The following is a 56,131-nucleotide window of genomic DNA, read 5'->3' as shown; positions in this document are numbered from 1 at the left end:
CGCGCCGCGTCCAGCGCCGAGGCCGGCGAGATCGACGCATGCGCCGCCGCCAGCGCGCCGGTGTCGTTGAGCCCGTCGCCCACCATCAGGACGCGCGCGCCGCCTGCGGTGAGTTCGTTCACGATGGCGGCCTTTTCGGTCGGGGTCACGCCCGCCCGCCAATCGTCGATGCCGAGCCGCGCGGCGGTATCGACGACCGAGCGTTCGTGGTCGCCCGACAGCAGCAGCAGGCGGCGGCCAGACCGCCGTATGGCGAGGACGGCGGCCTCGGCCCCCTCGCGCAGGCGGTCGTCGAAATCCAGCCGGATCGCGGGCCGCCCCTCGACCCACAGCCAGGTCGCCGCGCCCGGCGCGTCGGCCTCGGCGCCGACCCAGTCGGCACGGCCCAGCCGGACGCGCAGGCCGTTCCAGCGCGCCTCGACGCCGTGCCCCGGCACCTCGCGCAGATCCTCGACCGCGGCCGGGGTCCCGCCGTCCAGCGCGGCGGCCAGCGCCCGCGACAGCGGATGCGACGACCCGCCGGCCAGCGCGGCGGCGAGCGGGCGCATTTCCACGGGCAGCGGCCTTAGCGATTGCAGCTGCGGCGTGCCCATCGTCAGGGTGCCGGTCTTGTCGAAGACGACCGTGTCGATCTCAGCCATCCGCTCCAGCGCGGTGCCGTCCTTGATCAGCAGCCCGCGCCGGAACAGCCGCCCCGAGGCCGCCGTCACCACTGCCGGAACCGCCAGCCCCAGCGCGCAGGGGCAGGTGATGATCAGCACCGCCGCCGCGATGTTCAGCGCTGGCCGGGCCTCGCCGGTCTTCCACAGCCAGAAGCCGAGGCTCGCGAAGGCGAGGATATGCACCACCGGCGCATAGGCGCGCGACATCCGGTCGGCGACCGAGGTATAGCGCCCGCGCGCCGATTCCGCCGCCGCGACCAGCGCCGTCAGCCGCGCAAGCGAGCTGTCGCGCCCCGCCGCCGTCACCCGCAGGACGATGGGCCCGGTCAGGTTCACCTCGCCCGCGCTCAGCGCCGCGCCGGGAGCGGCGGGCACGGGGATCGACTCGCCGGTCAGGGCCGAGCGGTCGATGTCGCTGTCACCGCGCTCGATCACGCCATCGGCGGCGACGCGCGCGCCGGGGCGGATCAGGATCAGATCGCCGGGGCGCAGATCGGCCACCGGCACCGCGACTTCGTCGCCATCCTGCAGCAGTGTCGCGCGCGGAACCTCCAGCGCGGTCAGCTCCTCGGCCGCAGAACGGGCGACGGCGCGGGTGCGATAGTCGAGATAGCGGCCGATCAGCAGGAAGAAGCACAGCATCACCGCCGCGTCGAAATAGGCGTGGCGGCCGCTTTGCAGCGTCTCGTAGATGGAGATCGCGCTCGCCAGGATGATCGCCAGCGCGATCGGCAGGTCCATCCCCATGCGCCCCGCCTTCAGCCCGCGCCAGGCGGCCGAAAAGAACGGCTTGCCGGCAAAGACCACGGTCGGCAGGGCAATGGCCCCGGAGATCCAGTGGAACATGTCGCGGGTCGCGGCCTCGGCCCCCGACCAGACGGCGACGGACAGCATCATGATGTTCATCATGGCAAAGCCCGACACCCCGATCCGCATCAGGATGTCGCGCCCCTGCCGGTCGGCGGCGGTGGAGGACAGCGCCTGCGGGTCAAGCTCGTGCGCCTCGAACCCGATGCGGTCCAGCACCGGGATCAGGTCGCCCGCCGTCAGCCCCGGCGCGTCCACGGCGACGCGGCGCAAGGTCAGGTTGACGCGGGCCGATCGGACCTCGGGCACAGCCATCAGCGCCCGTTCCACATCGGTGATGCAGGCCGCGCAATGGGCGGTCGGCAGCGACAGGATCAGATCGCCGGGCGCCTGCCCGCGCGATCCCGCCTCGGCCCAACGTTGGGCGAGCGGCGCGGCATCGCAGGCCGGACAGGCCGAAAGCCGGGCGTCATGCGAGGCGCTGAGGTCGGTCATGGCGCCACCCTGCTGCCCGCGAAGCTGTGGATGCGCTGGCGGAACTCGGTCCCGTCGCGGGCGGTCGCCTGAAGTCGCAGGTTCCAGACCCCCGGCCCCAGTGTCAGCGGCGCGCGGAAAAGCCCGTTCTCATAGGTGAATTCCGCCGTCTGGTCGTCGCGTCCATGGGTGGGGCGGCCGACCGTCGCCGCGAGGGTGGAGACCGGCGCCGGGTTGCCGATCCGGTCGCGGATCATCAGCGTCAACTCGCGCCCGTCATATTCCGGCGTCACCGTCCAGCCGAGCCGGTCCTGCGCCGCCCGATCCTCGTCGAAGGATTGCGAAGCGACGTAGCTGTTTCGGACCTCCAGCCCCGGAAAGGTGCGGACCGCCTGCACCGCCATCACCATGTTGACGGCGATGATGACGCCGAAGGCCGACAGCGTGATCGCCAAAACATGCTTTCCCGTGAGTTCGCGCGCCATGGCCTAGCCCCTTCCGTGGAATACCGTGGACACGACGGCGCGGCGGCCGTCACCCTGATCCTCGATCCACAGCAGCAGATCGCGGCTGTCGCCCTCGGCAGCTTCGGTCCCCGCGGGCGCGACGACATAGACGCGCTGCTCGAAGGTCGAATCGGCGGGCACCGTCACATTGGCGCTGCCCCCTTCCAGCGAAACCGCAAGCTCGGGCACCGGGCCTCCGTCAGGATCGCTGATGCCGACCGTGAACTCCTGCTCGGACCCCTGCTTGTTGCGCAGGCGCAATTCGTAGGTGTTGCGGATCGAGCCGTCGGCCAGAGTCACATAAAGCGGGTTGCGGACCTGCGTCACGTTCAGGTCATAGGGCGAGCGCAGGAACAGCGCCACCAGCAGCCCGACGCCGATCGCCGCCCAGAGGGTGAAGTAAAGCAGCGTGCGCGGGCGGAAGATGTGGCGGCGGACCTTGATCGGGGCGGCCCCTGCCCGCTCGGCGGTCTCGTCGCTCAGCGCCATGTAGTCGATCAGCCCGCGCGGCTTGCCGATCTTCGCCATCACGTCGTCGCAGGCGTCGATGCAGAGCGCGCAGGTGATGCACTCCATCTGCTGGCCCTCGCGGATGTCAATGCCCATCGGGCAGACGTTGACGCAGGCGAGGCAGTCGATGCAGTCGCCCTTGAGGCCGGGCGGGTCGTCGGACTTGGTGCGCTCGCCCTTGGCGATCTTGCCCCGATCCTCGCCGCGCCATTCGCGGTAAGCGACGGTCAGCGTGGATTCGTCCATCATCGCCGCCTGGATGCGCGGCCAGGGGCAGGCATAGATGCAGATCTGCTCGCGCGCGAAGCCGCCGAAGAAGAAGGTCGTCGAGGTCATGATGCCGATGGTGGCATAGGCGACCGGATGGGCGTTCAGCGTCACCAGATCGCGCAGCAGGGTCGGCGCGTCGGCGAAATAGAAGACCCAGGCGCCGCCGGTCAGCACCGCGATCACCAGCCACAGCGCCCATTTGCTGAACCGCAGCCGGGCCTTGCGGGCGTTCCACGGCTGATCGTAAAGCCGCACCTGCGCGTTGCGGTCGCCCTCGATCCAGCGTTCGACCACGAGGAACAGGTCGGTCCAGACGGTCTGCGGGCAGGCATAGCCGCACCAGACGCGCCCCAGCGCGGCGGTGAACAGGAACAGTCCCAGCCCGGCCATGATGAGCAGGCCGGCGACGAAATAGAACTCGTGCGGCCAGATCTCGATCCAGAAGAAGAAGAAGCGGCGGCTGGCGAGGTCCACCAGCACCGCCTGATCGGGCATGCCGGGACCCCGGTCCCAGCGGATCCACGGGGTGATGTAATAGATCGCCAGCATGACGATCATCAGCACCCATTTCAGGTTGCGGAACCGGCCCCTGACGCGGCGCGGAAAGATCGGCTCGCGCGCGGCGTAGAGGCGGGTGGGTTCGGGGTCGATAACGGACATCCATCGCTCCTCTGGACCGCCGGCGCGGGTGACCCGCGATCAGAACCGGCGGAGCGCCCCTGAAACAGGGGAGACGGAACTATAAGCGGTTCCGCCGCGGGTTTTGAGGGGCGGTTTGTCGCACCCTCGATTTCATGACCGCGCCGGGCAGCCGCGCGACCTCGTGCCGCAAGGCCGCCCTGCCTGGTGATCGGCGCGCGGGCGCATCGGCCCCGCGCCGGACTTCCTCATTCGCCGCCGCCCAGCCCGTGGACATAGGTCGCGACGGCCCGGATCTCGCTTTCGGTCAGACGGTCGGTCCAGGACGGCATGACGCCGAACGGGCCGTCATGCACGATGCGCCGGATCGTCGCCGGGTCCGCCTGCCCGTCGGCGCCATAGAGCCACACCGCGTCAGTCAGGTCGGGCGCGCCCTGGAACTGGTCGCCGGTCCCGTCCTCCATGTGGCAGGCCGAGCAGTTGTCCACGAAGATCACCTCGCCTTCAGCCGCCAGCGCCGCGTCATGCGGGTTGCCCGAGATCGCGAGGACGTGGTGCACCACCTGGTCGATCTGCTGGTCGTCCAGCATCTGGTCGGTGCCGAAGCGCGGCATCTCCGAATAGCGCGTGTCCGGGTCCAGCGGGTCGCGGATGCCATGCAGGACGGTGGTGTGGATCTCCTCCATCGTGCCGCCCCACAGCCATTCGTTGTCCAGAAGGTTCGGATAGCCCGACGAGCCCTGCGCGCCCGAGCCGTGGCACTGGGCGCAGAAGGTGCGGAAGATCGCGCCGCCGGCGTTGCTGGCGTAGTTCAGCAGTTCCGGGTCTTGGCCGATCTGCTCCAGCTCGACCGAGGCGAGGCGGGTGGCGATGGGGGCGTTCGCCTCCTCGAAGCGCTGGATCTCGCCGGCGACCTCGCTGCGGACGGAATGGCCCAGCAGACCCTGCGTCGCCGAATTGATCAGCGGGATCGCGGGATAGGCCAGCACGTAGCCCACCGACCAGATGATCGTGGCGTAGAAGGTCCACAGCCACCAGCGCGGCAGGGGGTGGTCGTATTCCTCGATCCCGTCCCAGCTATGGCCAGTGGACTTCACCTCGACCACGTTCCGGGCCACGCGCCGCGCCGTGGTCTTGCGGGTCCGCTGCGGGGTCGTGGGGCCGATGATCGCCTCGGGCGCGTTCGCCAGGATCTGCTCGCGGTTCTCGTCGTCCGCGGCGCGGCGGTCGATGCCGATCCGGTTCTCGGGGTTGGCCGGGCTTTCATGCGGGTCCGATGCGTCCACATGCAGGTTGTCGGCGACCTGCTGTTCGCGCGGCGTGGGGTGCGGTTTGTCGTCGTCGGTGGGATCAGCCATCAGTGGTCGTCCTTGTTACCGGGCCTGCGGTCGGGTGCCCGATCGGATTCAGGCTCGGGCGCGGGCTTTTTCTCGTTGCGGAAGATGCTTTCGGCGGCGTCCCTGTGGGCCCGGCGCGAGCCGGGCCGGAACACGAAGACGATCACGCCCAGGAACACCAGCACCAGGGTCAGCAACACCCAGCTGTCTGCCAGTTGGCGCAGGAAGGAGTAGCGGTCCATGCCAGGTCCCCGTCAGCGCTGCGGATCGGGTTCGAAGGTCGAGAAGTCGACCATCGTGCCCAGCACCTGAAGATAGGCGACCAGCGCGTCCATTTCCGAGATGCCCGGCTGGCGGTCGAAGTTCCGCTGCTGCGCGCCCGGATAGCGCTCCTCCAGCCCCGACGGGTCGAGATCGGGGTTGGCCTGCGCCAGGAAATCGGCCCGCGCCTCGGCGACCATTTCCTCGGTATAGGGCACGCCCACCCGCACGTCGGCTGTCAGCCGACTGCTCATGTGGGTCGGCGCGATCATCCGCTCGCGCAGGAAGCCATAGCCCGGCATGATCGATTCCGGCACCACCGCCTGCGGGTTGACCAGGTGATCGACATGCCATTCGTCCGAATAGCGCCCGCCCACCCGCGCGAGATCCGGCCCGGTCCGCTTGGACCCCCACTGGAACGGATGGTCATACATCGATTCCGCGGCGAGGCTGTAATGGCCGTAGCGTTCGACCTCGTCGCGCATCGGGCGGATCATCTGGCTGTGGCAGGTATAGCAGCCCTCGCGCACGTAGATGTCGCGGCCGGTCAGCTCCAGCGGGGTGTAGGGGCGCACCCCTTCCACCTCCTCGATGGTGTTCTCGAGATAGAACAGCGGCGTGATCTGCACGAGCCCGCCGATGGTGACGATCAGGAAGGAGAACACCAGCAGCAGCGTCGCGTTCTTTTCGATGATCTTGTGATGATCGAGGAGTGCCATGACGGTTTCCTTCCTTATTCGGCCGGCACGGCGACGCGGTTGCCCGCGACGCGCGGCTGCTTGGCCACCGTGGCCCAGAGGTTGTAGGCCATGATGATGCCGCCCGCGAGGTAGAAGACCCCGCCCAGCGTCCGCACCACCAGCATCGCGTATTTCGCGGACACGGTGTCGGCGAAGGCGTTGACCAGGAAGCCCTGGGCATCGACCTCGCGCCACATCAGCCCTTCCATGATGCCGCTCACCCACATCGACGCGGCGTAGAGGACCAGACCGATGGTCGCGAGCCAGAAGTGCCAGCTGACCAGGCTCAGCGAATAGAGCCGCTCGCGCCCCCAGAGCCGCGGCGTCAGGTAGTAGAGCGCGCCGAAGGTGATCATCCCGTTCCAGCCGAGCGCGCCGGAATGGACGTGGCCGATGGTCCAGTCGGTATAGTGCGAGAGCGAGTTCACGGCCTTGATGGACATCATCGGCCCCTCGAACGTGGCCATGCCGTAGAAGCCGACCGCGACGACCATCATGCGGATGATCGGGTCGGTGCGCAGCTTGTCCCAGGCCCCCGACAGCGTCATCAGCCCGTTGATCATGCCGCCCCATGACGGCATCCACAGCATGATCGAGAACACCATCCCCAGCGTCGCGGCCCAGTCGGGCAGCGCGGTGTAGTGCAAATGGTGCGGACCCGCCCAGATATAGAGGAAGATCAGCGCCCAGAAGTGGATGATCGACAGCTTGTAGGAATAGACCGGGCGCTCGGCCTGCTTCGGGATGAAGTAATACATCATCCCCAGGAAGCCCGCCGTCAGGAAGAAGCCGACCGCGTTGTGGCCATACCACCACTGCGTCATCGCGTCCTGCACGCCGCCGAACAGCTGCACCGACTTCGATCCGAAGATGCTGACCGGCACCGCCAGGTTGTTGATGATGTGCAGCATCGCGATGGTCACGATGAAGGACAGGTAGAACCAGTTGGCGACGTAGATATGCGGCTCGCGGCGCTTCATGATCGTGCCCAGGAACACCGCCAGATAGGCGACCCAGACGATCGTCAGCCAGATGTCCACATGCCATTCCGGCTCGGCGTATTCCTTGGAGTGGGTCGCGCCGAGGATGTAGCCGGTCGCCGCCAGCACGATGAAGAGGTTGTAGCCCCAGAAGACGAACCAGGCCAGATTTCCGCCCCAGAGCCGCGCCGCCGAAGTGCGCTGCACCACGTAGAACGAGGTCGCGATCAGCGCGTTGCCGCCGAAGGCGAAGATCACCGCGCTGGTGTGCAGGGGCCGCATCCTGCCGAAGTTGGTGTAGCCCTGCGTCAGCTCGGACAGGTTCAGCGACGGCCAGGCGAGCTGCGCGGCGATGATGACCCCGACGAGGAAGCCGACGACGCCCCAGCCCACCGTCGCGATGACGCCGGCGCGCACGACGCCGTCCATGTATTCGCCGCGAACGTCCACGGCGACCCGCTCCTGCCCCATCCCGCGCAGCGAGATCAGGAAGACCGCGCCTGCGGCCAGCATCACCGTCAGGGCGTTCACCATGTAGGCCAGATCATGCGCATAGTTGGCCGCGATTGCCGCGAGCAGCGCGATCAGGCCAAGCACGATCAGCTTGAAGCTATCCCACATCTCGATCCTGTCCCTTCAATAGTCGCCTCCCCGCCCGAATCGCGGCGGCGCGTCCGGCGGGTTGGCAGGGTTGGCTTATGCCCCACCCCATTAATGAAGCATTGATCTGGATCAACCAATAGTGCGTTCTGAAAGGGTAGTTGGGGGGGCGACAGGTTGTCGCGCATGGCCGGCAGGAGGAATTCATGGGATACAAGACGATTCTCACGGTGATCACGGGCGACCAGCAGGACGCCCAGCTCGACGCGGCGGTCGAACTCGCCCGGCGCGAGGACGCGCATCTGGACGTCTTCTGCATGATCGTGGACCAGACCCAGACCGGCTATTTCTATGCGGGCGCCTCGCCCTATGTCTTCCAGGAGGCGATCGACCGCGCCATGGCCTCGGCCGAGGCGCTGGAAAAGCGCACGCGCGCCCGCCTCGCCGCCGAGGATATCCGCTGGGGGGTCGAGGCCGCGGTGGCGCAGCTTGGGGGGCTGTCCTCGCTGGTGGGGATGCGGGCGCGGTTCGCGGATGTGGCGGTGCTGTCGCGACCCTACGGCGCGGCGGCCGCGGCCGAAGGCAGCGCGGTGGTCGAGGCGGCCCTGTTCGAGGGAACCTGCCCGGTGCTGGTGGTTCCCAGCGCGGGCCTGCCGCCGACCCTGGGCCGGCGCATCCTGATCGGCTGGAATCAATCGGGCGAGGCGCTGAACGCCGTGCGGCGGGCGATGCCGCTGCTGAAATCGGCCGACGCGGTGGAGATCGCGGCCGTCGATCCCTCGCCGCACAGCCCCGAAGGCTCGGACCCCGGCGGGGCGCTGTGCCAGATGCTCACCCGCCACGGCGTCAAGGCGAGCATTGCGGTGCTGGCCAAGACCCTGCCCTCGATCAGCGAGATGCTGCTGAAGCGGGCGCAGGAAACCGACGCCGACATGCTGGTGGTCGGCGCCTACGGCCATTCGCGCTTCCGCCAGTCGATCATGGGCGGGGCGACGCGCAGTCTGCTGGAAAAGACCACGCTGCCGACGCTGATGGCCCACTGAGGGCGCGCGCAGGTCGGGGGCCGGGTCAGCCCGCCGGGGCGGTCTCGGCCCCGTCGCCGCCGCTTTCGGCGACCAGTGCGGCGCAGTCGGGCACGATCACGTGCCGCGCCCCTTCAAGGACGATGATCCCGTCGCGCCGCAGCGCGCTCATCTGCCGGCTGACGGTTTCCAGCGTCAGCCCCAGGTAATCGGCCATGGCCTCGCGGCTCAGCGGCAGGACGATCCGGGCCTGCCCGTCCGGCCCCCTCGCGCCGCCCCGGCGGGCGAGGATCGCCAGCAGCGAGGCGATCTTCTCGCGCGCGGTCTTGCGGCCCAGCAGCAGCATCCATTCGCGGGCGGCGTCCAGCTCGTCCATCGTTATCTCCAGCAGGCGCGACGACAGCGCGGGGGTGGAGAGCAGCAGATCCTCGAACGTGCGGCGGCGATAGCAGCACAGCAGCAGGTCGGTCACGGCGGTGACGGTGTAAGCGGCGGTCTGGCGGCGCGGGCGGCCAAGGAAATCCGAGGGCAGCAGCAGCCCCACCATCTGGGTGCGCCCGTCCTCCATCGTCTGGGTCATGGCGGCGACGCCATCGACCACGGTGCCCACGAACTCCATCCGGTCGCCCGCCCAGGCGATCACCTGCCCGGCCTGGTAACGGCGGTAGTATTTCAGCGGCTCCAGCCGGCGCATGTCATCCACGTCGCAGAGCGAGCAGACCGCGCGGGGCCGCAGCCGGCAGTCGGCGCAGGAATGGTCGGCGCGGAAGGCGGCACTCGTGAAGTCCTGATTGATCTGGGTCAAGTAGCGCCTGCCTTTCCTGCTGTAGGAGCTAGTCCCATGGAACAGGAATCGCAACTCACCCGGCTTGGGCTGTTTGACGCACGTGTCCCGCGTTACACCAGCTATCCGCCATCGCCGCATTTCACCCCGGCCATCCGGGCGGACCGCTTCACCGACTGGGTGCAGGCGATCCCGGAAGGGGCGGCGATCTCGCTTTACATGCATGTGCCGTTCTGCCGGCGGCTGTGCTGGTTCTGCGCCTGCCGCACGCAGGGAACCCAGTCGGACGCCCCGGTGCGGGCCTATGCCGACATCCTGCTGGCCGAGCTGGAGCTGCTGAAGGCAAACCTCGCGCCCGGCGTCAGGCTGTCGCGACTGCACTGGGGCGGCGGCACGCCGACGCTGATGCCGCCGGACATGATGCGCCGCATCGCGGGCGCGGTGTTCGACGCCTTCCCGCTGGCCGAAGGGGCCGAGTTCTCGGTCGAGATCGACCCGTCCGAGATCGACGAGGCCCGCATGGACGCGCTGGCCGAGGCGGGGCTGAACCGCGCCAGCATCGGCATCCAGGACTTCGATCCCGCCATTCAGGCCGCCATCGGCCGCGAGCAGAGCTACGAGATCACCGCCCGCGCCGTGCAGATGATCCGCGACCGGAACATCCGCTCGCTGAACGCCGACATCCTCTATGGCCTGCCCCACCAGACGCCCGAGCGGATCGCCGAGTCGGTGCAGAAGGTCATGTCGCTGTCGCCCGACCGGATCGCGCTTTACGGCTATGCCCATGTGCCGTGGGTGGCCAAGCGGCAGGTGATGATCCCCGAGGATACCCTGCCCGACCCCCACGCCCGGCTGCGGCTGTTCGAGGTCGCCCGCGACCTGCTGGCCGCTGACGGCTATGACGAGATCGGCATCGACCACTTCGCCCGCCCCGGCGACGGGCTGGCCGTCGCGCAGAAGGCCGGGCTGCTGCGCCGGAACTTCCAAGGCTACACCGACGATCAGGCGCAGGTGCTTGTCGGGATGGGTGCGTCCTCGATCTCCCGCTTCCCGCAGGGCTATGCGCAGAACGCCCCGGCGACCGGCGCGCATGTGAAGGCGATCGGCGAGGGCCGCTTCTCGACGACGCGCGGGCACGAGTTCTCGGCCGAGGATGTCTGGCGGGCCCGGATGATCGAGGCGCTGATGTGCGACTTCGAGATCCGCGCCGAGGAGTTCATGCAGGACCACGGCTTGACCGCCGCCGCGCTGGCGGACCTGTTCGCCCCGGTGAAGGCGCAGTTCGGCGACATGGTGACGGTGGACGAACGCGGCCTGTCGATCCCGGAAGCGGGCCGCCCCCTCACCCGGATGATCGCGCGCATGTTCGACGGCTACGAGATGGAATCGCGCAGCCACAGCCCCGCCATCTGACGGACCGCCCGATCCGGCCTGCCACGCGCGGGGTTGCGCGTGGCGAGCGCCTTGCACAGTATCCCGCCGCCGGCGGATCGGGCTTTCCGATCCGACGCGACGGAGAGACGGATGCCGGACTTGTCGCCAGCGATGATGGGTTTCCTCGGCGCTTTCGCCGCCGGGTTCTGCACCACCATCGGCGCGCTTCCGGTGCTGCGCGGGCATACCTTCACGCGCGGCTTCCGCGACCTCGCCCTGGGCTTCGCGGCGGGGGTGATGCTGGCGGCATCGTTCTTTTCGCTCATCATTCCGGGGCTGCACGCGGCCGAGGGGATGCATGGCGACGGCCCGGTCCCCGCGCTCATCATCTGCGTGTCGATCCTTCTGGGGATGGGCGCGGTTCACCTGATGAACGAACACCTGCCGCACGAGCATTTCCGGCTGGGCCGCGAAGGCCCGCCCTCGGCCTCGCTGCGGCGGGTCTGGCTGTTCGTGATCGCCATCACCATCCACAACTTCCCCGAAGGGCTGGCGGTCGGCGTCGGTTTCGGCGCGGGCGGGATCGAGGGCGGGCTGCCGCTCGCCATCGGGATCGGGCTGCAGAACATCCCCGAGGGGCTCGCCGTCGCCGTCGCCCTGATGGGCGAGGGCTACACCCGCAATCGCGCGGTCGCCGTCGCCGGTCTGACCGGCATGGTCGAGCCGCTGGGCGGCCTGATCGGCGGCGCGCTGGTGGCGATCGCGGCGCCCTTCCTGCCCTGGGGCCTCGGCTTCGCGGCGGGCGCGATGCTCTATGTCATCAGCCACGAGATCATCCCCGAAACCCACCGCGCGGGCCATCAGAACAAGGCGACCTTCGGCCTTGCCGTCGGGCTGGTCCTCATGCTGTTCCTTGACGTGACGCTGGCCTGACCTCTGCCCCTTTGCGCCCGCGCCCCCGCCGTGGCAGAACGGCGCGGATGCGAGAAGGGGAATGCCGATGACCAACGATAAAACCCTTGGCGCCGCCGCCGCCTTCGGCAAGGGCAGCCACCTGCACCTGATCGACGGCTCGGCCTTCATCTTCCGCGCCTATCACGCACTGCCGCCGCTGACGCGGAAATCCGACGGCCTGCCCATCGGCGCGGTCGCGGGGTTCTGCAACATGCTGTGGAAATACCTCCAGGAAGCGCGCGGCGACGAGGCTCCGACCCATGCGGCGGTGATCTTCGACCACTCGGCCCGCACCTTCCGCAACGACATCTTCGGCGACTACAAGGGCAACCGGCCCGAGCTGCCCGAGGATCTCAAGCCGCAATTCCCCCTGACGCGCGAGGCGACGCGCGCCTTCAACCTGTCCTGCATCGAGATCGAGGGGTTCGAGGCCGACGACATCATCGCCTCGCTCGCCTGCCAGGCGCGGAATGCGGGCGGGCGGGCGACGATCATCAGCTCCGACAAGGACCTGATGCAACTCGTGGGCGACGGCGTCGAGATGCTGGACCCGATCAAGAACAAGGCCATCGGCCGCGACGAGGTGTTCGAGAAGTTCGGCGTCCCGCCCGAGCGGGTCGTGGACGTGCAAGCGCTGGCCGGCGATCCGACCGACAACGTGCCGGGCGCGCCCGGAATCGGGATCAAGACCGCCGCGCAACTCATTCAGGAATACGGAGATCTTGAAACCCTGCTGGCGAGCGCCGAGCAGGTCAAGCAGCCCAAGCGCCGCCAGACGCTGATCGATCATGCCGAGCAGATCCGCATCTCCAAGCAACTGGTTCAGCTCGACTGCGACATGACGCTGGATTTCAACCTGGAAAGCCTGGAGCTGCGCAGCCCCGATCCGATGGCGCTGATGGAGTTCCTGAACCGGATGGAGTTCCGCACGCTGACCAACCGGGTGGCCGAACGCTTCAAGGCCCCTCCGCCCGAGGTCGCGCCCCCCGCCCCGGTGGGGGATGCGCCCGAAGCGCCCGAGTTTCCCCCGGTGGACTGCGCGTCCTACGTCACCATCCGCGACGCCGACACGCTGCGGACATGGCTGGACGCGATCCGCCAGCAGGGGGCGTTCGCGCTAGACACCGAGACCACCAGCCTCGACGAGATGCAGGCCGAGCTTGTCGGCATCTCGATCTGCCCCGGCGTGGGCATGGCGGCCTATATCCCGCTGGGCCATGTCGCGGGCGAGGCCGACCTGTTCGGCGGCGGCAGCCGCGCCGAGGGGCAGATGGACATGGACGAGGCGCTGGCGCTGCTCAAGCCCGTGCTGGAAAACCCCGCGATCCTGAAGATCCTGCATAACGCCAAGTATGACTGGAAGCTGCTCGCCCGCCACGGCATCCGCGTCAGCCCCGTCGATGACACCATGCTGATGAGCTATGCCCTGAACGCCGCGCTGCACAACCACGGCATGGACGAGCTGGCCGACCGCTATATCGGCCACCGCTGCATGCCGATCAAGGAGCTGATCGGCTCGGGGAAAAGCCAGGTCACCTTCGCGCAGGTGCCGATCGACAAGGCCACCGCCTATGGCGGCGAAGATGCCGAGATCACCTGGCGGCTGTGGCAGATCTTCCGCCCGCAGCTTCCCGCCGCCGCCGTCACCACCGTTTACGAGACGCTGGAACGCCCGATGATCGAGGTACTGGCGGGGATGGAGATGGCGGGCGTGCTGATCGACAGCCAGCATCTGCGCACCATGTCAGGCGCCTTCGCGCAGAAGATGGCGGCGCTGGAGGATGAGGCCCACGCGCTCGCCGGCGGCAGGTTCAATCTCGGCTCGCCCAAGCAACTGGGGGAGATCCTGTTCGGCCAGATGGGGCTGGCCTCGGGCCGCTCGGGCAAGTCCGGGGCGCTGTCCACCGCCGTGGACGTGCTGGAGGATCTGGCCGCCGAGGGGCAAGAACTGCCGGCGAAGATCCTCGACTGGCGGGCCATGTCGAAGCTGAAATCGACCTATACCGACGCGCTGCCGACCTTCGTGAACCCGGAGAGCGGGCGCGTCCACACCAGCTATTCCATCGCCGGAGCCTCGACCGGGCGGCTGGCGTCCACCGATCCGAACCTTCAGAACATCCCCGTGCGGACCGACGAGGGCCGCCGCATCCGCGAGGCGTTCGTCGCCCCGCCCGGCAAGCGGCTGGTGTCCCTGGATTACAGCCAGATCGAACTGCGCATCCTCGCCCATATCGCCGACATCCCGGCCCTGAAACAGGCGTTCCGCGACGGCATCGACATCCACGCCATGACCGCCAGCCAGATGTTCGGGGTGCCGGTCGAAGGCATGGACCCGATGATCCGGCGGCAGGCCAAGGCGATCAACTTCGGGGTGATCTACGGCATCTCGGGCTTCGGCCTCGCGCGGAACCTGCGCATTCCGCGGGCCGACGCGCAGGCGTTCATCGACACCTACTTCAAGCGCTTCCCGGAAATCCGCGCCTACATGGACGAGACGGTGAAGAACGCCAAGCGCGACAACTTCGTGCGGACCCTCTTCGGCCGCCGGATCAACACGCCCGGCATCAACCAGTCCGGCCCGGCGGCGGGCGGGGCGAAGCGGGCGGCGATCAACGCGCCGATCCAGGGGACCGCCGCCGACATCATCCGCCGCGCCATGATCCGCATGGACCGCGCCATCGAGGGCCTGCCGGCAAAGATGCTGCTGCAGGTCCATGACGAGCTGGTGTTCGAGGCCGACGAGGACGCCGTGGACACCCTCGTCGCCCGCGCGCGCGAGGTGATGGAGGGCTCGGCCGCCCCCGCCGTGCATCTGTCGGTGCCGTTGGTGGTAGACGCGGGCCACGGGCTCAATTGGGCCGAGGCGCATTGATGGGGCATTCGCACGGGCATCGGCACGGCGATTCCCACGCGCACGGGGCGGATCTCGGCGAACGCGGGCTGCTGTGGGCCGTCGTCATCAACCTTGCGCTGACCGTCGCGCAGATCGCCGGGGGGTCCATTGCGGGATCGGTCGCATTGGTCGCGGACGGGGTGCATAACCTCAGCGACGCGATGGCGCTGTTTCTGGCCTTCGGAGCGCGGAGGTTGGCGCGGCGGTCTGCCACGCCGCAGATGAGCTTCGGCTGGGGCCGGGCGGAAATCCTCGCGGCCTTCGTCAACTACATCGCGCTGATCGCCGTATCGCTCTGGCTGATGGTCGAGGCCGTGGGGCGACTGTTCGACCCGCCGCAGGTGCAGGGCGGGCTGGTCATGGCGCTGGCGGGTTTGGCGCTGGTGGTCGATCTGGGGACCGCCTGGCTGACGATGCGGCTTGCGAAGGAAAGCGTGAACATCCGCGCGGCGTTCCTGCACAACCTCGCCGATGCCGGCGTGTCGGTCGCGGTGCTGATCGGCGGGGCGCTGATCTGGGCGTTCGGCTGGCAGATCGCCGACCCGGTGCTGACGATCCTGATCTCGGTGGTGATCCTGTGGCACATCCGCGGCGACATCGTGCCGATCCTGCGGATGCTGATGCTGGGGGCACCTGCGGGCGTGGGCCTTGAGGCGATCCGGGGCGAGTTGACCTCGGTTCCCGGCGTGCTGGACGTCCACCATCTGCATGTCTGGCAGATCGACGAGCGGCGGCTGTCGGCGGAAATGCACGTCGTCATGGCCGAGGATGCCGACCTTTTCGCCGTCCGCGACGCGGTCAAGGCGCGGCTGGCGGAGCGTTTCGGCATCCGCCATTCGACCGTCGAGGTGGAAACGCCCTCAAGCGGCTGCGCGGATGATACGGCGCAGGCTCATCCGCATGACCACGGCCCCGCGCATCGCCACTGACGGATCAGTGCCCCAGCGCGTGCTCGCGGTCGATGACGAAGCGCTTGTCGCAATAGCCGCAATCGACGAAGCCCACATCGGGCGAGATCGCCATCCACACCAGCGGATGACCCAGGCCCAGCTCCTCGTCGCCCACGCAGCTCACCTTCCATGTCGTCACGACCTGCGTTGCCGGCGGGGCGAGCGGCTCGGCTGCCGGGTCCTGGTTCGTGGAGAGCGAATCTTCCGTGGGCATGGCGTGCGACATTCAGGCGGCTCACTTGTGCATGCGGGCGAAGCCCGGTTTAAAGGACGCGCCATTCTAGCCAACCCGCCCGGCTGAACAAGGCCGCCCAGCCGATGAGACGCCCATGCCCCCCGCCCCCACGCATCCGCAGAACGCCATCCAGATCACCGCCATGCGCAAGACCTACGCCGCCGAAGGCCGCGCCCCGGCGAAAGAGGCGCTGCGCGGCCTTGACCTCGCCATACCCGCCGGCTCGATCTTCGGGCTGCTGGGGCCGAACGGGGCGGGGAAATCGACGCTCATCAACATCATGGCGGGGCTGGTCAACAAGACCTCCGGCCGGGTCCAGATCTGGGGTTACGATCAGGACGTGAACCCGCGCCAGTCCCGCGCCGCCATCGGCGTCATGCCGCAGGAACTGAACATCGACCCGTTCTTCACCCCCCGCGCCAGCCTCGAGGTGCAGGCGGGGCTTTACGGCGTGCCCAGGCGCGACCGCTGGACCGACGAGGTACTGGAACTGGTCGGGCTGACCGAACAGGCGGAAAGCTATACCCGCCAGCTTTCGGGCGGGATGAAGCGGCGGCTGCTGCTGGCCAAGGCGCTGGTCCACAAGCCGCGCATCCTCGTTCTGGACGAACCGACGGCGGGCGTGGACATTGCCCTGCGCGAGATGCTGTGGACCAACGTCCGCCGCCTGAACGAACGCGGGATGACGGTGATCCTGACCACCCATTATCTGGAAGAAGCGCAGGAGATGTGCGACGAGATCGCCATCATCGACCACGGCTCGGTCGTCGCCCATGACAGCACGTCGAGCCTGCTGGCCCGCGCCGAGACCAAGACGCTGGTCGTCGATCCGGGCGAATGGGCGGGCGATCTGCCGCCCCTGCCGGAAGGCGTGAAAGCCGAGCGGCGCGGGAACGGCACGCTCGCCCTCAGCTACGCGCCGGGGCAGATGCAGGCGGACCAGATCATCGACCGCCTGCGCGCGGCGGGGGTGCCGATGCTGGACCTGCAGACGGAACAGCCCGACCTTGAGGACGTGTTCCGCCAGCTGACCGGCTGAGCGTCAGGGGCGCGAGACCATCCGGCCCATATTGTTGCCGCCCAGCAGGTGCAGGTGGAAATGCGGCACCTCCTGCACCCCGTCCTCGCCGGCGTTGGTGATGGCGCGGAAGCCGTTGCCGCCGCTCTCGGGCGCGATCCCCTCCTGCCTGGCCACCTGCGCGACCAGACGGTTGAAGGCCACGATCTCGGCGTCCGAGGCCTTCGCGGCGAAATCGTCATACGCGATGTAGGGCCCTTTGGGGATCACCAGCACATGCACCTTCGCCTGCGGGCGGATGTCGCGGAAGGCCAGCGCGTGTTCGTTCTCGGCCACGGTGTCGTTCGGGATCTCGCCGCGCAGCATGCGGGCGAAGATGTTCTGGTCGTCGTAGCTGGTGGTCATCGAAGGGTTCCTCCTCAATCGGCAAACAGATGTTCGGTCTCGGCCAGCCGCTGCGCAACCTCGTCGTCCACGCCGAGGAACGCGGCCAGCGTCCGCGCCGTTTCGTCCAGCGGCGCCTGCCCCGAGACGATATGCAGCACCGGCAGGTCGAGATCGCGGATCCGCTCGGCCTCGTGTTCCAGCGCGCTGCGGACAGCGGGCACCAGCCGTGCGATCGTGCCCTCGGCCGCCGCGTCCGATGCAAGGCCCGCGCGGCGGATGTGACCGCGGATGTAATCCTCGTCAAAGTCGGATTCGATCAGCAGGACGCGCACATCGGCCCGGTCGTTCAGGAAATCCTGCACCAGCCCCAGCGCCGCGGGGTCGAGGCAGATCACCAGCCGCTTGCGGTCGAACTGCTTGAACAGCATCCGCAGCAGCGCCCGGCGGTGGCGTTCGCGCTTGGCGACGGTCGTCTCGATCCCGCCCATGTCGGGCAGCGCGGCGTCCTGCTCGTTGAACAGGTAATCGACGGCGGCCAGCCCGGCATGGTCGCGGATCGCCGCCGTCAACCGCTTGGCGACGTGCCATTTCTTGCAGACCACCATCATCAGCGTCCGGTCGCGGCCGAGGTTCCCCTCGGCTTCCCAGAAGCGTTCCCCGAAGCGGTGCCCGATGCGGCCCCGCTGGGTCAGGAAGCGGTAAAGCCCCGTCGCCTCGTTCGAGATCGAGAACGCCGTATCCTCGGCCTGCCACAAGGCTCCGAGCCGCTGGCGCAGCTCGATCGCGTCAGTGCTGATCTTGCGGGCGAACAGGAAATCCTGCCCCAGCAGCAGGTCGTAATGGTCGTTGTAGAACGTCACCGGCATCCCGTAGTCGGTGAACATCAGGAAGGTCAGCGTGCGCGAGCGGATCTCGCGCTTGGGCACCACATGCGGCACCAGCGTCTGGAAGAACGTCTCGTCGGGAATCCAGGTCGTGGCGAAGAACCGCATCACGTCGGGGCGGCTGTCGCAGAACTCCAGCACCTTCTCGACCGTCTGGCGGCGCAGGCACCACCATTGCGAGCCGATCATCACCTGGATGTCGTCGGGCACCTTGCGGGTCAGGCCCAGCCGCTTCTGCAGCTCGTAGCTGCCATAGAACAGGCGAGGCCGGGTGCGCTCGTTGAAGAAGAACCGATAGATCAGCCGCTCTTCCTTGAAGCCGGTCTTGATCCAGTCGCTGGCGAAAAAGTCGAAGTTCTCGATGTAGTCCACGTCCTCGGCATCGAGGAAGTCATGCGCATAGGCGGCCGACTTGATCGGCATGCAGTCGCCCGAGAGCATGTAGAAATGGGTGGCGTGGGGGAACGCCTCGACCGCCGCCCGCACCGCCTGAAGGCTGGCCGCCACCAGCGACCATTCGCCCCAGCCGCATTTCAGCCGGCGGGCGGCGAATGTCACCCCAGGGTTGTCGCGCAGCGCCTCGTAGATTGTGTCGAAGTCGGCCTGCTTCGCGCGGGCGTCGAAATGAATCGAGACGTAGTCGCCCGACTCCGTCAGCCGGCGGGCCTGCGCGATCAGCCCCTTGGGGTCCTTGTGCGTGAGCAGGATGAAGGCGATCCGTGCCATCGCTCATGGCCTCGCGCGTTGCGGAAGTGGTCAAAAAAACGCCTGGGGCCGTTGCCCGGCCCGCCGCGATCTGCTTTGAGTGCATAGCGATTTCCGCCCTGTGGGCAACCCGGTCCCCCGACGAATGGAACGACGATCATGAACTTTCCCGGCACCTGGATGACCGAAAGCGGCAGCCTCGTCTATCGGGTGGTGCCCAAGTGTGCGTGCTCGTCCATCGGGCAGATCATGTATCACTCGGACAACGGCCGCTACTTCGACGGCGACATCCACGATTCAACCGAAGGGCTGCACAAGTGGAACCAGCCCGACAGCCAGGAGCCGATCCGGCAGGCGGTGCTGGCCCGCAGCGCGCAGACCTTCACGGTGGTCCGCAACCCCTATGCGCGCGTGCTGTCGTCGTTCTTCGACAAGATCTGCGGCATCCAGCGCAACGGCAAGCGCTATCGCGGCAATCTGGTGCCGCAGCTGATCCAGCGCTACGGGATCGAGGTCGGCTCGCCCGAGGATGACTTCGACTTCGACCAGATCACCTCGTTTCGCCGCTTCCTTCTGTTCGCGCGCGACACCATCCGCTGGCGCCGGCCGATGGAGCCGGACATCCACTGGTCGGCCATGTCGGGCCATATCGCCACGTTCATCGTGAATGGCGGGCGCTATGACAGCATCTTCTATACCGAGGATTTCAACGGCGGCATGCGCAAGGTGCTGGACAAGGCCCCGCTGCGCCACGACCTCGACCTGGACGCGGTGCCGCGCTTCAACGAATCCGAAGGGCACGGGCCCAAGCGGGCGCACAAGGTCAGCGAGTATTTCGACGACCTGTCGCAGCATCTGATGTGGGAAATCTACAAGCGGGACTTCCAGCTGTTCCGCTATGACTTCGACAATCCCGACAACAAGATGCCCAAGGGCGAGGTCGATCTGGACGAGGTGCATCGGAAGCTGGGGCGGTAACGGCGAGCCTTCCCGGCATCCCTTGCCGCAGTCCCGCTGAAGGAAACGGGCCACAAGCCCGTTTCCGTGCGGTCGTTCGAAGTCAGCACTCCAGAGGGACGCGCCAGCACGGGTGGGCGTGAACGCGCCCGCCAAGCGGCGGGCGGGCGCGTCCCGGTCCGCTTTGGGCGGACCGGGGGATCAGGCGGATAGCAGCGATTTCAACATCACTCGGGCTTCGCGGCCCGTCGCAGCGAAGCGTCCTAACCCGCGATCCGCTCCACCTCGTCCATGACCAGCACCTGCGCCCGTTCCGGCGTCAGGCTCTGGTCCAGCACCGCGCGCAGCCATGCGCCGTCGATCAGCGCGCCCAGCCTGTCGGCGAGCAGCGCGGCATCCTCGCAGCCAAGCCCCCGCAGCGCGTGGATCAGGTTCGACCGCAACCGCCGGTGATAGACATGCAGCAGCCGCGCCGCCTGTGGGTCCGCCGGGGCCAGCGCATAGAAGTTCAGCCAGGCCGACACCGTGGGATGGTCGAAGTTCCCCCCGGCCAGGCTTTCCCGCACGATCGCCCGCAACCGCTCCGCCGGCTCGGACGTTTCCGACAGGGCGGCGCCCACGCCGTCGCCATAGACGGACATGATGTGCCGCATCGCCGCCAGGAAGATATCGCCCTTCGAGCCGAAGTAGTGATGGGCCAGCGCAGACGACATCCCCGCCTTGGCCGCAATCTCGGCGACGGTCACGTCCAGCGAGCCGGAACGGCCCACCGTGTCGATTGTGGCATTGATCAGCGCCGCCTTTCGGATAGGTTCGGCCCCAACTTTGGGCATGACGGAACCCCCGGCAAAATCAGACCTGCGCCGATTCTCTTTAGCCCGCTGTTTATTGACTCGTCAATCAAGAAAAGAAGGACCGCCCCCATGACCCTCCGCCTCGCCCCGCTCGCGCTGATCGCCGCCCTGCCCTTCGCCGCGCTTCCCGCCGCCGCGCAGTCGGCGACCGAGCCCGCCGAGTGCCGGCAGGTCACGTTCTCGGACGTGGGCTGGAGCGACATCACCGCCACGACCGCCATTGCGACCACGGTGCTGGAGGCGCTCGGCTACCAGACGGACGTGCAGTTCCTGTCGCTGCCGGTGACGTTCAGCGCCCTGTCCACCGACGATCTGGACGTGTTCCTCGGCCTCTGGATGCCCACGATGGAGGCCGATATCGCCCCCTACCGCGACGCCGGCACCATCGACGTTCTGCCCCAGCCGAACCTGACCGGTGCGAAATACACACTGGCCACCAACAAGGCGGGCGCCGATCTGGGCATCACCGACTTCGCCTCGATCGCCGCCCACGCCGACGCGCTGGACGGCAGGATCTACGGGATCGAGCCGGGCAATGACGGCAACCGGCTGCTGCTGGACATGGTGGCGCGGGACTTGTTCGGCCTTGGCACGTTCGAGATCATCGAATCGTCTGAACAAGGAATGCTGGCGCAGGTCTCGCGCGCGGAGCGGGCGGGCGATCCGATCGTGTTCCTCGGGTGGGAGCCGCATCCGATGAACGCCGAATACGAGATGACCTACCTGCCCGGCGGCGACGAGGTGTTCGGGCCGAACCTCGGCGGGGCCGAGGTCTATACCGTCACCCGCGCGGGCTATGTCGCCGAATGCGCGAATGTGGGCCGCCTGATCCAGAACCTCGAATTCACCTTGCCGATGGAGAACGAGATCATGGCGGCGATCCTGAACGACAACGCCGAACCCGCCGACTCGGCGCGCGAATGGCTGCAGGCCAACCCCGATGCGGCCACTGCCTGGCTGGACGGCGTGACCGCCATCGACGGGGGCGACGCCCAGGCCGCGCTGACCGCCGCACTGGCCGAGTGACCGCGCGCTCATGGAGTTCCTCACCGACCTGCTGACCGAAACCAAGATCCCGGTCGGCAGGACCGCACGGCAGGTTTTCGACTGGCTGCGCACCCATGCCGCGCCGATCTTCGACGTGATCGCCGGGGCGCTCGACTGGCTGATCTACGGCTTCCAGTCCCTGCTGGAAGTGCCGCATCCGCTGGTGTTCACCGCCGGCGCCGTGCTGCTGGCATGGGTGATGCAGCGGCGGGTGTCGGTCTGCGTGCTGGTCGGGGCGGGGCTGCTGTTCATCCTCAACCAGGATTACTGGGACGAGACGATGCAGTCGCTGACGCTGGTGCTGTCGGCGGGCGTCGTCTGCATGGCGGTCGGGGTGCCGATCGGCATCGCCGTCGCCCACCGCCCGCGCCTCTACAGCTGGATCAAGCCGGTGCTGGACCTGATGCAGACGCTGCCGAGCTTCGTCTATCTGATCCCCGCCATCGTGTTCTTCGGCATCGGCATGGTGCCGGGGCTGATCGCGACGGTGATCTTCGTGCTGCCCGCCCCGATCCGGCAGACCCATCTGGGCATCACCTCGACCCCGACCGAGCTGATCGAGGCGGGCCGCGCCTTCGGCGCCACCCCGCGCCAGCTTCTGTGGAAGGTCGAATTGCCGAGCGCCCGGCCGCAGATCATGGCCGGGCTGAACCAGACGATCATGCTGTCGCTGTCCATGGTGGTGATCGCGGCGCTGGTCGGGGCCTCCGGTCTCGGGGTGCCGGTGGTGCGGGCGCTGAACACCGTCAACACCGCGCTCGGCTTCGAATCGGGGCTGGTGATCGTCGTGGTGGCGATCGTGCTGGACCGCATGCTCAGCATCAGGAGGCCGAAATGACCGCGCCCGCAAAGCCCCCGGCGGTGATCTTCGACCGCGTGTCGGTCGTCTTCGGGGACGCGCCGGAAAAGGCCCTGCCGCTGATGGATCAGGGCATGGACCGCGGCCCGATCCGCGAGGCGACCGATCAGGTGCTGGGCGTCCACGACTGCTCGCTGACCGTCGGTCAGGGCGAGACCGTGGTGCTGATGGGCCTGTCCGGCTCGGGCAAGTCCACGCTGCTGCGGGCGGTCAACGCGCTCGCCCCCGTGGTCCGGGGCGAGGTGGCGATCCGCACCGATAGCGGCATGGTCAGCGTCACCCGCGCCGGCGACCGCACCCTGCGCGATCTGCGGCTGAAGAACGTCGCGATGGTGTTCCAGAAATTCGGCCTGCTGCCGTGGCGCACGGTGCGCGACAATGTGGGGCTGGGGCTGGAGTTCGGCGGGATGCCCAAGGCCGAGCGGCGGGCGCGCGTGGACGAGCAGCTCGCCCTCGTCGGTCTGTCGGAATGGGCCGACCGGCCGGTCAGCGACCTGTCGGGCGGGATGCAGCAGCGCGTCGGCCTTGCCCGCGCCTTCGCCACCCAGGCGCCGATCCTGCTGATGGACGAGCCGTTCTCGGCGCTCGACCCGCTGATCCGGGCGCGGTTGCAGGACGACCTGCTGAAGCTTCAGGCCAGCCAGCGCCGCACGATCATCTTCGTCAGCCACGATCTGGACGAGGCGTTCAAGCTGGGCAACCGCGTCGCGCTGATGGAGGGCGGGCGGATCATCCAGCTGGGCACCGCGCGCGAGATCATCCAGAACCCGGCGACGCCCTATGTCGAAGCGTTCGTGCGCCACATGAACCCGATGGAGGTGCTGACCGCCGGCGATCTGGCCGAGCCGGGCGAGGCTTCCGGCACGCCCCTGCCCCGCGAGTTGCCGGCGCGCGACGTGATGGCGGCGCTCGGCGCGGCGGATGCGCTGCCGCTTCAGGGCGGGGGCCGCGTCAGCCGGGCGGGAGTGCTGGCCCGTCTCGTCGATCCGCGCTGCTGAGGATCCGGCGGCGCGAGGACAGTTGCGCCTCGCGCCACGTCATCCAGCTGATCGCGCCGATCATCACCGCGCCGCCGACCAGCACCCACGGGTCCAGCGGCTCGTGGAAGACGGCGAAGCCCAGCAGGCTGGCCCAGATCAGCTGCAGGAACGTCACCGGCTGCGTGACCGTCATCGGCGCGGCGGCGAAGGCGCGGGTCATGCAGTAATGCGCCGCCGTGCCGCAGGCCGCGGCGGCCGCCAGCGCCCCATACTCGGCCCCGCTCGGCGGCACCCAGACCAGCGCCGCGACCGGCGCGAGGCCGACCGTGACGATCAGCGACAGCATCGCGACGACCGCGGCGGGCGGCGCCAGTCTCGACAGCGGTTTCGCGACCAGATAGGACGCGCCGAAGCAGCAGGCGGCGGCCAACTGCGCCAGATGGCCCGTCTGCAGCTCGCGCATCCCCGGCCGCAGCACGATCAGCGCGCCGATCAGCGCCACGGCGATGGCGAGCGTGCGCCGCCAGCCCAGACGCTCGCCCAGGAACAGCGCCGCGCCCGCCGTCACGATGATGGGGTTGAGAAAGCCGATCGCCGTCACCTCGGCCACGGTGATCCGCGCCATCGCATAGAACCAAAGCGTCACTGCGAAGACATGGACCGAGCCGCGCAGCAGGAACAGCCGCCACGTCGCGCGCGGAAACCCGCCCCGCAGCGCCGCCGCGAGGGGCGCGAACAGGAACAGCACCCCGAAGCCGAAGCGCAGAAAGGCCGACTGCGCCGCCGGCAGGTCCGCGCCGATCCAGCGCACGATGCCGTTCACCCCGACGAAGAACAGGGTCGTCAGGACCATCCACCCGATCCCGATCAGGTTGGCGCGGCTCTGCTGGTCGGAATACGGTGCGGTGAGGTCCATCCCGCCCTGTTGCGCCCCCCGCGCGGCGGTTGCAAGCGTCCCTCTCATCCCCCGAGGATCAGCGCCGCGGCGATCGTCCACATCACCGCCCCCACCGCGACATCCAGCACCCGCCACGCCGCGGGCCGGGCGAACAGCGGCGCGAGCAGCCGCGCCCCGTAGCCGAGCGAGAAGAAGAACAGGACCGAGCCGCTCATCCCGCCGAGCGCGAAGGCCGCCTTGTCCTCGTATCCCGACGAGACGGCCCCCAGCAGCACCACGGTATCCAGATAGACATGCGGGTTCAGCCAGGTCAGCGCCGCGATGGTGGCCAGCGTCGCGGCAAGCGTCGGCTCCGCCGCGCCTGTCGCCCGCAGCGCCTCGTCGCCGGCCCATGCGGCGCGGAAGGAGCGCAGCCCATACCAGACGAGGAACGCCGCCCCGCCCCAGCGCATCGCCGACAGGAACCACGGCGCGCGGGCGGCGATGGCCCCCGCCCCCGCCACCCCGGCGGCGATCAGCACCGCGTCGGACAGCGCGCAGAACAGGCAGACGGCGAAAACATGCTGCCGCCTCAGGCCCTGCTTCAGCACGAAGGCGTTCTGCGCCCCGATGGCGACGATCAGCGACAGGCCCGTGCCCATTCCGGCAAGGAATGTCGTGGGCGAAAGGCCGGGGGCGAGAAGAGGCATGGGTTCCGCCGTCTGCGAGGGCCCGGCCCATGTGCCATGCTTCACGCCATCATGAAACCGAAGATTCTGACGACATTGCGCGGCTTTCGGCGGGATGACTTCGTTGCCGATGCCATCGCGGGCGTGATCGCCTCGCGCGTGCCGCCCGGCGCCGGGCTGCTCACGGCCATCGTCGCGATATTCCTGCTTGCTACGCTCGGCGGCAACAGCGTGCAGATCGGCGGTGTGACCGGGGCGTTCATCGTCGTCGTCGCCGGGGTGGTCGCGACCCACGGGCTGACGGGCTGATCCTCGCCACGCGGCTCGCCAGCCTCATCCTGATCGCCGCCGGGCTGATGCGACCGGGGGGCTGGTGGAATACGTCCCCGAGCCGGTCATCAACGGCTTCACCATCGCCGCCAACCAGGTCGCGGACCTGTCGGGCATGACGGTCGAGGCGCCCGCCGCGTTCCTCCCCAAGATCGCCGTGCTGTGGGAGGCGCGGGACATCATCCATCCGGCGAGCCTCGCGACCGGCCTGCTGACGATGGTGCTGATCGCGGCCCTGCGCCGCGCATGGCCGCGCTTTCCGGGGCTGGTGGTGGCTGTCAGCGCCACCTCGGCGCTCGCCGTGCTACTCAATCTGCCGGTGGAAACGCGCGACGGCCGGTGATCCCGAACGGACCGCGCCGCATCCGCCTGCATCCATTCGATGCCGAACCCTACAAGCGCAGAAACCTCGTCGAACGTGCCTTCTGCCGCATCAAGGACTTCAGACGCGTCGCCACCCGATACGACAAACTGGCATGCACTTACGCCGCCGCCATTGCTCTCGCCGCTATCGTGGCTTTGTGGTTATGAGTCTCGGCCCTAGCATTCCCCGCCGCTGCTGTGAGCGAAAGGCGGCGCGCCGTTGGGAAACAGCCCCGACGCACCGGGCAAGACAGTAGTGTCCTACCGTCATTGCGCAGCTTGCCTTCGTCATGACGACAGGCGCGGCGATCATGGACCGGGGCGGCGGGGCTGTCCCCGGTTCCTTATTGATAGGCCTGCGATCCTGACCTGCCACTGGTCCTTCATCCAGCCGCGACCGGAGCCCTTTGGTTATTGCTCTGCCTACCAACTTTGGACCGCAGGAAACTGGAGTTTTCCGACTCTGTCACGACGGCGGGCTGGTGACGCCGTCGGGGAAGTGCAGCGCGCTCGGGACGTTGTAGCCAATGGCGCGATGGGGTCGATCATCGTTGTAGTGTCTGGCCAATTCCCCGGTTTTTCGGCCGCATCGGCAAGGCTCATGATGAGCCCAGTTGAGATGCTTTGACAATCGCTGAGCCTCTTGTTCATCTTCCTTCGTCTCCGCCAGCAAGCCACTCATCTCTACTTCGCTCCGCCGGCTTCCATCCAGCCATGGCTGCGTCCCGAGCGGCGCCAAGCGGCAACGCAGCACCACCCGCCGCGGAACTTCCCGGTCCAGACCCGGTTACACCCCCGGCCCTTTCGCCACTGGTGGTTGATGGGGCACCGTGGGAGGAGAACCATGCGCGCATCGACGATCCTGACCGGCCTGCCCGCCGCCCTTCTGCTGGCGGCGCCCGTCCATGCACAGGAAGTCCTGACCGGCGAGGCCGCCTTCGGCAGCGCCGAGAACGACAGCCCCGGCATCCGCCGCCACATCACCGCGGCGGATCTGCCGCCGCCCAGCCATCACGAGAACGACCCCGAAACGCCCGATTTCGAGAACGCGCCGACGCTCGTCGATCCGCCGGAAGGGGCGATGCCGCAGGTGCCCGAGGGCTTCGCCGTGGAGGTCTTCGCCACCGGCCTGACCCAGCCCCGCGTCATCCGCGTCGCGCCGAACGGCGACATCTTCGTGTCCGAAAGCGAGGCAGGCCGGGTGTCGGTCTTTGCCGCTGACGCCGCCGCGCCGGCCGAGCCGGAGGTCTTCGCCGAGGGGCTGGACCGACCGTTCGGGATCGCCTTCTTTCCGCCGGAGAACCCCGAGTTCATCTATGTCGGCGCGGCCGACCAGGTCGTCCGCTATCCCTATGCCGAAGGCGACCGGCAGGCTTCCGGCGAGGCCGAGGTCATCATTCCCGACATTCCCACGACGCGGCACTGGACCCGCGATCTGGCCGTTGCGCCGGATGGCGAGCGGCTGTTCGTGTCGATCGGCTCGGCCTCGAACGTCGCCGGCGCCATGCCGGACGAGCCGCCCGAGGACATCGCCGCGTGGGAGGAAGCCCACGGCCGCGGCGGCGCCTGGGGCGACGAGACCGACCGCGCCGTGGTGCGCGTCTTCGATCCCGAAGGCGATACGGTCGAGACCTACGCCACCGGCCTGCGGAACTGCTCGGGCATGCTGGTGCATCCGGACACGGACGCGCTGTGGTGCACCGGGAACGAGCGCGACCATATCGGCCCGAACCTCGCCCCCGACTACCTGACCACCATCGAGGAAGGCGGCTTCTACGGCTGGCCGTGGTATTACGCGGGCGACAACGAGGACCCGGCCCATGCCGGCGAGCGGCCCGACCTGTCCGAGGACTCGATCCTGCCCGAGGTGCTGCTGCAGGCGCATTCCTCGACGATGCAGCTCGACCTCTATGACGCGGACGCGTTCCCCGAGGAATATCACGGCAGCATCTTCGCCACGATGCGCGGGTCGTGGAACCGCGAGGTCCGCACCGGCTACAAGGTGGTCCGCGCCCTGATGGAGGATGGCGAGCCGACCGGCGTCTATGAGGACTTCATGACCGGATTCGTGCTGAACGAGAACGAGGTCTGGGGCCGCCCGACCGGCATCCACGTCATCCCGGACGGGTCCATGCTGGTCAGCGACGACGCCAACGGCATAATCTACCGGGTGACGCACGAGGCGGCGCAATAAGAAAGCGCGCATGCCCCGCCATTCCTCGGAAGGCGGGGCTGTTCCGTCGGTTGTTGTCAGGCAGCCGCCACGCGCAACAGAAAAGGGGCGGCAGTTGCCTGCCGCCCCCTTGTCGTGACCGGAGAAAATTACTGCGCCGCGGCGCGGGCCTGCTCCAGCCAGCCGTCCACCGCCTCGCGGTTTTCGGTGATCCACGCCGAGGCATGCGCCTCGACATCGGAATCGCCCGCGTTCATCTGCGCGTTCTGGGCATAGACGTCGGTCAGCGGAACCTCGGCGGCTTCCAGCAGCGCGCGAACGGCGGGGTTTTCCCCGAGGAAGTCGCTGTTCACGACCGACACGATGTTGTTGGCCGGGAAGCCGAGCCGGCAGGGATCGTTCACGCAGCCCTCCACGCCCTCGCGAGTGGCGGCGTCGGCGAGCGACTCGATCTCCTCGGGCAGGCTGACCTCGGGCACCTCGATCCAGACGACGTCCTCGCCGGGGACGAGTTCGTTCACGGTCCAGTTCGGGGTCCAGGTGTAGAACAGGATCGGCTCGCCCGCCTGATAGGACGAGACCGCATCCGCCATCGCGGCGGCATAGCCGGCCTTCACCGGGTTCACGTGGTCGCGCAGCTCATAGGCGTCGAGGTGATGCTCGATGACGTTCTCGCAGCCCCAGCCGGGCGGGCAGGCGACCATGTCGGCCTTGCCGTCGCCGTCGCGGTCGAAGGCTTCCTTGACGTCGTCGCGCTTGAAATCCTCCAGCGAGGTGATGCCCATCGCGTCGGCGCTGGCCTTGTCCACCAGATAGCCTTCGAGCGCGGCGCCGCTGGCCGCGGTGTCCACGATCTCGGCGGTGCCTTCAAAGGCCGTGCGGTAGGGGTCGTGGATCGGGAACCAGCCATCCACCCACATGGTCACGTCGCCATAGCCGACCGACTGGTAGAAGGCGGGGTTGTCGAGCGTCATCGGCGCGCTGACCTCGTAGCCGAGTTCCTCCAGCATCTGGCTGAAGATCGCGGTCTGGAACCAGCCGGTGTCCCAGGTGGGCTGGGCCATGGTGATCGAGGTGCCCTCGCCGGGCTGATCCTGTGCGAACGCGGGTGCGCCAGCAAGGACCGCGATGGTGGCAAGGGCGGTAAGGGTCTTGTCGAGACGGGGTTTCATCCGGGTCTCCTTCTTCTTTTCAGTTCAAATGGACGGGCCGAACACCGGCTCGCCATGCGGAACGGGCGGTTCAGCCCGCCTTCTGGGCCCCCACCGGCGCGGCGCTGCCGCGCAGGCGGAGGAAGTTCGCCAGCGTCTGCCGAAGCGGGGCGCGGCTGACGCCGTTCTGCTCGGCGAGGCCCTGCGTGATGCGGTCCAGCACGATGGCGAGGATCACAATGGCCGCGCCGCCGGCGGTCGCCTGCCCGACATCCATCCGGCCGAGGCCGGTGTTGACGATCAGCCCCAGGCCCCCTGCCCCGATCAGCGCCGCGATGACGACCATCGACAGCGACAGCATCAGCGTCTGGTTCAGGCCCGCCATGATCGTCCGCATCGCCAGCGGCAATTGCAGGTCCCAGAGCGTCTGCCAGCCGGTCGAACCGAAGGCGTCCGCCGCCTCGATCAGGTCGCCGCGCACGTTGCGGATGCCCAGATTGGTCAGCCGCACGATGGGCGGCAGCGCGAAGACGATGGTGGCGATGATCCCCGGCGCCATGCCGACGCCGAACAGCATCACGATGGGCACCAGATAGACGAAGGACGGAATCGTCTGCATCACGTCCAGGATCGGCCGCACGATGCGCCAGAACAGGTCCGAACGGGCGGCGAGAATGCCTGCGGGAATCCCGATCACCGCGCAGAACAGGACCGAGGTGATGATCATCGCCAGCGTCGTCATGGTTTCAGGCCAGAGGCCGATCATGTCGATGAACGCGAAGCCAAGCAGCGTGAAGATCGCCATGCCGCGCCCGGCGGTCTTCCATGCGGCCGCCCCGAACAGCGCCGTCGTCAGCAGCATCGGCAGCCAGTTGAACAGCGCGTCCAGCCAGTCCAGCACCATGCTGATGGGCACCTGCGCGGCGCGGAAGACGGGACGGAAGTTCGGGACCAGCCAGCCGCGCACGAACGCGTTGACCCAGTCGTCGAAGGGCAGTGTCGCAAGATCAGCGGGACTGAACATGGGCTTGCTCCTTTCCGTTGGTGGCGGGGATGGCGGCAAGCTCGGCCGCCGGCTCGCCGGACAGGTGGTTCAGCACGTCGGACGGCTCGACCACGGCCAGCAGCCGCTCGCGCTCGTCCGTGACGGCGATGGGCAGGCCGGACCCGGCGGCGCCGTAAAGATCGCTGAGGCTGGTCGTGGTGTCCGCCGTGGGAAAATCGGTGATCAGCGCGCCCTGCAAGGTCGGCGGGGGCGTGGACTTGTCCATCTCGCAGGCGGCGAGGTCCTGATAGGTCACCACGCCGGCCACCCGCTCGCCATCCATGACGTAAAGCGCGTTGCTGCCGCCCTGCTCCATCATCCGCAGCGCGTCGCGCACGCTGGTCTGGCGAAGCTGGATCGTCACCGGCTTGTTGGACACGTGGTCGGCGGTGAAGACGCGGCCCCGGTCGATGTCGGCGACGAATGCGGCGACGTAATCATCGGCGGGCGCGGTCACGATCTCCTGCGCGGTGCCGATCTGGACGATGCGGCCGTCCTTCATGATGGCGATGCGCGAGCCCAGCAGCAGCGCCTCGTTCAGGTCGTGGGTGATGAAGACGATGGTCTTCTTCAGCTTCTGCTGAAGGTTCAGCAGTTCCATCTGCATCTCGCGCCGGATCAGCGGGTCCAGCGCCCCGAACGGCTCGTCCATCAGCAGGATGTCGGGATCGGCGGCGAGCCCGCGCGCAAGGCCGACACGCTGCTGCATCCCGCCGGACAGGTCCGAGGGAAGGCTGTCGGCCCAGGGCGCAAGCCCGACCTGCTCCAGCACCTCAAGGGCGCGGGCGCGCCGCTCGTCACGCGGCATGCCGGTGATCTTGAGGCTGTAGGCGACGTTCTCGGCCACGCTCCAGTGCGGGAAAAGGGCGAAATGCTGAAAGATCATGGAAATCTTCTCGCGCCGGATGCGGCGCAGCGCGGCCGGGTCGGCCTGCGCGACATCCTCGCCGTCGATGAGGATCTGCCCCGCCGTGGGCGGGATCAGCCCGTTGAGCGTCCGCACGAGCGTCGATTTGCCCGACCCGGACAGGCCCATGACGACGAAAATCTCGCCCTCCTCGACCTCGAAGGATGCGTCCTGCACCCCGACGGTGGCGCCGGTTTCGGCGAGGATGTCCTGCTTGCTTCTGCCTTGTCGCAGCAGACCGAGCGCGGCGGCGTCATCGCTGCCGAATATCTTGTAGACATGGCTTATCGCCAGTTTTGACGTTTGCATGTGACTCCGTCTTCATACCCTGATCGCAGGCCGGCGAAGATGCCGACCGCGCATGAATGAAGGCCCCGCACCCGAAGGGCGGCTATACCCAGAGATCGCATTGATCACGAGCGGGCAGGACACCTCAGGAAAGGGCGTCCGAGACCTGCGAATGGGGTGCTACTTACAGTCGCGGGCCGCAAAAAACAACCACTTGCAGGGATTTTGCAACCTCCGGGGGCGGATTCGTCCGACTTTTCCAAAGCTGGCGGGGCGCGGAGCGCCCTGATTTCGTGAGAAACCGACACCCGTTCGGCCGCGCATGATGGACAATCCGGCGAGAACCGGAAACCGTCCATCCGGTAGCCGGCGCGGCGGCCTTGCCGTATCATCCGGCGCATCCGCCGACCTGCAGGCGCAGCGACATCCAGAGGGAGGAGATCATGGCAACCAGAACCACCAACGGGCGGGGCCGCCGTTACGACAGCATCGTCGATACCGTAGGCGACACGCCGGCAATCCGCATCAACCGGATCGCCCCGCCCCATGTCACCGCCTACGTCAAGTTCGAGGCCGCGAACCCCGCCGGATCGGTCAAGGACCGGCTCGCGCTGGGGATCATCGAGGCGGCCGAGCGTGACGGACGTCTAAAACCGGGCGATACGGTGGTCGAGGCGACCTCGGGCAATACCGGCATCGGGCTGGCGATGGTCTGCGCCGCCAAGGGTTATCCGCTGGTCGTCACCATGGCCGAAAGCTTCTCGGTCGAGCGGCGGCGGCTGATGCGGTTCCTGGGCGCCAAGGTCGTGCTGACCCCCCGCGCGGAAAAGGGCTACGGCATGTATGTCAAGGCGAAGGAGCTGGCCGAGGCGAATGGCTGGTTCCTCGCCAGCCAGTTCGAATCGCCCGCCAATGCCGACATTCACGAGGCGACGACCGGGCGCGAGGTGCTGGCCGATTTCGACGGCGAGCGGCTGGACTATTTCATCACCGGCTATGGCACGGGCGGCACCGTCACCGGCGTCGGCCGCGCGCTGCGGCGCGAGCGGCCCGACACCCGGATCATCCTGGCCGAGCCCGCGAACGCGGCGCTGGTGTCCTCTGGCTACGTCAACACCCGGAACGAGGCGCATCAGGCGACCGAAAGCCACCCGTCCTTCCAGCCGCACCCGATCCAGGGCTGGACGCCGGACTTCATCCCCTACGTCCTGCAGGAAGCGATGGACCGCAAGCTCTACGACGACCTCGTGACGGTTCCGGGCCCCGAAGGCATCGCCTGGACGAAACGGCTGGCCGCCGAGGAAGGCATCTTCTGCGGCATCTCGTCGGGGGCGACCTTCGCTGCGGCGATGAAGGTGGCGGAGGCGGCGCCGGAAGGCTCGGTCCTGCTGGTGATGTTGCCCGACACGGGCGAGCGTTATCTTTCGACGCCGCTGTTCGAGGGGATCGGTGAGGACATGACCGAGGAGGAGCTGGCGATCTCGCGCTCCACCCCCTCGGGGCAGATGGGCTGAGACGCGGCGGCCGCGAAAAACGGAACGGCCCGGCTGGGTGCCGGGCCGTTCCTGTCACGCGATCCGTCGGATCAGAGCTGCGCGGTCGTCACGACCTCGATCATCGCGCCGCCGCCCAGGTCGTTGACGCCGACCGTGGCGCGGGCGGGCAGGTTGTCGCCGAACACCTCGGTCCAGACGGCGTCCATTTCCTTCTTCTTCGACAGGTCGGTGACGAAGATCGTCGCCGTCACCACCCGGTCCAGCCCGGAACCGGCCTGCTCCAGATATTCCCCGATCTTCTTGAGGATGTTCCGCGTCTGATCGCCCATCGACGCCGAGGTGTCGTCGGCCACGCAGCCGCCGACGAAGACGAGGTTCCCCGCCGTGACGGCGCGGTGCATGATCGGGGTGCGGATGTCGCGTTTGATTGCCATTGGAATGCCCTTTCTAGCTGGCGTTGAAACGGGCCATCGAAAGGCCCGAGATATCGGTGGGCGTGCGCCCCTCCGTCACCAGCTCGGCCATCACCGCACCGGCGGCGGGGCCAAGCTGGAAACCATGCAGCGAAAAGCCGCATTGATAGAACAGCCCCTTGTGGCGCGGGCTGGGCCCGACCACGGGCAGATCGTCGGACAGCTTGCCCTCGATCCCCGCCCAGGCGCGGACGATGGTGGCATTGCGCATGACCGGGAACAGTTCGGACACGGTGCGGGCGCTGGTCTGAAGCTTGTTCCAGTCCAGCACGGTTCCGTTGGTATCCAGATCGGCCTTGCCCAGATGCCCGCCGCCGATCAGCAGCGTGCCGTTGGGGAACTGCTTGAATGACAGGATGCGCGAGCGCAGGATCACCACCGGATCGATGAAATGCGGCACGCGCGAGGTGATCATCAGCATCGGCGCGACCGGCTCCATCGGAATCGGATCGCCCAGATGCGCGGCGATGCGCCCTGCCCAAGCCCCGGCGGCGATGACGAGATTGGGCGCGGCGAACTCCTCGCCCCCCGCCTCGACATGCCAGAGGCCGCGTTCAAAGCGCGGCATCCCGGCGGCGACGCCCTCGCGGATATCGGCGCCAAGTTCCCCGGCCTTGCGGCGGAAGGCGGTCGTCGCCCTCGCGGGCTGCGCGGCCCCGTCGCGGCGAGAGATGATGCCGCCCCGGCAGGTCTCGGCCACGGCAGGCAGGATCGCGCGGATTTCGGCGGCGCTCAGAAGTTCCTCATGCGTGAAGCCGAGCGCGTTCAGCTCCGCCACGCGGGCCTTGCAATCCTCGAAGTCGCTGTCGGTCTCCGCGACCAGCACCTGCCCGTGGCAGTCCAGCGCGCAGTCGTCGCCCACCACGTCCCCGATCCGCTCCCATATCTCCATCGAGCGCAGCGACAGCGGGATTTCCGCGACGTGCCGCGACAGCATCCGCACCCCGCCCGCGTTGACGCCCGAGGCGTGGCGGCCGGCATAGTCCTTTTCGAACAGCGTGACGCTCGCCCCCGCATGGCGCAGGTTCAGCGCCGTCGCGCAGCCGTGGATGCCGCCGCCGATGATGAGGGCGTCGCGCCGGATCATCAGCGCACGACCGCCTTGACCGCTTCCGGCTCCATCGGCAGATCGGCCAGTTCGCTCAGCGTCAGCGGCTTGACGGGCGCGCGCAGGCGGTAATAGCCGATCTGCTCGGGCGTGGTGCCCCGCGCCTTGGCCATCAGTTCCGTCACGGTCAGCCCGCATAGCCGCCCCTGACACGGCCCCATGCCGGTCCGCAGATAGGCCTTGAGCTGGTTCGGCCCCGACGCCCCGATATCCACGGCTGACCGGATGTCGCTGGCGCGCACCTCCTCGCAGCGGCAGACGATGGTGTCGCCTTCGGGAATGCGGAACTGCTCGGCGGGCTTGTAGAGCAGGTCGAGGAACTCGCGCCCGCGATTGGCCTTGGCAAGCTCGGCGCGGGCGGCGGAAAGGTCCGCATCCTGCCCGCTTTTGCCCAGTGAGGTCAGCGCGGCACGGGCGGCGACCCGGCCCCGCGCCAGCGCCACGCCGACGCCGCCGATCCCGGCCCCGTCGCCCGCGACATAGATGCCGGGCACGGTCGTCTGCCCGTCATCGTCCAGCCGGGGCCGCCAGCAGAGTTGCAGACCATCCCAGTCATGCGCCGCGCCCGTGGACATGGCGAGGTTGACGTTCGGCACCACGCCCTGATGCAGCAGCAGAAGGCGGCTTGCCATCTCGCCGCGCTTGCCTCCGGCGGTCTCCCAGACGACGCGCTCAAGCTGCCCGTCGCCTTGCGCCTCGATCCGGGTGACATGCTTGATGATGCGGACCTTGGACCGCACCTCGCGCAGCATCTTCAGCCCCTTGCGGAAATAGGGGGTGGTCAGGAAACCGAAGGCCTTGGGCAGCGCGGCGGCGAACGCCCCTTTGGGCGTCGTGTCCAGCATCACGTCGATGCGCCCGCCCATCCGAAGTATCTGCCCGGCCAGCAGCCACAGCAGCGGCCCCTGACCGGCGATGACCGTCGGCTCGGACGGCACCAGTCCCGAGGATTTCAGCATCGTCTGCGCCGCGCCCGCCGTCATCACGCCGGGCAGCGTCCAGCCCGGAATGGGGAACGGCCGCTCCATCGCGCCGGTGGCGATGACGATCCTGCGCGCCTGCACGATCCGCGAAGCGCCGCCATGCGAGATGCCGACCTGAAGCGAGGGATCGATGCTCCAGACCGTCGCGCGCTGAAGCACCTCGGCCCCGCTGGAACGCAGCTTTTCCAGTTCGAGCTGACCGTCCCAGAAGTCCTTGCCCAGCATGTCCCGGTTGGTCAGGGGGGTCGAGGTCAGGCCGCGCCAGACCTGCCCGCCGGGACCGGCGTTCTCGTCCAGAAGCAGCGTGGTCGCACCGGCCTTCGCTGCCGCAGCCGCCGCAGCGATCCCGGCGGGACCGGCGCCGACGACGACCAGATCGTAATTGTCCGAACGCAGAACGCTCATTTCCCAAGCTCCCTCTTGCCGCGCTGGATCTCGACCCGCATCCCCGGCGCGACCGGGATCAGGCAGCCCTGCCGGTTGCCCACGCCGTCGATGGTCACGAGGCATTCGAAGCAGACGCCCATCATGCAATAGGGCAGCCGCGGCACGCCCGACACCGCGCTGTCGCGCCGCACGTCCAGCCCCGAGGCCAGCAGCGCCGCCGACACCGTGTCGCCCCGCCGCGCGCGGACGCTCTGCCCGTCCACGAAAATCTCCAGCGTCGGCCGCTGGTCCGCCGGAATATGTGAGAACATGGGTGTCATGCGGCTGCATCCGAGTTGAGCAGGGTTTCAGGAGCGTCGGCGAAGCGCCGGGCCGAGAACGGGGCGAGCGCGCCGCCCAGCCCGCCGTCCCTGATCCGGCGGGCGAGGTCCAGCGCGTGCATGGAGGCGAGCGTCACGCCGGAATGGCAGCAGGCGACGAAGGCGCCAGGGGCGCTGGCCGACTGGTCGTAGACCGGAAAGCCGTCTCGGGTCATCACCCGGATGCCCGACCAGGTCCGCACGACGTTGAGCCGGTTCAGCAGCGGGAAGGTGCGGCGGGCGCGGTCGGCCATGACGGTGCTGACCGGCACGCGGGTCTCGCCGTCGTCCAGCACGTCCTCCTTGCTGTCGCCGATCATCACCGTGCCCTCGTCGGTCTGGCGCAGGGTGCCGAGCGGATAGTGCAGGAACGGCCTGACGCGCTCGGTCACGATGATCTGGCCGCGCGTCGGCATCATCGGGGCGAACAGCCCGACATGGGGCGCCAGCCGCTCGTTGCCGTTTCCGGCGGCGAGGACCACCTTGGCCGCCTCCACCCGCCCCTGCTCGGTATGCAGGACGAACCCGCCGCCCGGCTGCGGCTCGATCGCGTCAACCATGTGGTCGGGGCGGTAGTCGGCGCCGAACGCCCGCAGCCCTTCATGCAGCGCGCGGAAGGTGCGCAGCGAGTTCACATGCCCGTCATGGGGGCTGTAGCTGGCCCCGACGACCTCGGGCCCGATCTCGGGCAGGGCCTTTTCCAGATCCTCGCGGCTGGTCATCTCCAGCCCGTAGCCTTCCGGGGCGCCCTGGGCATACATCCCTTCGACGACCCGCTGCCGGGCGGCGAGTTCATCCTCGTTCAGGCAGATGTGGAACCCGCCGGGCCGCTGGTAATGGACGTCGAGGCCGGTCTGCTCCTCCAGCGCCTCGGCGAAGCCGGGCCACTGGCGCGAAGCCTCGACCGACCAGTTTGCATAGGGCGGCATCCCCGCGCCCTTCCCCTGCACCCAGACCAGCGCGAAATTCGCGCGGCTGGCGCGGCGGACGGCGTCGCCCTCGTCCAGCACGACGACCTTCTGGCCAAGCCGCGCCAGACCCCAGGCGATCGATGCGCCGAGCAACCCGCCGCCGACGACAGCGACATCATGAACCTGTGCCATGGCGCCTTCCTATGAGTTGCGGTCGCTGTGACCCGACAGCACGGCATCGAGGCCGTAAAGCCGGTCGAGGATCATCAGCGCGACCATGGTGATGAGGATGACGACCGCCGAAACGGACGTGACCAGCGGGTCGATGTTGTCCTGCACATACAGGAACATCCGCACCGGCAGGGTTTCCGTGCCCGGCGCGGCCAGGAACACGGTCATCGTCACCTCGTCGAAGGACTGGATGAACGACAGCGCCCAGCCGCTGATGACGCCCGGCAGGATCAGCGGCAGCGTCACCCGGCGGAACAGCGTCAAGTTGCCGGCCCCGAGCGAGATCGCCGCGGATTCGATCGACCGGTCCATCCCCGTCGCCGCCGACAGCGTCAGCCGCAGCGCGAAGGGGAACACCAGGATGATATGCGAGATGATCAGCGCCGCCATCGTCCCCGACAGCCCGCCCTGCGTGAAGAAGCGCAGGAAGGCGATGCCGAGCACCACATGCGGGATCATCAGCGGCGACAGGAAGAAGGCGGCGAGCGCCCCCTTGCCGGTGAAGTCGTAGCGGCTGAAGGCCAGCGCCGCCGGCACCGCCAGGACCACCGCGACGGTCGAGGACACCGCCCCCAGATAGATCGAGGTCCAGAAGGCGCGCACGAACTCGGGGTAGTTGGCGATCTCGCGGAACCAGCGCAGCGACAGACCGTCGGTCGGCAGCGACAGATAGCCGTGCGAGGTGAAGGCGACGACGCAGACCACCAGGATCGGCGCGACCATGAAGGTCACGAAGAACGCATGGAAGATCAGCGCGATGGGGCCGTTCCTCTTCATCTGAACACCTCGGCGTAGCGGCGCTCGACCAGCCGGTTGGATGCGACGATGATCAGCACGATGGCGATCAGCAGCAGCACCGCGACCGCCGCCCCGAGGGGCCAGTCCAGCGTGTTGAGAAACTCGTCATAGGCGAGCGTCGAGGCGACCTTCAGCCGCCGGCCGCCGATGATGGCGGGGGTGGCGAAGGCCGACGCGCTCAGCGCGAAGACGATGATCGAACCGGACAGGATGCCGGGCATGATCTGCGGCAGCACCACGCGGCGGATGACCGTGGCCTGGCTCGCGCCGAGCGAGCGGGCGGCGTTCTCCACCTGCGGGTCCAGCCGCTGAAGCGAGGCCCAGACCGACAGCACCATGAACGGCATCATCACATGGGCGAGCGCGATCACGACGCCGGTTTCCGTGAACATGAAGGGAATGGGGCTGTCGATCAGGCCGATCCCCATCAGAAGCTGGTTGGCCACCCCGCTGTTGCCGCCGAACAGCAGCGCCCAGCCCAGCGTCCGGGCGACGACCGACATCAGCAGCGGCCCGAGGATCACCAGCAGAAAGATGCCCCGCCAGCGCGGGTCCATGCGCTTGAGGATATACGCCTCGGGTGTGCCGAACAGCGCCGCCAGCAGCGTCGCGAAGACCGAGATGCGCAGCGTGCGCAGGAACACGTCGCCGAAATAGGGATCGGTGAAGACCTCGACCCAGTTCTCGACCGTGAAATCCTCGACGATGCCGGTGTACTGGCCCCAGCTGTAGAAGGACAGCATGAGCGTCATGATCAGCGGAATCGCGAGGACGGCGATGAACAGCAGCGTCGCCGGCAGCAGCAGCGGCGCGACCGCAATGGGGCTGCGCCGCTCAGCCATGGCGGGCCCCTTCGCGGTGAACGCCCATGTCGGCGGGGGACCAGCTCACGAAGACCGGCTCGCCCTCGACCGGCAGCGGCTGGCCGTCGTTCTGGCGCAGCACCAGCACCTCGCCCTGCGCCGTATCGACGTGATAGGACCAGCTGTTCCCCTGGAACACGCGCGAGGCGACGGTGCCGCGCAGGCCGGTGGCGTCGAAGCGCATCTTTTCCGGGCGCAGCGTCACCGCGACCGGCCCATCGGCGCCCGGCACATCGGCGCGGTAGTCGCCGACCGACAGCGTGCCGCCGCGGACCTCGCCCGAGAGGGTGTTGGTCTTGCCGAGGAACGAGGCGACGAAGGGGCTGGCGGGGTGGTTGTAGGCCTCGACCGGCGACGCGATCTGCTCGATCCGGCCCTTGCTCATCACGACGACGCGGTTCGACAGCGCCATCGCCTCCTGCTGATCGTGGGTCACGAGGATCGTGGTGGTGCCCAGCCGGCGCTGGATCGACAGCAGCTCGCCCTGCATCTCCTCGCGCATCTTGGCGTCGAGGTTGGACAGCGGCTCGTCGAGCAGCAGGATCTCGGGGCGGATCACCAGCGCCCGCGCCACCGCGACGCGCTGCTGCTGACCGCCCGACATACGGCGGGGGAAGCGGTCCTCGTAGCCCTTGAGGCCGACCATCGCCAGCGCCTCGCGCACCCGCTCATCGCGCGAGGCGCGATCGACCTTGCGCATGTCCAGCCCGAAGGCGACATTCTCGGCGGCGGAGAGATGGGGGAACAGCGCATAGCTTTGAAAGACGATGCCCAGTCCGCGCTTGGCGGGCGGGACGGACACGAGATCGCGGCCCGACAGGACGATCTTCCCGGCGGTCGGCTCGGTGAAGCCGGCGATCATCTGCAGCGTGGTGGTCTTGCCGCAGCCCGACGGTCCCAGCAGCGAGATGAATTCGCCCTTCTCGACCGTGAGGTTGAAATTCTCCAGCGCGACGACGTCGCCATAGGTCTTGCGGAGATCGGTCAGTTCCAAAAACGACATGAGCAAGCTTCCCTGCGACCGGCCACGCGGCAACGGTCCAATAGCGGGGTGGCAGGGGGTGATCCCCCTGCCCCGTCATCATTGCCCGGATGGGCGGTTCAGTGTGAAAGGCGTCGGCCGATCAGCGCTCGACTTCGCGGTTCCAGCGCTTGGTCCAGTCCTCGCGGTTCTGGTTGATCGTCACCCAGTCGGGGTTGTAGAGTCCCGCGACGACGTCGCCCGCCGGGATGAAGTCGCCCGCCTCGGGGCTGACTTCCACGGTGGAGTTGACCGGGCCGAGGCCGTAGTCGTTCACCATGTAGTTCTGCACCTCCGGCGTCACCATGTAGCGGATGAATTCACCGGCGAGCGGCGAGACCTCTTCCTTGGCGATCGGGCAGGCCACGGTCAGCAGCGTGACGGCACCTTCCTCGGGATAGACGAACTTCGCCGGGAAGCCGGTATCCGCCAGCGCGCCGACGCGCGACGAGCCCCAGACGCCCAGCACCGCCTGCTCCGACTGGAACAGCTCGGTCATCTTGCCCGGCGAGGGCTCATAGGCCAGCACGTTCTGGTTCACATCGTCGATCATGGTGGTGAAGCCGGACTCGATGTCCTTCTCGCCGCCACCGTTCAGGCGCGCGAACTGCACCAGCGTGTAAAGGCCGTAGGTGTTGTTGATCGGCGGAATGACGACCTTGCCCTCGAACTTCGGGTCCTTCAGGTCGTTCCACGAGGTCGGCGGCTCCCAGCCCTGCTGCTCGAAATAGTCAGCGTTGTAGAACAGGCCGGTGGCGACGACGCCCATGGCGACGGCCTTGTCTTCCGGGAAACGGGCGAGGTCGAACAGGTCGGCGTCGTCCAGCCCCTCGATCGGGGCGCAGAAGCCCAGCTCGATCGCCTGATACATCGGGCCGTCATCCAGGATGGCGACGTCGATCTGCTGGTTGCCCTGCTGGGCCTGAAGCTTCGCCAGCGTGTCGGTCGAGTTGCCGGCGACATATTCGACCCGGACGTCGTGCTGCTGCTCGAACGGCGGAATGACGCTGTCGCGCATCATCTTTTCGAACGTGCCGCCGTAGCCCGCGACGTAAAGGGTCTGGCTCTGGGCCATCGCACCGCCAGCGGACAGCATGAGCGCGGCGAAGGATACAGAGCAGATGGCATAGCGCATGGGTTCTCTCTCCCTGAGAAATGGATGCGGTTATCGCGCGGCAGTCTCCCTGCTGCCTGCGGGGCAGGATGGACTTGCGAGGCAAAGCGCGTCAAATGCATAATCAAGCGACTGACATGCAGGAATGTTATGCTGACAACCCGGATCAACCATCGTCAGATCGAGGCATTCCAGGCCGTCATGCAGGCGGGATCGGTCAGCGACGCGGCCGTGCGGCTGGGGATCAGCCAGCCCGCCGCAAGCCGCCTTCTGCGCGATCTTCAGCACAACCTGCGGCTGGACCTGTTCGAGCGCAGCGGCAATCGCCTTCATCCGACCCCGGCGGCCTACACGCTCTATGCCGAGGTCGAGCGCTCGTTCAGCGGCCTTCAGCGCATCGCCTCGGTCGCGGCGGGGCTGCGCGAAAAGCGGGCGCGGGTGCTGCGGGTCGCGGCGATGCCGGCGCTCACCAACGCCTTCCTGCCGCGTTTCACCGGCCGGTTCCTCAAGGAACACGAGGAGCTGCATATCTCGCTTTTCGGCGTCATCAGCCCGCTGGTCATGGACTGGGTAGTGAACAACCAGTGCGATGTGGGTTTCGTCGAGTCGAGCATGCCCACGTTTTCCCTGCGCACGGTGCCGATGCCCGCCGTGCCGCGGGTTGCTGCGCTCTATCCCGAGCATCCGCTGGCCGCGAAGGAGGCGCTTCACGTCACCGACCTTCACGAACAGGACTTCATCTCCCTGCCGGTCGAGACGGTCGGCAGGCGGCAGGTCCAGGCGGTGCTGGATGCGCATGGGGTCGAGGTCCGCTCGCGCGCGGAAAGCCCCCTGTCCGAGATCATCTGCGGCATGGTCGAATCGGGCCTCGGCATCGCCATCGTGGACCCCTACACCGCCTACGCGCACCCCAGCAGCCGGCTGGTGATCCGGCCGCTGCTGCCCGCGATCCCCTTCTCGTTCACCGCCGTCCTGCCGTCGAACGACGTGCCGCTGCCGAGCGCGCGTGAATATATCGACGGGGTCATCAGGGAGGCCGTCGCCGTGCGGGACGCCGTCACCGCGGATGCACAGAGGTTCGTGGATCAGGCCGCGTCCAAACGGTAGCAGACGCGTCCCGCTGGCCGCCTTTCGCGACGCCATCTTTCCCCCATGATCACGCTGACATGCCGTTTTCCAGCCCTCGCAACCTTGTGCCCCGCTGCCCGCGTCTGGCATCCCGGTGCCAACGGAGAACGCGAGATGAATCCACCCCACAGTCTCAGAACGCGGCGTCCGCCTCGGGCCTGCCCGCGCCGGTTCACGGCAGGAGCTGGGCACGTGCGGAGCATCCCGCACATGCCGGAACCATGCTGAAGGGCGGCGCAGGGCAACTCGTGCTGGTCTACGCGCTGACGGTCGTCGCGGGCTGGCTGTTCGCGCAGGTCGGCGTGCCGCTGCCATGGATGATCGGGCCGCTGGTCGCGGTCGCCGCGCTGTATCTCAGCGGGAAGATGGTCGGGGCGCTGCCGGTCGTGACGCGGCCCTTCGGGCAGGCGGTCGTCGCCTCGCAGGTGGGGCTCGCCTTCACCGGCGAGGCGCTGGGGATGGCGCTCCACCGGCTGCCGCTGCTCATCGGGCTGGCGCTGATGACGGCGGCCTTTGCGCTGCTCGTCTCGGTGATCCAGGCGCGGGTGGCGCGGGTGAAGCTGTCCCGGATGGTGCTGGCGACCTTTCCGGTCAGCCCGGTGGAATCCGCGATCATCGCCGAAAGCCTGGGGGATCGCGCCCGCGCCGATCATCATGGCGCAGACGCTGCGGATCTCGGCCATCGTCGTGATCCTGCCGCTGCTGCTTTACGCCATCGACGGCCGCCCCGCCCCGGTCGAGTTCGCGGGGACGGGCGGCGGGCCGGTCGGCATCCTGCTGCTCGCGCTCGCCGCCTTGGCGGGGGGCGCGGTGTTCCGGGCGCTGAACTGGGTCAACCCGTTCTTCCTCGGCCCGCTCGCGGCCTCATCGGCGCTGACCGCCGCCGGTGTCCCGCTGACGCCCTTTCCCGACGCGGTGCTGTCAGCCGGGCAGATCGTGCTGGGGGCGTGGCTCGGCTCGACCTTCCAGCGCAAGCTGTTCGAGGGCGCGGGGCGCGAGATGCTCGTCTCCATCGCCGGCACGCTGCTGCTGCTGGCGCTGTCCACCGCCGGGGCGGTGGCCGTGGCCCGCCTGACCGGCCTTCCGTGGGAGACGCTGATCCTCGCCACCGCGCCCGGCGGCGTGACCGAGATGGCGCTGACCGCCCGCTATCTACAGCAGAGCGTGTCGTTCGTCACCGCCGCGCATGTGGTCCGCATCTTCCTGCTGATGCCGGTGGCGCGCCCGCTGGTGCGGGCCATCGACCGGCGCGGTTAAAGGATCATCGCCGCGATCCAGGCGGTGACGACCATGCCGAGATTGGCGTGGATGAAGGTCGGGACGACGCTGTCCTTGATGTGGTCGTGCTGCCCGTCCGCGTTCAGCCCGGCGGTCGCGCCCAGCGTGATCGTCGAGGCGGGCGAACCCGCATCCCCCAGCGCCGCCGACGCGCCCAGCAGCGCCACCGTGGCCAGCGGCGAGAATCCCAGCGCCAGCGCCAGCGGCACGTAGATCGGCGCGAGGATCGGGACCGAGGCGAACGAATCCCCGAAGCCGATGGTGATGAACAGCCCGAGGATCAGCATGATCGCCGCCCCCAGCGCCCGGTTGTCGCCGATCATCCGGGCCGAGGCCTCGACCAGCGGCGCGACCTCTCCCGTCGCCGACAGAACGCCCGCGAAGCCCGAGGCGATGGTGATGATGACCGCCACCTGCGCCATCATCCGCAGCCCTTCGGTGAAGACGTCGTCCTGCTCGTTCCAGCGGAAGACGCCGGACGCGCCGAGGATCAGGAAGCCGATCATCGCGCCGACCAGCAGCGAATCGAAGGCAAGCTGGCAGACCAGCGCCGCCGCCATCGCCACGATGGTCGCGGCTAGCTGGCCGGGGCGAAGGCGCGGGGCGGGGGCGACGGGCGCCTCGACCGCCGACACGGCGGCATAGTCGCGCGGGCGGCGGTAGCTGACGAAAACGGCGACCAGCATCCCGGCCAAGATTCCCAGCACGGGCAGGAACATCGCCCGCCAGGTCATGTCCGCCGTCACGGTCAGCCCCAGAGGGCCGCCGACCTCATTGAGGTTCGCCAGCAGGATCTCGTTCAGGAAGATCGCCCCGAAGCCCGTGGGCAGCAGCAGATAGCTGGAGCTGATCGAGCAGGCGAGGATGCAGGCCACCGCCCGGCGGTCGATATGCAGCCGGTTCATCACCGCCAGCAGCGGTGGGATCAGCACCGGGATGAAGGCGATATGCACCGGAATGACGTTCTGCGACATGACGGAGGCGGCGATGAACAGCCCAAACATGGTCCATCTGACGCCGCCCGCCGTCGCCCCCGCATCGGTGCCGAGCCGGGCCGAAATCCACGCCGCCAGCAATTCCAGCAGCCCGCTGCGGGCCAGCGCCACGGCGAAGGCGCCGACCATGACATAGGTCATCCCGACCTGCGCCCCGACCAGCAGGTTGTCGTTCAGCGCGGCGATGGAGTCCTGCATCGTCAGCCCGGCATGCAGCGCCCCCAGCAGCGCGGGCGAGATCATCGCCACCGCGACCGGCACCCGCAGCAGGCACAGCGCGATCATCAGCACGATGGCCAGCACGACGGCGTTGATGTGATAGCCGACCGCGAGCGAGCCAAGATAGACCAGCCCAATCGCCCCCAGCACCGGCAGCGCGCGCCTGCGCGACGGGCCGCGCTGCGTGTCCAGTTCTTCCATCATCGCCTGCATCGCGGCTCCTTTCGCCAGAATCCACGGCGTCATAAGCCCGCCGCGCGGCAAGCGCCACGGGGCCAGCGACAGACCCGGCATGAAAAAATCGCGGCCCCCGATAGGAGGCCGCGACGATCATCCGGGCAGCATGGAAAGGCTTACGCCTTCTGGCCTTCAAGCCAGCGGTCGATGCCGGCCTGCGCCACCGCCTGATCCTGCGCGGGGGTGCCCGAGGAGATGCCGATCCCGCCGACGACCTCACCGTCGAAGATCACCGGCAGCCCGCCGCCGACGACCATCAACCGGCCGCCGATGGCCGAGTTGATGCCGAAGGCCGGCGAGCCCGGCTGGCTGGACGCCCCATACTCATGCGTCGCCTTCTTCGCCGCGGCCGCGGTGAACGCCTTGTCGATGGCGATGGTGGTCGAGGTGACCTTGCCCCCCTCCATCCGCTCGAACGCGATCAGCTGGCCGCTTTCGTCGGTGATGGCGATGCACATCGGCACGCCGATTTCCCCGGCATGGGCGGCCGCCCCCGCGATCAGCGCGCGGGCGTCGTCGAGGTCCAGTCTCGTCACGGTCTTCATCGTCGTTCCTTTCTTACGATGCCTTGGCGACGCGGCGCCATTCGTGCAGCAGCGGCTCGGTATAGCCCGAGGGCTGCGCGGCCCCCTTCACGATCAGATCGCGCGCGGCCTTGAAGGCCGGGCCGTCGAAGGACGGGGCCATGGGGCGATAGCCCGCGTCCCCGGCGTTCTGGCGGTCCACCGCGACGGCCATGCGGCGCAGGCTTTCATCCACCTGCTCCTCGGTGATGATCCCGTGCATCAGCCAGTTGGCGAGGAACTGGGCCGAGATCCGCAGCGTCGCCCGGTCCTCCATCAGCGCCACGTCGTCGATGTCCGGCACCTTCGAGCAGCCGACGCCCTGATCGACCCAGCGCACCACATAGCCGAGGATCGACTGCGTGTTCAGGTCGATCTCGCGGGCGATCTGGCCCTCGGAGAGGTTGCGCTTTCCCATCAGCGGGGGCGTCATCAGCGCGTCGAGGCTGGCCCGCTCGCGATCCGCAAGGTCCTTCTGACGCGCGGCCACGTCCACCTGGTGATAATGGATCGCGTGCAGCGTCGCGGCGGTGGGCGAGGGCACCCAGGCGGTCGTCGCGCCCGCATTCGGATGGCCCGCCTTGGTCGCCAGCATGTCGGCCATGTCGTCGGGCTTGGCCCACATGCCCTTGCCGATCTGGCCCTTGCCGTTCAGCCCGGTCGCAAGCCCGGCATCTACGTTGCCGTTCTCATAGGCGGACAGCCAGCTTGCGTCCTTCATCTCGGCCTTCGGCAGCACGGGTCCGGCCTGCATGACGGTGTGGATCTCGTCGCCGGTGCGGTCGAGGAAGCCGGTGTTGATGAACACGATCCGGTCCTTCAGCGCCCGGATCGACTCGCGCAGGTTGGCCGAAGTGCGGCGCTCCTCGTCCATCAGGCCCAGCTTGATCGTGCCCATATCCAGCCCGAGGATTTCCTCGACCCGCGCATAGGTGCGGTCGGCGAAGGCCGCTTCCTCGGGGCCGTGCATCTTGGGTTTCACGATATAGATCGAGCCGGTGCGCGAGTTGCGCGGCCCGTCCGTCTTCAGCAGGTCGTGCATCCCCGCCGCCGACGTCACCATGGCGTCCATCATGCCTTCCGGCGTTTCCTGCCCGTCCTGCATCACGGCGTTGGTGGTCATCAGGTGACCCACGTTCCGGGCCAGCTGGACCGAGCGGCCCGGCAGGGTCAGGGTGGAACCGTCCGGGGCCGTGAACTCGCGGTCGGGGTTCAGGCGGCGGGTCATCGACTTGCCGGCCTTCTCGAACGTCTCCTCCAGGTCGCCCTTCATCAGGCCGAGCCAGTTGGCGTAGGCGGCCACCTTGTCCTGGGCATCGACCGCGGCGATCGAATCCTCGAAGTCCTGAATGGCCGTCAGCGCCGATTCCAGCACCACGTCGCGCAGGCCCGAGGGGCTGGCGGCGCCGACCGGGTGCGACGGGTCGAACACCAGTTCTACATGCAGGCCGTTGTGGCGCAGCAGGATGGAGCGCTTGTCGCCCTCGCCCGAATGGCCCACGAACGCCTCGGGATGGGCAAGGCCCACGTCCCGGCCGTTCACGGTGGCAACGGCCTTGCCGTTCTCGACCTTCCACGCGGTCACGTCGGCATGACTGCCCTCGGCCAGCGGCAGCGCCTCATCGAGGAACGTCGCCGCACGGGCCACGGCCAGCGCGCCGCGCTTCGCGTCGTAGCCCTTGCCCTCGGGCTGGCCCGGCAGCGCGTCGGTGCCGTAGAGCGCGTCATACAGCGAGCCCCAGCGCGCATTCGCCGCGTTCAGCGCGAAGCGGGCGTTCATCACCGGAACGACCAGCTGCGGGCCGGCGACCTTCGACATCTCGGGATCGGTCGGGCCGGTGCCGACCTTGAAGTCGGGGCCTTCGGGCAGGATGTAGCCGATCTCGCGCAGGAAGTCCTGCCAGGCAGCGTTGTCCCATTCCTTCTCGCGCCGCTCGGTCAGCCAGGCGTCGATCTTGCCCTGCATCTCGCCCCGGACGTCCAGCAGCCTGCGGTTTTCCGGCGCGAGGTCGCGCAGCAGGGCAGCGTAGCCGGCCCAGAAATCTTCGGCCTTCACCGGCAGTCCGGGCAGCAGGCGGTTCTCGACGAAGTCGGCCAGCACGGGGGCGACCTGAAGGCCAGCGCGTTCAACATGATCGGTCATCATCATCTCTCCTCGGCACGTCATAGGGTTGACTACGAGATAGCCGCTGCGCGGAACAAAGCCAGTATACATCTGGACATTTTCCACGATGCGGAACATACATCATCAAAATGGAAAGCACCGGCACCGTTCAATCCGTCGATCGCGCCCTCGCTTTGCTCGAGGCGCTGGCGACCCATACCGAAGGCGCGCGGCTGACCGCGCTGGCAAAGCAGGTCGGCCTTGCGCCCTCGACCGCGCACCGCCTGCTGACCACGCTGGAGAGGCGCGGCTTCGCGCAGTTCGACGGGGTGGCCTCGCGCTGGCATATCGGGCGCAAGGCGTTCGCGGTCGGCGTCGCCTATACCCGTTGGCAGAGCTTCATCGCCGCCGCGACGCCCTTCCTGCGCAGGCTGCGCGACCTTAGCCGTGAGACCGCCAATCTCGGCGTGCTGGAGGATGGCGAGGTCATCACCGTCGCCCAGGTCGAAAGCCGCGAGATCATCCGCGCCATCGCGCCCCCCGGCGGACGGGCGCCGGTGATGAACTCCGGCATGGGCAAGGCGATCGTCGCCACTTGGCCCGACGACGCCATTGCGGAACTGGTGGAGCGCCACGGCCTGCGCCCCGCGACCAGCCGCAGCCTTGTCACGATGGAGGCCGTGCGGGCCGAGATCGACCTGATCCGCGCCCGCGGCTACGCCATCGACGACGAGGAATTCACGCCGGGGATGCGCTGCGTCGCCGCCGTGGTCTGGTCGCCCACGGGCGATCCGGTCGGCGCGATCTCGATCTCGGCGCTGGCCGCGCGGCTGCCGCCGAAGGATCTGGCGGCGATGGGCGAGAATGTGCGCCGCGCGGCGGACGAGCTGACCGACGTCATGGGCGGCAAGCGGCCTGCCGCAGCGGAGGATTGAGCCTCAGGCCCGCAGCCGCGGAATCTCCGGCTCCACCCGCTCGCTCAGCCCCCGCGGCTTGGGTCCGCCGGTCGCCCAGTCCAGCAGCTCCGCCGTGTGGACCACCGGAACCCCGGTCCCTGAGCCGATCTGCATCATGCAGCCGATATTGCCCGCGCTGATGACCTGCGGCTGCGTCGCTTCCAGATTGGCGACCTTGAGGGTCTTCAGCTCGGCCGAAATCGCGGGTTGCAGCAGGTTGTAGGTGCCCGCCGAGCCGCAGCAGATATGCGGATCGCGCGGCTCGACCACGTCGAAACCGGCCGCCTTCAGAAGATCCTTGGGCAGCGCCCTGATCTGCTGGCCGTGCTGCAGCGAGCAGGCGGAGTGATAGGCGACGCGCAGCGGCTCGGCATGGGTCGGCTCGGTCAGGCCCAGATCGCCCATCACCTCGGTGATGTCCTTCGCGATGGCCGCGACCCGCGCCGCGTCCGCTTCCAGCGGATCGCCGGCGAACATGTGGCCGTAGTCCTTGACCGTCGTGCCGCAGCCCGAGGTGTTGATGACCAGCGCGTCCAGCCCCTCGCCGTCCATCTCGGCCGCCAGCGCGCGGATGTTGGCGGCGGCCATCGCGTGGCTCTCGGTCGTCTTGCCCATGTGGTGCGTCAGCGCCCCGCAGCAGCCGAGGCCCTTCGGCACCACCACCTCGCAGCCGTGGCGGCGCAGCAGGCGGATCGTGGCGTCGTTGATGTCGGTGTTCAGCACCCGCTGCGCGCAGCCGACCAGCAGCGCGACCCGCTTGCGGCGCGGCCCCTGCGCCGGGAAGACCTGCGGGCGGTCGTTCGGGCTGGCCTTGGGCAGCTTGGGCGGCGCCATCTCCAGCATCGCCTTCAGCCGGTCGTCCGGGATCATCCGCCGCAGCGGGCGCGCCACCCTGGCCCCCGCCAGCACCGCCCGGAACCGGGCCGGATAGGGCAGGATGCGCGCGAGCGCCGCACGCAGCGCGCGTTCGTGCCAAGGGCGCTTGTAGTTCTGCTCGATATATTCGCGCGCGTGGTCCACCAGATGCATGTAATGCACCCCCGACGGGCAGGTGGTCATGCAGCTGAGGCAGGACAGACAGCGGTCGATGTGCAGGACGGTCTTGTCGTCCGGCACCCGGTTGTTTTCCAGCATGTCCTTGATGAGGTAGATGCGGCCGCGCGGGCTGTCCAGTTCGTCGCCCAGCACCTTGTAGGTCGGGCAGGTCGCCGTGCAGAACCCGCAATGGACGCAGGAGCGCAGGATCTCGTTCGAGCGCCGCATCAGCGGATCGGCGAGTTGCTGGTCGGTGAAGGTCGTCTGCATGTCAGGCCCCCATCAGGCCGGGGTTGAATATCCCGGCAGGGTCGAACGTCCGGCGCAGGGCGTTCGAGAGATCGGAAACCGCCCTTGGCTCGGGCGGGAAGATCGGCGCGTCGGCAGGGCCGCGCACGAGGAAGGCATGGCCCGGATGCGCCGCCCGCCGCAGGGCGGAAGGATCGGCGGGTCCGCCATACCAGATCAGCCCTCCGCCCCAGTCGAGCGACGCTTGCCCGCCCATTTCCAGCAGCGCCGCCACAACGGCGGGCGCGTCGGTCGGCTTGACGAGGATGCGCCAGACCGGATCGGGCGTGCCGGCGAAATGCTGCACGTAGCGCAGGGCGCGCCACAGGCGGCGGCTTTCGGCCTCGTCCAGCAGGTCGATCGGGCGGCTGCCGAACAGCGCTGTCAGGCGGGTGCGGCGATAGCCGACCTGCTTTGCCAGCCCTTCCACACGCAGCCATGCGGTGCCGTCATGGAACGCGGCGCCCGAGACCTCGAACGGGGTGCCGAGGGCGGTCGAGAAGATCTCCACCGCCTGCCGCACGGACACGCCGGGAAAGGCCAGCGTCTGCTGGGTCTCGCCCATCGGCAGGGTCTTCAGCGCCACCTCGGTCAGAACGCCGAACGTCCCGAACGACCCCGCGAGCAGCTTGCCGAGATCCAGCCCGGTGACGTTCTTCATCACCCGCCCGCCGTTCTTGATGATGCGCCCCTGCCCGTCCACGAAGCGCACCCCCAGCAGGTGGTCGCGGCAGGCCCCCGCCTGCACCCGGCGCGGGCCCGAGACGTTCGCCGCCACCATCCCGCCGATCGTGGGCGTGCCGTTGGTTCCCAGCAGGACGCGATGGTCCATCGGCTCGAAGGCGAGCGCCTGGCCTTCGGCGGCCAGCGTCGCCTCGATCTCCTCGACCGGGGTGCCGACGCGGGCGATCAGGGTCAGCTCGCCCGGCTCGTAGGTCACGATCCCGGCCATGTCGCGGGTCGTCAGCCGGGTGTCGGCGGCGACCGCGCCCGAGGGCAGGCGCGTGCCGCCTCCCTCGATCCGCAGCCTGCGTCCAGCAGCGCGGCTGTCAGTTACGAAGGCTGCGAGTTCGGCCTCGTCCTTCGGGGCGACCTGCTCCAGCACAGCTTCCATCACGCAGCCCCCCTCGCCGCCGCGTCCCGATACGGGCGGCTCGAGTCCAGCGGGAACACCTTGGCGGGGTTCAGCAGCCAGCCGGGGTCGAAGGTATTCTTCACCTCCATCTGGATCGCCATGTCATCGGGGGCATACTGGCTGGTCATCAGATCGCGCTTCTCGATCCCCACACCATGCTCGCCGGTCAGGCAGCCGCCCACATCGACGCAGACGCGCAGGATTTCGGCGCCGAACGCCTCGGCCCGTTCCAGATCGCCGGGCTTGTTGGCGTTGAACAGGATCAGCGGGTGCATGTTGCCGTCGCCGGCGTGGAAGACGTTGGCGACCTCCAGCCCGTATTCCTTCGACAGCTCGCCGATCCGCTTCAGCGTATAGGGCAGCTTCGACACCGGCACCGTGCCGTCGAGGCAGAGGTAATCCCCGATCCGCCCCATCGCGCCGAAGGCCGACTTGCGCCCCTTCCAGATGGCAAGCGATTCATCGGCGTTGCGGCTGATGCGGAACTCGACGGGGTTGAGCTGGTCCGCGATCGCCTTGATCCGGGCGACCTGATCGGCGATCTCCTCCTCCGAGCCTTCGACCTCGACGATCAGGACGGCGGTGCAGTCGGGATAGCCCGCCTTGGCGAAGTCCTCGACCGCGCGCAGGCACACATCGTCCATGTATTCGATGGCGACCGGCAGCAGGCCCGAGCGGATGATGCGCGCGACGCACTCGCCCGCGACCTCGGCGCTGTCGAAGCCGATCAGCATCGGGCGGGCACCTTGCGGGCGCGGCAGGATACGCAGCGTCGCTTCGGTCACGATGGCAAGCTGGCCTTCGGATCCGCAGATGAGGCCCAGCAGGTCCAGCCCCGGCATCCCCAACACAGGGCCGCCCAGTTCCACGATCTCGCCGGTGGCCAGCACCATGCGGACGCCCATCAGGTTGTTGGTGGTCACGCCGTATTTCAGACAATGCGCCCCGCCCGAGTTCATCGCGATGTTGCCCGCAATGGTGCAGGCGAGTTGCGATGACGGGTCGGGGGCGTAGAAGAAGCCCTCCGGCTCAAGCTCGGCGCTGACGGACAGGTTCGTGACGCCCGACTGCACGCGGATGAAGCGGTTGGCGGTGTCGATCTCCAGCACGTCGCGCAGGCGCAGGGTGGCGAGGATCACGCTGTCCGCGGTGGGCAGCGCCCCGCCCGCCAGCGAGGTGCCGGCACCGCGCGGCACGACCTTCACACCCATCTCGTGGCAGATGCGCATGGCGGCGGCGACCTCCTCGGTCGTGCGCGGCAGCACCACGGCCAGCGGCGGGCAGCGATAGGCCGTCAGCGCGTCGCACTCATAGGCCTTCGTCTCGTCGGGGTCGGAGATGACCGCATCGCCCGGCAGCGCGGCGGACAGGGCGGCGACGATCTCGTCCTTGCGGACGAGGATGGCGGCGTCGGGTTCCGGCATGACGATGGTGGACATGGGTCATGGCTCCTTTTCGATGAGGCGAGGGGGGCGCTCGGCCCCCCTCGCCCGGTTCGGTGTTACCCGCCAGCCGCCGGCGCGACCGGCGTATAGGGCGGCACCAGCTCGGTGAACGGCCACACATAGGCCTGCGCCATCACCAGCAGCCCGACCAGCGAGGCCAGCACGATCGAGTGGACGAACACGTAGCGCAGGATGCTGCTTTCATGACCATACCAGTTGGTGGCAGTCGAGGCGACGACGATGGACTGCGCGTCGATCATCTTGCCCATGACACCCCCCGACGAGTTGGCGGCGGACATGAGGACCGGCGAGACGCCGATCTGTTCCGCCGTGATCTTCTGCAGCCCCCCGAACAGCACGTTCGACGCCGTGTCCGATCCGGTCAGCGCCACGCCCATCCAGCCGAGCAGCGTTCCGAAGAACGGATAGATCCAGCCCGTCTGCGCAAAGGCGAGGCCCAGCGTGGCGTCGGTGCCCGAATAGCGGGACACATAGCCGAGCGCGAGCATCGCCGCGATGGTGATGAGCGAGAACCGCACCACCCAGATGGTCCGCAGCCATTCGCGCACAAGGCCGATGGGCGAGAACCTGAGGACCAGCCCAGACACGATCGCGGCCAGCAGGATGCCGGTGCCGGTCGCCGACAGCAGGTTCAGCGAATAGACCGCCGCCTCGGCATGGGGTTCGGCCACAACCGGCGGAACCTTCAGCACCATCTCGTGCAGGCCGGGAACCGGGAAGCGGGCGATCCAGATGCTGTCGAGGAACGCCTTGAACTGCGGCGTGCCCCAGGCGAACACGAAGACCGACAGGATCAGCCACGGCAGCCAGGCGCGGAACACGGTGGCGTTGGAATGGCTGTGCCTGGGCATCACCGGCGCGACGGATTCGTCGCCGATCCCGGTCGAGGTCCAGATGCGGCGGGGTTTCCAGATCTGCAGGAAACCGGCAAGGCAGATCATCGAGACCAGCGCCGCGATGATGTCCACCAGCCAGGGGCCGTGGAAGTTCGACACCAGGTATTGCGGGACGGCGAAGGCCACGCCGGCGACCAGCAGCGCCGGCCAGACCTCCATCATGCCCCGGCGTCCGGCGAAGGCCCAGACCAGCCAGAACGGCACGATGACCGAGAAGAACGGCAACTGGCGGCCGATCATGCCCGACAGCTCGAACAGGTCGAGCCCGGTCACGGCCGACAGCGCGATCACCGGCGTTCCCAGCGCGCCATAGGCGACCGGCGCGGTGTTGGCGATCAGCGACAGGCCGGCGGCGGCCAGCGGTGCGAAGCCGAGGCCCATCAGCATCGCCGCCGTTACGGCGACGGGGGTGCCGAAGCCCGCCGCGCCCTCGAAGAAGGCGCCGAACGAGAAGGCGATGAACAGCAGTTGCAGACGGCGGTCAGGGGTCAGCCCGGCGATGCTGTCGCGCAGGATGTTGAACTGGCCGGTCTTTTCCGTGAGCCGATAGAGGAAGATCACGCTCAGGATGATCCAGCCGATCGGCAGCAGGCCATAGGCCGCGCCATAAAGGGCGGTGGTCACCGCCATGTCGGTCGGCATCCCGACGCCGAGGATCGCCACCAGCAGCGCGGCGAGCAGGCCGAGCAGCGCGGCGACATGGGCCTTCATGCCCAGCACGCCGATGCCGCCCAGAAGGACGACCACCGGGATGGCGGCCAGCAGGGTCGAAAGGACCATGCTGTTCATTGGGTCATATACCTGGGACCAGGTCATCTCTTGGATCTCCCTCCCTGTGTGCCTTCGGCACGTCCGGGTGCGCTCGTTTCGTGTCGGCGCGTGTGGCGTTCCCGGCTCCTCCTCCGAGGACCGGACGAGGGTCTGGTAAAATCAATTTACCACGCCGGTCAAGTGCGTCATGGATTGTCGATGCGGCACTTCGCCGCCACCCTGACGATTTGCGTGACAGTTCCACATGATAGGCCCCGATGAACGAACCCGGACCGACCACCCCCTCCAAGGCCGAAACCGTGGCCCTTCACATCGAGACGCTGATTCTCGAAGGATCGCTGCGCCCCGGCGAGCCGCTGCTGCCCGAGCGGGAACTGGCCGAGCGGCTGAACGTGTCCCGCCCGACGCTGCGCACCGCGCTCAAGGCGCTGGAGCGGCGCGGCCTGCTGACCGGGCGCGAAGGGCGCGGGCTTGAGGTGTCGCGGCTCGGCGCGGCGGCGATCACCGATCCGCTTCTGCGCCTGCTGGCCGAGCGCGGCGAGGCCGCCGACGATTACCTCGAGTTCCGCGAGATCATCGAGGGCGCGTCGGCGGCGATGGCGGCAAGCCGCGCGAACGCCGTCGATCTTGAGCGTCTGCGCGCCTGCGCCGCGCGCATCGAGCAGGCCTACGCCGCCGCCGATCCCGCCGAGGAGGCCGAGGCGGACACCGAACTGCACCTCGCCATCCACGAAGCCAGCCACAATCTGGTGCTGCTGCATATCATGCAGGCGCTGTCGCCGATGCTGCGGACGGACGTGCTGCAGAACCGGCAGCGGCTGTTCACCATCCCGGACGTCCGCGAGGTGTTCAGGGACCAGCACCTGGCCATCGTCCGGGCGATCCTGGACCGCCGCGAAGGCGATGCAAAGGCCGCCGCCGAGGCGCATCTGAGCTATGTGCGCCGCACCACGCGTGAGATCAGGAAGGCCGAGGCGCGGCTGGACCTGTCGCGCCGACGGCTGGAGAGCGGGGGGCTGGGGGGAGCCAAGGGGTGAGCAGCGGCGGCTGTCATTCGCTGCCGGAGCCTCCGGCGGGGATATTTGGGGACAGAAGATGGGACTCCTCGCCGACCCTGCACATCGCCGCGCAAGGTTGGCCGCCGGGCTGGGGCGCGACTCACGCGTTTGTCAGGTTTGTTCAGGCAATTGCCGCCGCCTGCCCCAGGCCGCCCCGCGGGACGGCTGCGGCCAGCGCCGGCTGGCTTTCGGCGGGGCCGTCATTGCCCGCGAAAGCCGTGTTGTTCCGGGTCTTCGGGCGTTGACCTTCGCAGCAGGGGAAGTATAGCCAACCGGGAAAGCGGCAATCGTTCGGCACGGCTGACCCCTCCCTCCCCGGCAAGGCTCCGCGCCCGTTGCGGGCGGGGCGGCGGCCTCCTCGCGCACGCATCTGCAAGGGCGCGGGTCGCCCGGTTGCAGGGCGGCGCATGGGCGGGCGTGCCGGGCCCGCGGGTCCGGCGGGACGATTTGCAGCAGAGTTGAACCGACCTGCGCGACCCGCGTTGGCATGCACCGATGAGAGGCGACACACCGGCCACATGCTTGCCCACAACCTGATCCTCATCCTGTCCGTCCTGCCCTTCGCCGGGGCCATCCTCGCCACCACCATGCCGGTGACGGCGCGCAACGCCGAGGTCGCGCTGGCAGGCGGGGTGATGATCGCCGGGCTGATCGCGCTGTTCCTGCTGTTTCCCGAGGTGAGCGATGGCGGCGTCATCCGCCGCACGGTGGAATGGGTGCCTTCGGCGAGCCTCGACATCGCGCTG

General features: G+C 68.3%; 52 protein-coding genes and 2 pseudogenes (2 of these 54 only partly in view). 21 read left to right on the top strand and 33 right to left on the bottom strand.

From position 1 onward, the window contains the following. From KTN05_RS03930 to ccoN, 7 genes are all read right to left on the bottom strand, one after another. Positions 1–1,964 carry the 5' portion of a heavy metal translocating P-type ATPase gene (locus KTN05_RS03930; protein WP_217328067.1) on the bottom strand. 232 nt of this gene lie to the left of the window's left edge, so the window shows 1,964 of its 2,196 coding nt (coding positions 1–1,964); it begins with the start codon at positions 1,962–1,964; its stop codon lies beyond the left edge, outside the window. After that, complete coding sequence (locus KTN05_RS03925; protein ID WP_217328066.1) at positions 1,961–2,428, bottom strand: FixH family protein; 468 nt, start codon at positions 2,426–2,428, stop codon at positions 1,961–1,963. The genes KTN05_RS03930 and KTN05_RS03925 overlap by 4 nt, the downstream gene beginning before the upstream one ends. A 3-nt stretch (positions 2,429–2,431) precedes the next feature. Further along, on the bottom strand, positions 2,432–3,889 hold the full coding sequence (gene ccoG, locus KTN05_RS03920; protein ID WP_217328065.1) for a cytochrome c oxidase accessory protein CcoG: 1,458 nt from the start codon (positions 3,887–3,889) through the stop codon (positions 2,432–2,434). A gap of 227 nt (positions 3,890–4,116) precedes the next feature. Then, entirely contained in the window at positions 4,117–4,986 is an 870-nt protein-coding gene (gene ccoP, locus KTN05_RS03915) for a cytochrome-c oxidase, cbb3-type subunit III (protein WP_371823269.1), read from the bottom strand. 239 nt (positions 4,987–5,225) lie between these two features. Continuing rightward, positions 5,226–5,447 carry a cbb3-type cytochrome c oxidase subunit 3 gene (locus tag KTN05_RS03910; RefSeq protein WP_217328063.1) on the bottom strand — a complete coding sequence of 74 codons (222 nt, stop codon included), beginning with the start codon at positions 5,445–5,447 and terminating at the stop codon, positions 5,226–5,228. Between the two features lie 12 nt (positions 5,448–5,459). Beyond that, complete coding sequence (gene ccoO, locus KTN05_RS03905) at positions 5,460–6,185, bottom strand: cytochrome-c oxidase, cbb3-type subunit II (RefSeq protein WP_217328062.1); 726 nt, start codon at positions 6,183–6,185, stop codon at positions 5,460–5,462. 14 nt (positions 6,186–6,199) lie between these two features. Further along, positions 6,200–7,807 (bottom strand): cytochrome-c oxidase, cbb3-type subunit I, encoded by a 1,608-nt coding sequence (ccoN, locus tag KTN05_RS03900; RefSeq protein ID WP_217328061.1) that lies wholly within the window; start codon positions 7,805–7,807, stop codon positions 6,200–6,202. Between the two features lie 185 nt (positions 7,808–7,992). Here ccoN and KTN05_RS03895 point away from each other — a divergent pair, with 185 nt between their 5' ends. Continuing rightward, a complete protein-coding gene (locus KTN05_RS03895) occupies positions 7,993–8,829 on the top strand; it encodes a universal stress protein (protein ID WP_217328060.1) in 837 nt (278 codons plus the stop codon). A gap of 25 nt (positions 8,830–8,854) precedes the next feature. On the opposite strand, the gene fnrL is transcribed toward KTN05_RS03895, so the two are convergent. Further along, complete coding sequence (gene fnrL, locus KTN05_RS03890; RefSeq protein ID WP_254367966.1) at positions 8,855–9,613, bottom strand: transcriptional regulator FnrL; 759 nt, start codon at positions 9,611–9,613, stop codon at positions 8,855–8,857. Positions 9,614–9,649: 36 nt separating this feature from the next. Here fnrL and hemN point away from each other — a divergent pair, with 36 nt between their 5' ends. The 4 genes from hemN to KTN05_RS03870 all read left to right on the top strand — a co-directional run bounded on the left by hemN (position 9,650) and on the right by KTN05_RS03870 (position 15,742). Continuing rightward, positions 9,650–11,005 (top strand): oxygen-independent coproporphyrinogen III oxidase, encoded by a 1,356-nt coding sequence (gene hemN, locus KTN05_RS03885; protein WP_217328058.1) that lies wholly within the window; start codon positions 9,650–9,652, stop codon positions 11,003–11,005. 111 nt (positions 11,006–11,116) lie between these two features. After that, positions 11,117–11,899 carry a ZIP family metal transporter gene (locus tag KTN05_RS03880; protein WP_217328057.1) on the top strand — a complete coding sequence of 261 codons (783 nt, stop codon included), beginning with the start codon at positions 11,117–11,119 and terminating at the stop codon, positions 11,897–11,899. A 67-nt stretch (positions 11,900–11,966) separates the two neighbouring features. Continuing rightward, positions 11,967–14,792 (top strand): DNA polymerase I, encoded by a 2,826-nt coding sequence (gene polA, locus KTN05_RS03875; protein ID WP_217328056.1) that lies wholly within the window; start codon positions 11,967–11,969, stop codon positions 14,790–14,792. Then, positions 14,792–15,742: a cation diffusion facilitator family transporter gene (locus KTN05_RS03870; protein ID WP_217328055.1), complete on the top strand. Its 951-nt coding sequence runs from the start codon at positions 14,792–14,794 to the stop codon at positions 15,740–15,742. Before polA ends, KTN05_RS03870 begins: the two co-directional genes overlap by 1 nt. A 4-nt stretch (positions 15,743–15,746) precedes the next feature. On the opposite strand, the gene KTN05_RS03865 is transcribed toward KTN05_RS03870, so the two are convergent. Continuing rightward, the gene (locus KTN05_RS03865) at positions 15,747–15,977 is read right to left on the bottom strand and encodes a zinc-finger domain-containing protein (protein WP_217328054.1); all 231 of its coding nucleotides are present in this window, start codon (positions 15,975–15,977) and stop codon (positions 15,747–15,749) included. 115 nt (positions 15,978–16,092) lie between these two features. Between KTN05_RS03865 and KTN05_RS03860 the strand changes: the two genes are divergently transcribed. Next, a complete protein-coding gene (locus KTN05_RS03860) occupies positions 16,093–17,037 on the top strand; it encodes an ABC transporter ATP-binding protein (RefSeq protein WP_217328053.1) in 945 nt (314 codons plus the stop codon). A gap of 3 nt (positions 17,038–17,040) precedes the next feature. Here KTN05_RS03860 and KTN05_RS03855 read toward each other — a convergent pair whose 3' ends face one another. Both KTN05_RS03855 and KTN05_RS03850 read right to left on the bottom strand, forming a co-directional pair. After that, complete coding sequence (locus KTN05_RS03855; protein WP_217328052.1) at positions 17,041–17,421, bottom strand: HIT domain-containing protein; 381 nt, start codon at positions 17,419–17,421, stop codon at positions 17,041–17,043. A gap of 14 nt (positions 17,422–17,435) precedes the next feature. Beyond that, positions 17,436–19,013, bottom strand: a complete 1,578-nt coding sequence (locus tag KTN05_RS03850; protein ID WP_217328051.1) for a DUF5928 domain-containing protein — start codon at positions 19,011–19,013, stop codon at positions 17,436–17,438. Between the two features lie 138 nt (positions 19,014–19,151). On the opposite strand from KTN05_RS03850, the gene KTN05_RS03845 reads away from it, so the two are divergent. After that, complete coding sequence (locus tag KTN05_RS03845; protein WP_217328050.1) at positions 19,152–19,970, top strand: sulfotransferase family protein; 819 nt, start codon at positions 19,152–19,154, stop codon at positions 19,968–19,970. Positions 19,971–20,212: 242 nt separating this feature from the next. On the opposite strand, the gene betI is transcribed toward KTN05_RS03845, so the two are convergent. Continuing rightward, positions 20,213–20,782 carry a transcriptional regulator BetI gene (betI, locus tag KTN05_RS03840; RefSeq protein ID WP_217328049.1) on the bottom strand — a complete coding sequence of 190 codons (570 nt, stop codon included), beginning with the start codon at positions 20,780–20,782 and terminating at the stop codon, positions 20,213–20,215. Positions 20,783–20,872: 90 nt separating this feature from the next. Between betI and choX the strand changes: the two genes are divergently transcribed. Genes choX through KTN05_RS03825 form a run of 3 tightly spaced genes read left to right on the top strand, consistent with a single transcriptional unit; the run spans position 20,873 to position 23,707 of the window. Next, a complete protein-coding gene (gene choX / locus KTN05_RS03835) occupies positions 20,873–21,829 on the top strand; it encodes a choline ABC transporter substrate-binding protein (RefSeq protein WP_217328048.1) in 957 nt (318 codons plus the stop codon). 10 nt (positions 21,830–21,839) lie between these two features. Next, positions 21,840–22,688 carry a choline ABC transporter permease subunit gene (gene choW / locus KTN05_RS03830; RefSeq protein ID WP_217328047.1) on the top strand — a complete coding sequence of 283 codons (849 nt, stop codon included), beginning with the start codon at positions 21,840–21,842 and terminating at the stop codon, positions 22,686–22,688. Then, positions 22,685–23,707 carry a glycine betaine/L-proline ABC transporter ATP-binding protein gene (locus tag KTN05_RS03825; RefSeq protein WP_217328046.1) on the top strand — a complete coding sequence of 341 codons (1,023 nt, stop codon included), beginning with the start codon at positions 22,685–22,687 and terminating at the stop codon, positions 23,705–23,707. Before choW ends, KTN05_RS03825 begins: the two co-directional genes overlap by 4 nt. Here the strand turns inward: KTN05_RS03825 and KTN05_RS03820 are convergent. Together KTN05_RS03820 and KTN05_RS03815 are read right to left on the bottom strand one after the other, a co-directional pair. Then, entirely contained in the window at positions 23,661–24,605 is a 945-nt protein-coding gene (locus tag KTN05_RS03820) for a DMT family transporter (protein ID WP_256449479.1), read from the bottom strand. The two genes, KTN05_RS03825 and KTN05_RS03820, sit on opposite strands and share 47 nt — an antisense overlap. Before the next feature lie 44 nt (positions 24,606–24,649). After that, positions 24,650–25,276 carry a LysE/ArgO family amino acid transporter gene (locus KTN05_RS03815; protein WP_217328045.1) on the bottom strand — a complete coding sequence of 209 codons (627 nt, stop codon included), beginning with the start codon at positions 25,274–25,276 and terminating at the stop codon, positions 24,650–24,652. A gap of 36 nt (positions 25,277–25,312) precedes the next feature. Between KTN05_RS03815 and KTN05_RS03810 the strand changes: the two genes are divergently transcribed. The 4 genes and pseudogenes from KTN05_RS03810 (at position 25,313) to KTN05_RS03795 (ending at position 28,142) form a co-directional block, all read left to right on the top strand. Continuing rightward, positions 25,313–25,564: a hypothetical protein gene (locus KTN05_RS03810; RefSeq protein WP_217328044.1), complete on the top strand. Its 252-nt coding sequence runs from the start codon at positions 25,313–25,315 to the stop codon at positions 25,562–25,564. A 64-nt stretch (positions 25,565–25,628) separates the two neighbouring features. Next, positions 25,629–25,928, top strand: a complete 300-nt coding sequence (locus KTN05_RS03805; RefSeq protein WP_217328043.1) for a hypothetical protein — start codon at positions 25,629–25,631, stop codon at positions 25,926–25,928. Beyond that, a pseudogene (locus KTN05_RS03800) lies at positions 25,925–26,116 on the top strand (transposase); the annotation flags it as partial. The gene KTN05_RS03805 and the pseudogene KTN05_RS03800, both read left to right, overlap by 4 nt. Positions 26,117–26,792: 676 nt before the next feature. Then, positions 26,793–28,142 carry a sorbosone dehydrogenase family protein gene (locus KTN05_RS03795; protein WP_217328041.1) on the top strand — a complete coding sequence of 450 codons (1,350 nt, stop codon included), beginning with the start codon at positions 26,793–26,795 and terminating at the stop codon, positions 28,140–28,142. 128 nt (positions 28,143–28,270) lie between these two features. Here KTN05_RS03795 and proX read toward each other — a convergent pair whose 3' ends face one another. From proX to KTN05_RS03780, 3 genes are all read right to left on the bottom strand, one after another. After that, entirely contained in the window at positions 28,271–29,293 is a 1,023-nt protein-coding gene (proX, locus tag KTN05_RS03790; protein ID WP_217328040.1) for a glycine betaine/L-proline ABC transporter substrate-binding protein ProX, read from the bottom strand. Between the two features lie 70 nt (positions 29,294–29,363). Next, entirely contained in the window at positions 29,364–30,296 is a 933-nt protein-coding gene (locus tag KTN05_RS03785) for a proline/glycine betaine ABC transporter permease (protein WP_217328039.1), read from the bottom strand. Continuing rightward, positions 30,280–31,533 (bottom strand): glycine betaine/L-proline ABC transporter ATP-binding protein, encoded by a 1,254-nt coding sequence (locus tag KTN05_RS03780; RefSeq protein WP_217328038.1) that lies wholly within the window; start codon positions 31,531–31,533, stop codon positions 30,280–30,282. Before KTN05_RS03780 ends, KTN05_RS03785 begins: the two co-directional genes overlap by 17 nt. A gap of 422 nt (positions 31,534–31,955) precedes the next feature. On the opposite strand from KTN05_RS03780, the gene cysK reads away from it, so the two are divergent. After that, positions 31,956–33,026, top strand: coding sequence for a cysteine synthase A (cysK, locus tag KTN05_RS03775; protein WP_217328037.1), 1,071 nt, complete (start codon positions 31,956–31,958; stop codon positions 33,024–33,026). A gap of 71 nt (positions 33,027–33,097) precedes the next feature. On the opposite strand, the gene KTN05_RS03770 is transcribed toward cysK, so the two are convergent. From KTN05_RS03770 to KTN05_RS03730, 9 genes are all read right to left on the bottom strand, one after another. Continuing rightward, positions 33,098–33,442 carry a RidA family protein gene (locus KTN05_RS03770; protein WP_217328036.1) on the bottom strand — a complete coding sequence of 115 codons (345 nt, stop codon included), beginning with the start codon at positions 33,440–33,442 and terminating at the stop codon, positions 33,098–33,100. Positions 33,443–33,455: 13 nt separating this feature from the next. Further along, positions 33,456–34,568, bottom strand: a complete 1,113-nt coding sequence (locus tag KTN05_RS03765; protein ID WP_217328035.1) for an FAD-binding oxidoreductase — start codon at positions 34,566–34,568, stop codon at positions 33,456–33,458. After that, positions 34,568–35,977 carry an NAD(P)/FAD-dependent oxidoreductase gene (locus tag KTN05_RS18450; protein ID WP_217328034.1) on the bottom strand — a complete coding sequence of 470 codons (1,410 nt, stop codon included), beginning with the start codon at positions 35,975–35,977 and terminating at the stop codon, positions 34,568–34,570. The genes KTN05_RS03765 and KTN05_RS18450 overlap by 1 nt, the downstream gene beginning before the upstream one ends. Then, entirely contained in the window at positions 35,974–36,270 is a 297-nt protein-coding gene (locus KTN05_RS03755; protein ID WP_217328033.1) for a (2Fe-2S)-binding protein, read from the bottom strand. Before KTN05_RS03755 ends, KTN05_RS18450 begins: the two co-directional genes overlap by 4 nt. A 5-nt stretch (positions 36,271–36,275) precedes the next feature. Beyond that, complete coding sequence (locus tag KTN05_RS03750; RefSeq protein ID WP_217328032.1) at positions 36,276–37,421, bottom strand: FAD-binding oxidoreductase; 1,146 nt, start codon at positions 37,419–37,421, stop codon at positions 36,276–36,278. Positions 37,422–37,430: 9 nt separating this feature from the next. Then, on the bottom strand, positions 37,431–38,237 hold the full coding sequence (locus tag KTN05_RS03745; protein ID WP_217328031.1) for an ABC transporter permease: 807 nt from the start codon (positions 38,235–38,237) through the stop codon (positions 37,431–37,433). Further along, complete coding sequence (locus tag KTN05_RS03740) at positions 38,234–39,100, bottom strand: ABC transporter permease (protein ID WP_254367965.1); 867 nt, start codon at positions 39,098–39,100, stop codon at positions 38,234–38,236. The genes KTN05_RS03745 and KTN05_RS03740 overlap by 4 nt, the downstream gene beginning before the upstream one ends. Then, positions 39,093–40,124 carry an ABC transporter ATP-binding protein gene (locus tag KTN05_RS03735; protein ID WP_217328030.1) on the bottom strand — a complete coding sequence of 344 codons (1,032 nt, stop codon included), beginning with the start codon at positions 40,122–40,124 and terminating at the stop codon, positions 39,093–39,095. The genes KTN05_RS03740 and KTN05_RS03735 overlap by 8 nt, the downstream gene beginning before the upstream one ends. 121 nt (positions 40,125–40,245) lie before the next feature. Continuing rightward, positions 40,246–41,277, bottom strand: a complete 1,032-nt coding sequence (locus tag KTN05_RS03730; RefSeq protein ID WP_217328029.1) for an ABC transporter substrate-binding protein — start codon at positions 41,275–41,277, stop codon at positions 40,246–40,248. 129 nt (positions 41,278–41,406) lie between these two features. Here KTN05_RS03730 and KTN05_RS03725 point away from each other — a divergent pair, with 129 nt between their 5' ends. The 3 genes and pseudogenes from KTN05_RS03725 to KTN05_RS03715 all read left to right on the top strand — a co-directional run bounded on the left by KTN05_RS03725 (position 41,407) and on the right by KTN05_RS03715 (position 43,641). Beyond that, on the top strand, positions 41,407–42,363 hold the full coding sequence (locus tag KTN05_RS03725) for a LysR substrate-binding domain-containing protein (protein ID WP_217328028.1): 957 nt from the start codon (positions 41,407–41,409) through the stop codon (positions 42,361–42,363). Positions 42,364–42,422: 59 nt separating this feature from the next. After that, positions 42,423–42,956, top strand: a pseudogene (locus KTN05_RS18640) (AbrB family transcriptional regulator); the annotation flags it as partial. 61 nt (positions 42,957–43,017) lie between these two features. Then, on the top strand, positions 43,018–43,641 hold the full coding sequence (locus KTN05_RS03715; RefSeq protein ID WP_371823268.1) for an AbrB family transcriptional regulator: 624 nt from the start codon (positions 43,018–43,020) through the stop codon (positions 43,639–43,641). Here the strand turns inward: KTN05_RS03715 and KTN05_RS03710 are convergent. From KTN05_RS03710 to KTN05_RS03700, 3 genes are all read right to left on the bottom strand, one after another. Then, entirely contained in the window at positions 43,638–45,089 is a 1,452-nt protein-coding gene (locus KTN05_RS03710) for a Na+/H+ antiporter family protein (RefSeq protein WP_217328026.1), read from the bottom strand. The two genes, KTN05_RS03715 and KTN05_RS03710, sit on opposite strands and share 4 nt — an antisense overlap. A 140-nt stretch (positions 45,090–45,229) precedes the next feature. Then, positions 45,230–45,658, bottom strand: a complete 429-nt coding sequence (locus KTN05_RS03705; RefSeq protein ID WP_217328025.1) for a heme-binding protein — start codon at positions 45,656–45,658, stop codon at positions 45,230–45,232. A gap of 13 nt (positions 45,659–45,671) precedes the next feature. Beyond that, a complete protein-coding gene (locus tag KTN05_RS03700) occupies positions 45,672–47,819 on the bottom strand; it encodes a malate synthase G (protein ID WP_217328024.1) in 2,148 nt (715 codons plus the stop codon). A gap of 110 nt (positions 47,820–47,929) precedes the next feature. On the opposite strand from KTN05_RS03700, the gene KTN05_RS03695 reads away from it, so the two are divergent. Then, positions 47,930–48,715 (top strand): IclR family transcriptional regulator, encoded by a 786-nt coding sequence (locus tag KTN05_RS03695; protein WP_217328023.1) that lies wholly within the window; start codon positions 47,930–47,932, stop codon positions 48,713–48,715. Between the two features lie 3 nt (positions 48,716–48,718). Here the strand turns inward: KTN05_RS03695 and glcF are convergent, their stop codons facing one another. From glcF to KTN05_RS03675, 4 genes are all read right to left on the bottom strand, one after another. Further along, positions 48,719–50,041: a glycolate oxidase subunit GlcF gene (glcF, locus tag KTN05_RS03690; protein WP_217328022.1), complete on the bottom strand. Its 1,323-nt coding sequence runs from the start codon at positions 50,039–50,041 to the stop codon at positions 48,719–48,721. A 1-nt stretch (position 50,042) separates the two neighbouring features. Next, positions 50,043–51,173, bottom strand: coding sequence for a glycolate oxidase subunit GlcE (gene glcE, locus KTN05_RS03685; protein ID WP_217328021.1), 1,131 nt, complete (start codon positions 51,171–51,173; stop codon positions 50,043–50,045). Continuing rightward, on the bottom strand, positions 51,173–52,624 hold the full coding sequence (locus tag KTN05_RS03680; RefSeq protein ID WP_217328113.1) for an FAD-linked oxidase C-terminal domain-containing protein: 1,452 nt from the start codon (positions 52,622–52,624) through the stop codon (positions 51,173–51,175). The genes glcE and KTN05_RS03680 overlap by 1 nt, the downstream gene beginning before the upstream one ends. A gap of 71 nt (positions 52,625–52,695) precedes the next feature. Further along, positions 52,696–54,372 (bottom strand): L-lactate permease, encoded by a 1,677-nt coding sequence (locus KTN05_RS03675; protein WP_217328020.1) that lies wholly within the window; start codon positions 54,370–54,372, stop codon positions 52,696–52,698. 212 nt (positions 54,373–54,584) lie between these two features. On the opposite strand from KTN05_RS03675, the gene KTN05_RS03670 reads away from it, so the two are divergent. Further along, positions 54,585–55,364, top strand: a complete 780-nt coding sequence (locus KTN05_RS03670; protein ID WP_217328019.1) for an FCD domain-containing protein — start codon at positions 54,585–54,587, stop codon at positions 55,362–55,364. A 539-nt stretch (positions 55,365–55,903) separates the two neighbouring features. Then, a protein-coding gene (locus KTN05_RS03665) for a monovalent cation/H+ antiporter subunit A (RefSeq protein WP_217328018.1) crosses the window boundary here: on the top strand, positions 55,904–56,131 show its 5' portion. Its footprint extends 2,769 nt past the window's final position; the window shows 228 of its 2,997 coding nt (coding positions 1–228); the start codon lies at positions 55,904–55,906; the stop codon falls past the right edge of the window.

It is taken from the genome of Paracoccus sp. Z118, assembly GCF_019061185.1.
Classification (GTDB): Bacteria; Pseudomonadota; Alphaproteobacteria; order Rhodobacterales; family Rhodobacteraceae; genus Paracoccus.
The sequence above is the reverse complement of the archived record's forward strand: the minus strand, read 5'-3'. Positions and strand labels throughout refer to the sequence as shown.

Bases quoted from the DNA above. Each gene is read 5' to 3' on its own strand.
- KTN05_RS03925 (WP_217328066.1), bottom strand. From the start codon at position 2,428: ATGGCGCGCGAACTCACGGGAAAGCATGTTTTGGCGATCACGCTGTCG.
- ccoG (WP_217328065.1), bottom strand. From the start codon at position 3,889: ATGTCCGTTATCGACCCCGAACCCACCCGCCTCTACGCCGCGCGCGAG.
- KTN05_RS03910 (WP_217328063.1), bottom strand. From the start codon at position 5,447: ATGGACCGCTACTCCTTCCTGCGCCAACTGGCAGACAGCTGGGTGTTG.
- ccoO (WP_217328062.1), bottom strand. From the start codon at position 6,185: ATGGCACTCCTCGATCATCACAAGATCATCGAAAAGAACGCGACGCTG.
- ccoN (WP_217328061.1), bottom strand. From the start codon at position 7,807: ATGTGGGATAGCTTCAAGCTGATCGTGCTTGGCCTGATCGCGCTGCTC.
- KTN05_RS03895 (WP_217328060.1), top strand. From the start codon at position 7,993: ATGGGATACAAGACGATTCTCACGGTGATCACGGGCGACCAGCAGGAC.
- hemN (WP_217328058.1), top strand. From the start codon at position 9,650: ATGGAACAGGAATCGCAACTCACCCGGCTTGGGCTGTTTGACGCACGT.
- KTN05_RS03880 (WP_217328057.1), top strand. From the start codon at position 11,117: ATGCCGGACTTGTCGCCAGCGATGATGGGTTTCCTCGGCGCTTTCGCC.
- polA (WP_217328056.1), top strand. From the start codon at position 11,967: ATGACCAACGATAAAACCCTTGGCGCCGCCGCCGCCTTCGGCAAGGGC.
- KTN05_RS03870 (WP_217328055.1), top strand. From the start codon at position 14,792: ATGGGGCATTCGCACGGGCATCGGCACGGCGATTCCCACGCGCACGGG.
- KTN05_RS03865 (WP_217328054.1), bottom strand. From the start codon at position 15,977: ATGCCCACGGAAGATTCGCTCTCCACGAACCAGGACCCGGCAGCCGAG.
- KTN05_RS03860 (WP_217328053.1), top strand. From the start codon at position 16,093: ATGCCCCCCGCCCCCACGCATCCGCAGAACGCCATCCAGATCACCGCC.
- KTN05_RS03855 (WP_217328052.1), bottom strand. From the start codon at position 17,421: ATGACCACCAGCTACGACGACCAGAACATCTTCGCCCGCATGCTGCGC.
- KTN05_RS03850 (WP_217328051.1), bottom strand. From the start codon at position 19,013: ATGGCACGGATCGCCTTCATCCTGCTCACGCACAAGGACCCCAAGGGG.
- KTN05_RS03845 (WP_217328050.1), top strand. From the start codon at position 19,152: ATGAACTTTCCCGGCACCTGGATGACCGAAAGCGGCAGCCTCGTCTAT.
- betI (WP_217328049.1), bottom strand. From the start codon at position 20,782: ATGCCCAAAGTTGGGGCCGAACCTATCCGAAAGGCGGCGCTGATCAAT.
- choX (WP_217328048.1), top strand. From the start codon at position 20,873: ATGACCCTCCGCCTCGCCCCGCTCGCGCTGATCGCCGCCCTGCCCTTC.
- choW (WP_217328047.1), top strand. From the start codon at position 21,840: ATGGAGTTCCTCACCGACCTGCTGACCGAAACCAAGATCCCGGTCGGC.
- KTN05_RS03825 (WP_217328046.1), top strand. From the start codon at position 22,685: ATGACCGCGCCCGCAAAGCCCCCGGCGGTGATCTTCGACCGCGTGTCG.
- KTN05_RS03820 (WP_256449479.1), bottom strand. From the start codon at position 24,605: ATGGACCTCACCGCACCGTATTCCGACCAGCAGAGCCGCGCCAACCTG.
- KTN05_RS03815 (WP_217328045.1), bottom strand. From the start codon at position 25,276: ATGCCTCTTCTCGCCCCCGGCCTTTCGCCCACGACATTCCTTGCCGGA.
- KTN05_RS03810 (WP_217328044.1), top strand. From the start codon at position 25,313: ATGCTTCACGCCATCATGAAACCGAAGATTCTGACGACATTGCGCGGC.
- KTN05_RS03795 (WP_217328041.1), top strand. From the start codon at position 26,793: ATGCGCGCATCGACGATCCTGACCGGCCTGCCCGCCGCCCTTCTGCTG.
- proX (WP_217328040.1), bottom strand. From the start codon at position 29,293: ATGAAACCCCGTCTCGACAAGACCCTTACCGCCCTTGCCACCATCGCG.
- KTN05_RS03785 (WP_217328039.1), bottom strand. From the start codon at position 30,296: ATGTTCAGTCCCGCTGATCTTGCGACACTGCCCTTCGACGACTGGGTC.
- KTN05_RS03780 (WP_217328038.1), bottom strand. From the start codon at position 31,533: ATGCAAACGTCAAAACTGGCGATAAGCCATGTCTACAAGATATTCGGC.
- cysK (WP_217328037.1), top strand. From the start codon at position 31,956: ATGGCAACCAGAACCACCAACGGGCGGGGCCGCCGTTACGACAGCATC.
- KTN05_RS03770 (WP_217328036.1), bottom strand. From the start codon at position 33,442: ATGGCAATCAAACGCGACATCCGCACCCCGATCATGCACCGCGCCGTC.
- KTN05_RS03765 (WP_217328035.1), bottom strand. From the start codon at position 34,568: ATGATCCGGCGCGACGCCCTCATCATCGGCGGCGGCATCCACGGCTGC.
- KTN05_RS18450 (WP_217328034.1), bottom strand. From the start codon at position 35,977: ATGAGCGTTCTGCGTTCGGACAATTACGATCTGGTCGTCGTCGGCGCC.
- KTN05_RS03755 (WP_217328033.1), bottom strand. From the start codon at position 36,270: ATGTTCTCACATATTCCGGCGGACCAGCGGCCGACGCTGGAGATTTTC.
- KTN05_RS03750 (WP_217328032.1), bottom strand. From the start codon at position 37,421: ATGGCACAGGTTCATGATGTCGCTGTCGTCGGCGGCGGGTTGCTCGGC.
- KTN05_RS03745 (WP_217328031.1), bottom strand. From the start codon at position 38,237: ATGAAGAGGAACGGCCCCATCGCGCTGATCTTCCATGCGTTCTTCGTG.
- KTN05_RS03740 (WP_254367965.1), bottom strand. From the start codon at position 39,100: ATGGCTGAGCGGCGCAGCCCCATTGCGGTCGCGCCGCTGCTGCTGCCG.
- KTN05_RS03735 (WP_217328030.1), bottom strand. From the start codon at position 40,124: ATGTCGTTTTTGGAACTGACCGATCTCCGCAAGACCTATGGCGACGTC.
- KTN05_RS03730 (WP_217328029.1), bottom strand. From the start codon at position 41,277: ATGCGCTATGCCATCTGCTCTGTATCCTTCGCCGCGCTCATGCTGTCC.
- KTN05_RS03725 (WP_217328028.1), top strand. From the start codon at position 41,407: ATGCTGACAACCCGGATCAACCATCGTCAGATCGAGGCATTCCAGGCC.
- KTN05_RS03710 (WP_217328026.1), bottom strand. From the start codon at position 45,089: ATGCAGGCGATGATGGAAGAACTGGACACGCAGCGCGGCCCGTCGCGC.
- KTN05_RS03705 (WP_217328025.1), bottom strand. From the start codon at position 45,658: ATGAAGACCGTGACGAGACTGGACCTCGACGACGCCCGCGCGCTGATC.
- KTN05_RS03700 (WP_217328024.1), bottom strand. From the start codon at position 47,819: ATGACCGATCATGTTGAACGCGCTGGCCTTCAGGTCGCCCCCGTGCTG.
- KTN05_RS03695 (WP_217328023.1), top strand. From the start codon at position 47,930: ATGGAAAGCACCGGCACCGTTCAATCCGTCGATCGCGCCCTCGCTTTG.
- glcF (WP_217328022.1), bottom strand. From the start codon at position 50,041: ATGCAGACGACCTTCACCGACCAGCAACTCGCCGATCCGCTGATGCGG.
- glcE (WP_217328021.1), bottom strand. From the start codon at position 51,173: ATGGAAGCTGTGCTGGAGCAGGTCGCCCCGAAGGACGAGGCCGAACTC.
- KTN05_RS03675 (WP_217328020.1), bottom strand. From the start codon at position 54,372: ATGACCTGGTCCCAGGTATATGACCCAATGAACAGCATGGTCCTTTCG.
- KTN05_RS03670 (WP_217328019.1), top strand. From the start codon at position 54,585: ATGAACGAACCCGGACCGACCACCCCCTCCAAGGCCGAAACCGTGGCC.